This is a genomic window from Burkholderia sp. WP42, assembly GCF_000745665.1.
Lineage (GTDB): Bacteria > Pseudomonadota > Gammaproteobacteria > Burkholderiales > Burkholderiaceae > Burkholderia > Burkholderia vietnamiensis.
This window is the reverse complement of the sequence record NZ_JQJT01000026.1, coordinates 16,822-73,558: the sequence shown is the minus strand read 5'-3', so window position 1 is coordinate 73,558 and position 56,737 is coordinate 16,822. Positions and strand designations below refer to the sequence as shown.

53 protein-coding genes and 4 tRNA genes (1 of these 57 cut by a window edge) are annotated in these 56,737 nt (G+C 67.4%); 41 read left to right on the top strand and 16 right to left on the bottom strand.

Annotation, left to right across the window (positions count from 1 at the left end):
• The 15 genes from fabF to nagZ form a co-directional block, all read left to right on the top strand.
• Positions 1-900, top strand: the 3' portion of a protein-coding gene (fabF, locus tag EX20_RS17720; protein WP_011883959.1) for a beta-ketoacyl-ACP synthase II. Its footprint begins 333 nt before the window's first position; the window shows 900 of its 1,233 coding nt (coding positions 334-1,233); the start codon falls outside the window, past its left edge; it ends in the stop codon at positions 898-900.
• Positions 901-911: 11 nt separating this feature from the next.
• Positions 912-1,376, top strand: coding sequence for a hypothetical protein (locus EX20_RS17715; RefSeq protein WP_011883960.1), 465 nt, complete (start codon positions 912-914; stop codon positions 1,374-1,376).
• A 90-nt stretch (positions 1,377-1,466) separates the two neighbouring features.
• Complete coding sequence (gene rpoE, locus EX20_RS17710; RefSeq protein WP_011883961.1) at positions 1,467-2,066, top strand: RNA polymerase sigma factor RpoE; 600 nt, start codon at positions 1,467-1,469, stop codon at positions 2,064-2,066.
• 88 nt (positions 2,067-2,154) lie between these two features.
• Positions 2,155-2,772: a sigma-E factor negative regulatory protein gene (locus EX20_RS17705; protein ID WP_011883962.1), complete on the top strand. Its 618-nt coding sequence runs from the start codon at positions 2,155-2,157 to the stop codon at positions 2,770-2,772.
• A 5-nt stretch (positions 2,773-2,777) separates the two neighbouring features.
• Positions 2,778-3,830 (top strand): MucB/RseB C-terminal domain-containing protein, encoded by a 1,053-nt coding sequence (locus tag EX20_RS17700; protein ID WP_034194219.1) that lies wholly within the window; start codon positions 2,778-2,780, stop codon positions 3,828-3,830.
• A gap of 16 nt (positions 3,831-3,846) precedes the next feature.
• Positions 3,847-5,340, top strand: coding sequence for a DegQ family serine endoprotease (locus EX20_RS17695; protein WP_011883964.1), 1,494 nt, complete (start codon positions 3,847-3,849; stop codon positions 5,338-5,340).
• Between the two features lie 11 nt (positions 5,341-5,351).
• Complete coding sequence (locus tag EX20_RS17690; protein ID WP_011883965.1) at positions 5,352-5,588, top strand: glutaredoxin family protein; 237 nt, start codon at positions 5,352-5,354, stop codon at positions 5,586-5,588.
• A 184-nt stretch (positions 5,589-5,772) separates the two neighbouring features.
• Positions 5,773-7,566 (top strand): translation elongation factor 4, encoded by a 1,794-nt coding sequence (gene lepA, locus EX20_RS17685; protein ID WP_011883966.1) that lies wholly within the window; start codon positions 5,773-5,775, stop codon positions 7,564-7,566.
• 16 nt (positions 7,567-7,582) lie between these two features.
• A complete protein-coding gene (gene lepB / locus EX20_RS17680; protein ID WP_011883967.1) occupies positions 7,583-8,476 on the top strand; it encodes a signal peptidase I in 894 nt (297 codons plus the stop codon).
• Positions 8,477-8,629: 153 nt separating this feature from the next.
• Positions 8,630-9,883, top strand: coding sequence for a ribonuclease III (gene rnc / locus EX20_RS17675; RefSeq protein WP_034194218.1), 1,254 nt, complete (start codon positions 8,630-8,632; stop codon positions 9,881-9,883).
• Between the two features lie 60 nt (positions 9,884-9,943).
• Positions 9,944-10,843 (top strand): GTPase Era, encoded by a 900-nt coding sequence (era, locus tag EX20_RS17670; RefSeq protein ID WP_011883969.1) that lies wholly within the window; start codon positions 9,944-9,946, stop codon positions 10,841-10,843.
• Positions 10,830-11,669 carry a DNA repair protein RecO gene (recO, locus tag EX20_RS17665; protein WP_011883970.1) on the top strand — a complete coding sequence of 280 codons (840 nt, stop codon included), beginning with the start codon at positions 10,830-10,832 and terminating at the stop codon, positions 11,667-11,669. The genes era and recO overlap by 14 nt, the downstream gene beginning before the upstream one ends.
• The gene (pdxJ, locus tag EX20_RS17660; RefSeq protein ID WP_011883971.1) at positions 11,666-12,442 is read left to right on the top strand and encodes a pyridoxine 5'-phosphate synthase; all 777 of its coding nucleotides are present in this window, start codon (positions 11,666-11,668) and stop codon (positions 12,440-12,442) included. Before recO ends, pdxJ begins: the two co-directional genes overlap by 4 nt.
• Positions 12,443-12,511: 69 nt before the next feature.
• Positions 12,512-12,943, top strand: coding sequence for a holo-ACP synthase (gene acpS / locus EX20_RS17655; protein ID WP_034194217.1), 432 nt, complete (start codon positions 12,512-12,514; stop codon positions 12,941-12,943).
• Positions 12,944-12,959: 16 nt separating this feature from the next.
• Positions 12,960-13,988 (top strand): beta-N-acetylhexosaminidase, encoded by a 1,029-nt coding sequence (nagZ, locus tag EX20_RS17650; protein ID WP_034194216.1) that lies wholly within the window; start codon positions 12,960-12,962, stop codon positions 13,986-13,988.
• A gap of 151 nt (positions 13,989-14,139) precedes the next feature.
• On the opposite strand, the gene EX20_RS17645 is transcribed toward nagZ, so the two are convergent.
• From EX20_RS17645 to earP, 3 genes are all read right to left on the bottom strand, one after another.
• Complete coding sequence (locus EX20_RS17645; protein WP_034194215.1) at positions 14,140-15,525, bottom strand: sigma-54-dependent transcriptional regulator; 1,386 nt, start codon at positions 15,523-15,525, stop codon at positions 14,140-14,142.
• Between the two features lie 271 nt (positions 15,526-15,796).
• Positions 15,797-16,354: an elongation factor P gene (gene efp / locus EX20_RS17640; RefSeq protein WP_011883975.1), complete on the bottom strand. Its 558-nt coding sequence runs from the start codon at positions 16,352-16,354 to the stop codon at positions 15,797-15,799.
• Between the two features lie 137 nt (positions 16,355-16,491).
• Complete coding sequence (gene earP, locus EX20_RS17635) at positions 16,492-17,703, bottom strand: elongation factor P maturation arginine rhamnosyltransferase EarP (RefSeq protein WP_034194214.1); 1,212 nt, start codon at positions 17,701-17,703, stop codon at positions 16,492-16,494.
• Positions 17,704-17,778: 75 nt separating this feature from the next.
• On the opposite strand from earP, the gene uvrC reads away from it, so the two are divergent.
• The 6 genes from uvrC (at position 17,779) to EX20_RS17605 (ending at position 21,188) form a co-directional block, all read left to right on the top strand.
• Entirely contained in the window at positions 17,779-19,830 is a 2,052-nt protein-coding gene (uvrC, locus tag EX20_RS17630; protein ID WP_034194213.1) for an excinuclease ABC subunit UvrC, read from the top strand.
• Between the two features lie 111 nt (positions 19,831-19,941).
• On the top strand, positions 19,942-20,529 hold the full coding sequence (pgsA, locus tag EX20_RS17625) for a CDP-diacylglycerol--glycerol-3-phosphate 3-phosphatidyltransferase (protein WP_011883978.1): 588 nt from the start codon (positions 19,942-19,944) through the stop codon (positions 20,527-20,529).
• 155 nt (positions 20,530-20,684) lie between these two features.
• Positions 20,685-20,760, top strand: a tRNA-Gly gene (locus EX20_RS17620).
• Between the two features lie 51 nt (positions 20,761-20,811).
• Positions 20,812-20,887 (top strand) — tRNA-Gly (locus EX20_RS17615).
• 51 nt (positions 20,888-20,938) lie between these two features.
• Positions 20,939-21,014 (top strand) — tRNA-Gly (locus EX20_RS17610).
• A 100-nt stretch (positions 21,015-21,114) separates the two neighbouring features.
• Positions 21,115-21,188: transfer RNA gene (locus tag EX20_RS17605), tRNA-Cys, on the top strand.
• Positions 21,189-21,278: 90 nt separating this feature from the next.
• Here EX20_RS17605 and EX20_RS17600 read toward each other — a convergent pair.
• Together EX20_RS17600 and EX20_RS17595 are read right to left on the bottom strand one after the other, a co-directional pair.
• A complete protein-coding gene (locus EX20_RS17600; protein ID WP_034194212.1) occupies positions 21,279-21,827 on the bottom strand; it encodes a GNAT family N-acetyltransferase in 549 nt (182 codons plus the stop codon).
• A complete protein-coding gene (locus EX20_RS17595; RefSeq protein WP_011883980.1) occupies positions 21,824-22,489 on the bottom strand; it encodes a helix-turn-helix domain-containing protein in 666 nt (221 codons plus the stop codon). The genes EX20_RS17600 and EX20_RS17595 overlap by 4 nt, the downstream gene beginning before the upstream one ends.
• Before the next feature lie 149 nt (positions 22,490-22,638).
• Here EX20_RS17595 and EX20_RS17590 point away from each other — a divergent pair, with 149 nt between their 5' ends.
• Both EX20_RS17590 and map read left to right on the top strand, forming a co-directional pair.
• Positions 22,639-22,875: a ParD-like family protein gene (locus EX20_RS17590; RefSeq protein ID WP_014722737.1), complete on the top strand. Its 237-nt coding sequence runs from the start codon at positions 22,639-22,641 to the stop codon at positions 22,873-22,875.
• Positions 22,875-23,681 carry a type I methionyl aminopeptidase gene (gene map / locus EX20_RS17585; protein WP_014722738.1) on the top strand — a complete coding sequence of 269 codons (807 nt, stop codon included), beginning with the start codon at positions 22,875-22,877 and terminating at the stop codon, positions 23,679-23,681. The genes EX20_RS17590 and map overlap by 1 nt, the downstream gene beginning before the upstream one ends.
• Positions 23,682-23,807: 126 nt before the next feature.
• Here map and EX20_RS17580 read toward each other — a convergent pair whose 3' ends face one another.
• Both EX20_RS17580 and EX20_RS17575 read right to left on the bottom strand, forming a co-directional pair.
• Positions 23,808-24,320 carry a GAF domain-containing protein gene (locus tag EX20_RS17580; RefSeq protein WP_034194211.1) on the bottom strand — a complete coding sequence of 171 codons (513 nt, stop codon included), beginning with the start codon at positions 24,318-24,320 and terminating at the stop codon, positions 23,808-23,810.
• 157 nt (positions 24,321-24,477) lie between these two features.
• On the bottom strand, positions 24,478-25,395 hold the full coding sequence (locus tag EX20_RS17575) for a LysR family transcriptional regulator (RefSeq protein WP_011883984.1): 918 nt from the start codon (positions 25,393-25,395) through the stop codon (positions 24,478-24,480).
• Positions 25,396-25,505: 110 nt separating this feature from the next.
• On the opposite strand from EX20_RS17575, the gene EX20_RS17570 reads away from it, so the two are divergent.
• Both EX20_RS17570 and EX20_RS17565 read left to right on the top strand, forming a co-directional pair.
• Entirely contained in the window at positions 25,506-26,372 is an 867-nt protein-coding gene (locus EX20_RS17570; protein WP_034194210.1) for a pirin family protein, read from the top strand.
• 131 nt (positions 26,373-26,503) lie between these two features.
• A complete protein-coding gene (locus EX20_RS17565) occupies positions 26,504-26,995 on the top strand; it encodes a GNAT family N-acetyltransferase (protein ID WP_011883986.1) in 492 nt (163 codons plus the stop codon).
• 22 nt (positions 26,996-27,017) lie between these two features.
• On the opposite strand, the gene EX20_RS17560 is transcribed toward EX20_RS17565, so the two are convergent.
• From EX20_RS17560 to EX20_RS17550, 3 genes are read right to left on the bottom strand one after another with little or no spacing between them, the layout of a single operon-like run.
• On the bottom strand, positions 27,018-27,890 hold the full coding sequence (locus EX20_RS17560) for a cytochrome c oxidase assembly protein (RefSeq protein ID WP_011883987.1): 873 nt from the start codon (positions 27,888-27,890) through the stop codon (positions 27,018-27,020).
• Positions 27,891-27,900: 10 nt separating this feature from the next.
• Positions 27,901-28,347, bottom strand: coding sequence for a copper chaperone PCu(A)C (locus EX20_RS17555; RefSeq protein ID WP_034194209.1), 447 nt, complete (start codon positions 28,345-28,347; stop codon positions 27,901-27,903).
• A gap of 7 nt (positions 28,348-28,354) precedes the next feature.
• Positions 28,355-28,999, bottom strand: coding sequence for an SCO family protein (locus tag EX20_RS17550; protein WP_034194208.1), 645 nt, complete (start codon positions 28,997-28,999; stop codon positions 28,355-28,357).
• 271 nt (positions 29,000-29,270) lie between these two features.
• On the opposite strand from EX20_RS17550, the gene otsB reads away from it, so the two are divergent.
• The gene (gene otsB, locus EX20_RS17545; RefSeq protein ID WP_011883990.1) at positions 29,271-30,023 is read left to right on the top strand and encodes a trehalose-phosphatase; all 753 of its coding nucleotides are present in this window, start codon (positions 29,271-29,273) and stop codon (positions 30,021-30,023) included.
• Positions 30,020-31,396: an alpha,alpha-trehalose-phosphate synthase (UDP-forming) gene (gene otsA, locus EX20_RS17540; RefSeq protein ID WP_034194207.1), complete on the top strand. Its 1,377-nt coding sequence runs from the start codon at positions 30,020-30,022 to the stop codon at positions 31,394-31,396. The genes otsB and otsA overlap by 4 nt, the downstream gene beginning before the upstream one ends.
• Before the next feature lie 115 nt (positions 31,397-31,511).
• Here the strand turns inward: otsA and EX20_RS17535 are convergent, their stop codons facing one another.
• The gene (locus EX20_RS17535; protein WP_011883992.1) at positions 31,512-33,344 is read right to left on the bottom strand and encodes an ABC transporter ATP-binding protein; all 1,833 of its coding nucleotides are present in this window, start codon (positions 33,342-33,344) and stop codon (positions 31,512-31,514) included.
• A gap of 580 nt (positions 33,345-33,924) precedes the next feature.
• On the opposite strand from EX20_RS17535, the gene EX20_RS17530 reads away from it, so the two are divergent.
• The 3 genes from EX20_RS17530 to EX20_RS17520 all read left to right on the top strand — a co-directional run bounded on the left by EX20_RS17530 (position 33,925) and on the right by EX20_RS17520 (position 36,538).
• Positions 33,925-34,989 (top strand): glycosyltransferase family 4 protein, encoded by a 1,065-nt coding sequence (locus tag EX20_RS17530; protein WP_011883993.1) that lies wholly within the window; start codon positions 33,925-33,927, stop codon positions 34,987-34,989.
• A 246-nt stretch (positions 34,990-35,235) separates the two neighbouring features.
• Positions 35,236-36,036: a hypothetical protein gene (locus EX20_RS17525; RefSeq protein WP_011883994.1), complete on the top strand. Its 801-nt coding sequence runs from the start codon at positions 35,236-35,238 to the stop codon at positions 36,034-36,036.
• 37 nt (positions 36,037-36,073) lie between these two features.
• Positions 36,074-36,538 carry a DUF2214 family protein gene (locus EX20_RS17520; RefSeq protein WP_011883995.1) on the top strand — a complete coding sequence of 155 codons (465 nt, stop codon included), beginning with the start codon at positions 36,074-36,076 and terminating at the stop codon, positions 36,536-36,538.
• 88 nt (positions 36,539-36,626) lie between these two features.
• On the opposite strand, the gene gudD is transcribed toward EX20_RS17520, so the two are convergent.
• Positions 36,627-37,979 (bottom strand): glucarate dehydratase, encoded by a 1,353-nt coding sequence (gudD, locus tag EX20_RS17515; RefSeq protein WP_011883996.1) that lies wholly within the window; start codon positions 37,977-37,979, stop codon positions 36,627-36,629.
• Positions 37,980-38,402: 423 nt separating this feature from the next.
• Between gudD and EX20_RS17510 the strand changes: the two genes are divergently transcribed.
• Positions 38,403-39,164 (top strand): FadR/GntR family transcriptional regulator, encoded by a 762-nt coding sequence (locus EX20_RS17510; protein WP_034194206.1) that lies wholly within the window; start codon positions 38,403-38,405, stop codon positions 39,162-39,164.
• Positions 39,165-39,379: 215 nt separating this feature from the next.
• On the opposite strand, the gene EX20_RS17505 is transcribed toward EX20_RS17510, so the two are convergent.
• From EX20_RS17505 to pdxY, 3 genes are all read right to left on the bottom strand, one after another.
• Positions 39,380-40,528, bottom strand: a complete 1,149-nt coding sequence (locus EX20_RS17505; RefSeq protein WP_011883998.1) for a branched-chain amino acid ABC transporter substrate-binding protein — start codon at positions 40,526-40,528, stop codon at positions 39,380-39,382.
• Positions 40,529-40,913: 385 nt separating this feature from the next.
• Complete coding sequence (locus EX20_RS17500; RefSeq protein WP_034194205.1) at positions 40,914-43,058, bottom strand: phosphocholine-specific phospholipase C; 2,145 nt, start codon at positions 43,056-43,058, stop codon at positions 40,914-40,916.
• A gap of 284 nt (positions 43,059-43,342) precedes the next feature.
• A complete protein-coding gene (pdxY, locus tag EX20_RS17495) occupies positions 43,343-44,203 on the bottom strand; it encodes a pyridoxal kinase PdxY (RefSeq protein WP_011884000.1) in 861 nt (286 codons plus the stop codon).
• Positions 44,204-44,378: 175 nt separating this feature from the next.
• On the opposite strand from pdxY, the gene EX20_RS17490 reads away from it, so the two are divergent.
• Positions 44,379-45,437, top strand: a complete 1,059-nt coding sequence (locus tag EX20_RS17490) for an alpha/beta fold hydrolase (RefSeq protein WP_034194204.1) — start codon at positions 44,379-44,381, stop codon at positions 45,435-45,437.
• 80 nt (positions 45,438-45,517) lie between these two features.
• Here EX20_RS17490 and EX20_RS17485 read toward each other — a convergent pair whose 3' ends face one another.
• Entirely contained in the window at positions 45,518-46,516 is a 999-nt protein-coding gene (locus EX20_RS17485; RefSeq protein ID WP_011884003.1) for an LLM class flavin-dependent oxidoreductase, read from the bottom strand.
• Between the two features lie 638 nt (positions 46,517-47,154).
• Here EX20_RS17485 and hpnI point away from each other — a divergent pair.
• From hpnI to EX20_RS17440, 9 genes are all read left to right on the top strand, one after another.
• The gene (gene hpnI / locus EX20_RS17480; protein WP_014722750.1) at positions 47,155-48,327 is read left to right on the top strand and encodes a bacteriohopanetetrol glucosamine biosynthesis glycosyltransferase HpnI; all 1,173 of its coding nucleotides are present in this window, start codon (positions 47,155-47,157) and stop codon (positions 48,325-48,327) included.
• A gap of 161 nt (positions 48,328-48,488) precedes the next feature.
• A complete protein-coding gene (gene hpnJ, locus EX20_RS17475; protein ID WP_306306641.1) occupies positions 48,489-49,934 on the top strand; it encodes a hopanoid biosynthesis associated radical SAM protein HpnJ in 1,446 nt (481 codons plus the stop codon).
• A 3-nt stretch (positions 49,935-49,937) separates the two neighbouring features.
• Entirely contained in the window at positions 49,938-50,822 is an 885-nt protein-coding gene (gene hpnK, locus EX20_RS17470; protein ID WP_034194203.1) for a hopanoid biosynthesis-associated protein HpnK, read from the top strand.
• Complete coding sequence (locus EX20_RS17465; protein WP_034194202.1) at positions 50,819-51,862, top strand: lysylphosphatidylglycerol synthase domain-containing protein; 1,044 nt, start codon at positions 50,819-50,821, stop codon at positions 51,860-51,862. Before hpnK ends, EX20_RS17465 begins: the two co-directional genes overlap by 4 nt.
• Positions 51,863-51,950: 88 nt before the next feature.
• A complete protein-coding gene (locus tag EX20_RS17460) occupies positions 51,951-52,505 on the top strand; it encodes a hypothetical protein (protein WP_011884016.1) in 555 nt (184 codons plus the stop codon).
• Positions 52,506-52,771: 266 nt separating this feature from the next.
• On the top strand, positions 52,772-53,461 hold the full coding sequence (locus tag EX20_RS17455; protein ID WP_011884017.1) for an ABC transporter permease: 690 nt from the start codon (positions 52,772-52,774) through the stop codon (positions 53,459-53,461).
• The gene (locus EX20_RS17450) at positions 53,458-54,171 is read left to right on the top strand and encodes an ABC transporter permease (protein ID WP_011884019.1); all 714 of its coding nucleotides are present in this window, start codon (positions 53,458-53,460) and stop codon (positions 54,169-54,171) included. The genes EX20_RS17455 and EX20_RS17450 overlap by 4 nt, the downstream gene beginning before the upstream one ends.
• A 21-nt stretch (positions 54,172-54,192) precedes the next feature.
• Entirely contained in the window at positions 54,193-54,993 is an 801-nt protein-coding gene (locus tag EX20_RS17445; RefSeq protein ID WP_011884020.1) for an ABC transporter ATP-binding protein, read from the top strand.
• A gap of 20 nt (positions 54,994-55,013) precedes the next feature.
• On the top strand, positions 55,014-56,054 hold the full coding sequence (locus EX20_RS17440; RefSeq protein WP_011884021.1) for a GlxA family transcriptional regulator: 1,041 nt from the start codon (positions 55,014-55,016) through the stop codon (positions 56,052-56,054).
• The last annotated feature ends 683 nt before the right edge of the window (positions 56,055-56,737 follow it).

Genomic DNA, 56,737 nt, shown 5'->3' with positions numbered 1-56,737 from the left:
CTGCCGATGATCGAAGACACGCACCAGACCTACGTCGATCGCGGCCCGCGCCGGATTTCGCCGTTCTTCGTGCCGGGTTCGATCATCAACATGATCTCGGGCCACCTGAGCATCATGTTCGGCCTGAAGGGCCCGAACCTCGCGGCCGTCACGGCCTGCACGACCGGTCTGCACAGCATCGGCCTCGCGGCGCGCCTGATCCAGGCCGGCGACGCCGACGTGATGGTCGCGGGTGGCGCCGAATCGACGGTGTCGCCGCTCGGCATCGGCGGTTTCGCGGCCGCGCGCGCGCTGTCGACCCGCAACGACGACCCGGCAACCGCGTCGCGCCCGTGGGACAAGGACCGCGACGGCTTCGTGCTGGGCGAGGGTTCGGGCGTGATGGTGCTGGAAGAGTACGAGGCGGCGAAGGCGCGCGGCGCGAAGATCTATGCGGAAGTCTCCGGCTTCGGCATGACCGGCGATGCGTACCACATGACCGCGCCGAACATGGACGGTCCGCGCCGCTGCATGGTCGCGGCGCTGCGCGATGCCGGCGTGAATCCGGACGAGGTGCAGTACCTGAACGCGCACGGCACGTCGACGCAGCTGGGCGACAAGAACGAGTCGGACGCGGTGAAGGCGGCGTTCGGCGAGCACGCGTACAAGCTCGCCGTGAACTCGACGAAGTCGATGACGGGTCACCTGCTCGGTGGCGCGGGCGGCCTCGAGTCGGTGTTCACGGTGCTGGCGTTGCACAACAACGTGTCGCCGCCGACCATCAACATCTTCAACCAGGACCCGGAGTGCGATCTCGATTACTGCGCGAACACCGCGCGTGACCTGAAGATCGACGTGGCCGTGAAGAACAACTTCGGCTTCGGCGGCACCAACGGCACGCTGGTATTCAAGCGCGTCTGACGTCGAATCGCTTGACGAGTCCATTCGATGCTCCGGCCGGGCGTCCGCAGCGCTTTGCGTTGCGGGCCTCGGCCGTGTCGTATGTCGTGCTGGCAGCGTTCGTCGCGGCGTGCGCCGCGTCCGTGTACCTGTTCTGGGCCCCGCGCGCGGGTGCTGCCGCCGGCGCGGGCATGGCCGCGGCGACGGCAGCGCTGCTGACGTCGTGTGCGATGCGGGCCTTTGCGCACCGCTTGCCGGCGGAACTGCGCATCGATGCATTCGGGGAGATCGCGGCGTTCAGCCGCGGCGGGCGCTTGCTGGCCCGCGGCCGGGTGACCGGCCATGCACACTGGAGCAGCCTGCTGCTCGTGCTGTCGGTCGGGCAAGGCGCCCGCCGCGCGCGGCCGTTGCTGATCCCGGCCGACGCGCTCGACGCCGCGTCGTTCAGCGCGCTGTCCGTGCTCGCGCGTACCGCGCGCACGACGGGGCGGGCATGATCGCGGCTCGTTACGTACCGTAACCAGCGGCCGGCGGCGGAACGCTACAATAACGCTCCGCGTTGCATCCCTAGTTAACGGATTTGTCAGGTGAGTGAAAAAGAAATTGATCAGGCTCTGGTCGAGCGCGTACAGAAAGGCGACAAGGCGGCGTTCGAACTCCTGGTCTCCAAATACCACCGCAAGATCATTCGGCTGATCTCGCGCCTCGTGCGCGATCCCGCCGAGGTCGAGGATGTGGCCCAGGACGCGTTCATCAAGGCGTATCGTGCGTTGCCGCAATTTCGCGGTGAATCCGCGTTCTACACGTGGTTGTACCGGATTGCCGTCAACACGGCGAAGAACTACCTTGCGACGCAAGGCCGTCGGGCGCCGACCTCCACCGAGGCCGATGCCGAGGAGGCGGAAACTTTCTCCGACGCAGACCAACTAAGGGATATCAACACGCCAGAGTCGATGTTGATGAGCAAGCAGATTGCCGAGACGGTCAACGCTGCAATGGCCGTCCTGCCCGAAGAATTGCGTCAGGCGATTACGCTGCGCGAGATCGAGGGCCTGAGCTACGAAGAAATCGCGGAAATGATGAACTGCCCGATCGGGACGGTTCGATCGCGGATCTTCCGGGCTCGCGAGGCAATCGCTGCAAAATTGCGTCCGCTGCTCGATACGCCCGAAGGCAAGCGCTGGTAAGCGCGATGGGTGCAACGACGCGGGTCGGGGTCTAGTTACGGATAGGGTCGTGAAATCACGACGGGGTGTGTGCAAGATGGGGAGCATCATGGGGTCGGTCAATACGCAGTCGCAAGCGTGCTCGCGCGGCGAGCGCCTTTCCGCTCTGGTCGACGGGGAACTGTTCGACGGTCCGGATCACGGGCAGTTTCTGGCTGAGCTGAACGGCGCGGATCGCGCGACGTGGGCCCAGTACCATCTGATCGGCGATGCGCTGCGCTCGGACGAGCTCACGCTGTCGCCGGCTCGCAGCGTCGCGTTCACCGCGCGCATGGCGGCTGCGCTCGACAGCGAGCCGCACCTGCTGGCGCCGGCCGCCGCGCCGGCTGCGCGCAAGCTGCTGTCGCTGCGCCGCAGGGTCGTGCCGGCGTTCGCGGTGGCCGCCGCGGCCGCCACGCTGACGTGGATCGTCGTGCCGCAGATGCAGACGGCCGGCGTGCCGGGCGCAGTCCAGGTCGCATCGGTCGGCGCGCCGCAAAGCGGCGGCCTGCAGCGCGTGACGGTCGCTCAGGCGTCTACGCAGCCGGCGCTGCAGGACGTCAACATCATCCGCGACGCCAGTCTCGATCAATACCTCGAAGCGCATCAGCAATTTGCGCAGCAGCCCGTCGTTACGGGCTCGATGCCGCTGATCCGCGCCGCGGTGTCCACCACGCCAGGCCAATAAACCCGATGCGGACATTGCAGTTGAATCACGCCATCTCCGGATGGAAGCGGCTGCCGGCCCTCCTGCTTTGCGCAGCCGCCCTGTTGTCCGTTCAATCCCTTCCCGCCAGCGCCCAGCAACCGGACGATCCCGTCGCCACCCGCAAGGGCGCGGCCGACTGGCTCGACCGCATCCAGCAGGCGGCGCAGCAGCAGAGCTACGAAGGCACGTTCGTCTACCAGCGCGGCGGCTACGTGCAATCGTCGCGCATTGCGCACGTCGCGTCGCGTGACGGCGAATTCGAGCGCATCGAGTCGCTCGACGGCAAGCCGCGCAAGGTGCTGCGGCACAACGACGAGTTGTATACGTTCGTCCCCGAGCGCAAGCTGTGCGTGGTCGAGCGCCGCCAGACGCGCGATTCGTTCCCCGCGCTGCTCGGTGCGCCGGGCGAGCACGTGATGTCCGTTTATGACGCGAAGCTGCTCGGCCGCGACCGCGTCGCCGGCGTCGATGCGCAGGTCGTCGAGCTCGTGCCGAAGGATGCGTACCGCTTCACGTACAAGCTGTGGGCCGATGCGCGCACCGGGTTGCTGCTGCGTTCGCAGACGCTCGACGCGAGCGATCACGTGCTCGAGCAGGTCGCGTTCTCGCAGTTGCAGACGGGCGGTGCCGCCGGCGATAAGTCCGCGATCGCGGCCGGCATGCGCAATCTGAGCGGCTGGACGGTGGTCCGCCCGCCGGTTGCGACGGTCGACATGGAAGCGCAGGGCTGGCAGATCGCGCCGACGATCGCCGGCTTCCGCAAGATTCGCGAGGTGCGCCGGCCGATGGCCGCGCGCGACGCAGGCGATCCGCCGATTCCGGTCGACCAGGCCGTCTTCACCGACGGGCTGGCGACGATCTCGGTCTTCATCGAGCCGGCCGAAAGGAATACGCGCAAGGAAGGCGCGGGCAGCACCGGCGCGACGCACGTGCTCGTGAAGCGCCGCGGCGACTACTGGATCACCGTGCTCGGCGAAGTGCCCCCGGCCACGTTGCAGCAGTTCGCGTCTGCCATAGAATACAAGGCTTCCAAGTAACGCTACGGCTCCCGACATGACGAAAATCACGCTGCGCAAAGTGCTCGCGGCGGCGGCGCTGTGTGCCTGCCTGCCGTTCGTCCCGCAAACCGCGTCCGCTGTCACGCCTCCCCCGGGCAGCCTGCCCGACTTCGCCGATCTGGTCGAAAAGGTCGGGCCGGCCGTCGTGAACATCCGGACGACCGCGAACGTGCCGGTGCCGGGGCCGCGCGGCAGCCTGCCGCCGGGCTTCGACAACGGCGACATGTCGGAATTCTTCCGGCGCTTCTTCGGCATTCCGTTGCCGCAGGCGCCCGGCAACGGCGGCGGCAGCCCGAAGGGCGCGCCGACGCCCGACAATCCGCCGGACACCGAGCAGAATCGCGGGGTCGGCTCGGGCTTCATCGTGTCGGCAGACGGCTACGTGATGACGAACGCGCACGTCGTCGACGATGCGGACACCATCTACGTCACGCTCACCGACAAGCGTGAATTCAAGGCGAAGCTGATCGGCGTCGACGATCGGACCGACGTCGCGGTGGTCAAGATCCAGGCAGCGAACCTGCCGGTCGTCGCGATCGGCGATTCGACCAAGGTGCGCGTCGGCGAGTGGGTGGTCGCGATCGGTTCGCCGTTCGGCCTCGACAACACCGTGACGGCTGGCATCGTCAGTTCGAAGAGCCGCAACACGGGCGACTATCTGCCGTTCATCCAGACCGACGTCGCGGTGAACCCCGGCAACTCGGGCGGCCCGCTGATCAACATGCAGGGCGAGGTGATCGGCATCAACTCGCAGATCTACAGCCGCACCGGCGGCTTCATGGGCATCTCGTTCGCGATTCCGATCGACGAAGCGATGCGCGTGGCCGATCAGCTGAAGGCGACCGGCAAGGTCACGCGCGGCCGCATCGCGGTGGCGATCGGCGAAGTCACGAAGGACGTGGCCGATTCGATCGGGCTGCCGAAGGCGGAAGGCGCGCTGGTGAGCAGCGTCGAGCCGGGCGGCCCGGCCGACAAGGCGGGCATCCAGCCGGGCGACATCATCCTGAAGTTCAACGGCCGTTCGGTCGACGCGGCGTCGGACCTGCCGCGCATGGTCGGCGACACGAAGCCCGGCGCGAAGGCGACCGTCACCGTGTGGCGCAAGGGCCAGGCGCGCGAGCTGCCGATCACGATCGCCGAGACGCCGGCGGAGACGACGGCGAAGGCCGAGCAGCGCAAGACCGCGCCGCAGAAGCCGCGTCAGGCGAATTCGCTCGGCTTGACGGTCAGCGACATTCCGGCCGAGCAGATGAAATCGCTGAAGCTGAAGAACGGCGTGCAGATCGACGGCGTCGACGGCCCGGCCGCGCGCGCCGGGCTGCAGCGCGGCGACATCGTGCTGCGCGTCGGCGACACCGACATCACGAGCGCGAAGCAGTTCGCCGACGTGACCGCGCAGCTCGATCCGCAGAAGGCGGTCGCGGTGCTCGTGCGGCGCGGCGACAACACGCAGTTCGTGCCGGTGCGTCCGCGCCCGAGCCAGAAGTAAGTCACGCGCCGATGTTCACGCTTTACGGCCGCGGCTGGTGTCACCTGTGCGATGACATGCGCGACGCGCTGGCGCCGCTGGCGGCCGAGTTAGGCGTCGCGCTCGACTACGTCGACATCGACGCCGATCCGGCACTCGTCGCCCGCTATGACGAAGACGTGCCGGTGCTGTTGCTCGACGGCGTGGAGGTGTGCCGCCACCGGTTCGACGAGGCGGCGGTGCGCGGCGCGTTCGCGGCGCGGCGCTGACCCGGCCCCGGCGCGTGCAGGCGGCCGGCGGCTCCGGACGCTCGCGGTCGGGCACGCGCTCGCCGGCCGCCCCAAATTACCGCCCGGCAAAGGCCTTTTCGGCTAAAATAAGCCGTTTTTTCACCGACTTACAAGGCGTGCTCCGCAGTCGTCGAGCGCGCCTTTTTCGCTTGATCGGCACTGAATGGATCATATTCGCAATTTCTCGATCATCGCCCACATCGACCATGGCAAGTCGACGCTCGCGGATCGCATCATCCAGGTATGCGGCGGCCTCGCCGCCCGCGAAATGGAAGCGCAGGTGCTCGACTCGATGGACATCGAGCGCGAGCGCGGCATCACCATCAAGGCGCAGACTGCGGCGCTGTCCTATCGCGCGCGCGACGGCAAGGTCTACAACCTGAACCTGATCGATACGCCGGGGCACGTCGATTTCTCCTACGAAGTCAGCCGTTCGCTGTCCGCCTGCGAGGGCGCGCTGCTCGTGGTCGACGCGAGCCAGGGCGTCGAGGCGCAGACGGTCGCGAACTGCTACACGGCGATCGAGCTCGGCGTCGAAGTCGTGCCGGTGCTGAACAAGATCGACCTGCCGGCCGCGAACCCCGAGAACGCCATCGAGGAAATCGAGGACGTGATCGGCATCGACGCCACCGACGCGACGCGCTGCAGCGCGAAGACGGGGCTCGGCGTCGAGGACGTGCTCGAAGCGCTGATCGCGAAGGTGCCGCCGCCCAAGGGCGATCCGGCCGCGCCGCTGCAGGCGCTGATCATCGACTCGTGGTTCGACAACTACGTCGGCGTCGTGATGCTCGTGCGCATCGTCAACGGCACGCTGCGTCCGAAGGACAAGATCAAGATGATGGCGACCGGCGCGCAGTATCCGGTCGAGCACGTCGGCGTGTTCACGCCGAAGTCGCGCAATCTCGAATCGCTGTCGGCCGGGCAGGTGGGCTTCATCATCGCCGGCATCAAGGAACTGACGGCCGCGAAGGTCGGCGATACCGTCACGCACGTGGCGAAGCCTGCCACCGAGCCGCTGCCGGGCTTCAAGGAAGTGAAGCCGCAGGTGTTCGCGGGCCTCTATCCGGTCGAGGCGAACCAGTACGACGCGCTGCGCGAATCGCTCGAGAAGCTGAAGCTCAACGACGCGTCGCTGCAGTACGAGCCGGAAGTGTCGCAGGCGCTCGGCTTCGGGTTCCGCTGCGGCTTCCTCGGGCTGCTGCACATGGAAATCGTGCAAGAGCGGCTCGAGCGCGAGTTCGACATGGACCTCATCACGACCGCACCGACGGTCGTCTATGAAGTGGTGCAGAGCGACGGCTCGACGATCATGGTCGAGAACCCGGCGAAGATGCCGGAACCCGGCCGCATCGCCGAGGTTCGCGAGCCGATCGTCACCGTGAACCTGTACATGCCGCAGGACTACGTCGGCTCGGTGATCACGCTGTGCGAGCAGAAGCGCGGCTCGCAGATCAACATGCAGTATCACGGCCGCCAGGTGCAGCTCACGTACGAAATTCCGATGGCCGAGATCGTGCTCGACTTCTTCGATCGCCTGAAGTCGGTGTCGCGCGGCTATGCGTCGATGGACTACGAGTTCAAGGAATACCGTTCGTCGGACGTCGTGAAGGTCGACATGCTGATCAACGGCGACAAGGTCGATGCGCTGTCGATCATCGTGCACCGCTCGCAGTCGCAGTACCGCGGCCGCGAAGTGGCCGCGAAGATGCGCGAAATCATTCCGCGCCAGATGTACGACGTGGCGATCCAGGCCGCGATCGGCGCGCACATCGTCGCGCGCGAGAACATCAAGGCGCTGCGCAAGAACGTGCTGGCGAAGTGCTACGGCGGCGACATCACGCGAAAGAAGAAACTGCTCGAGAAGCAGAAAGAAGGTAAGAAACGCATGAAGCAGGTGGGTTCGGTCGAGATCCCGCAGGAAGCGTTCCTCGCGATCTTGCGCGTCGAAGACAAATAACAGGACTGATCCTTTTATGAATTTTGCGCTGATTCTTTTTGTGCTCGTCGTCGTGACGGGCGTGGCGTGGGTGTTGGACAAGCTGGTGTTCCTGCCGCGGCGACGCAAGGCGGCCGACGTGGCGATCGACGAGTTCGATCGCCAGCAGTCGCGCATCGACAAGCGTTTCGCGGACGAAAATGCGGTGCAGACGCGTGCGAAGCTGCGCGACGAGAAGCTGCGCCAGCCGTGGTGGCTCGAATACACGGCGAGCTTCTTCCCGGTGATCCTCGCGGTGTTCGTCGTGCGTTCGTTCGTCGTCGAGCCGTTCAAGATTCCGTCGGGCTCGATGGTGCCGACGCTGGTCGTCGGCGATTTCATCCTCGTCAACAAGTTCGAATACGGGCTGCGTCTGCCGGTCACGAACACCAAGATCACGCAGGGCAAGCCGCTGTCGCGCGGCGACGTCGTCGTGTTCCGTTATCCGAAGGACGAGTCGGTCGACTACATCAAGCGCGTCGTCGGCCTGCCGGGCGACACGGTCGCCTATCAGGACAAGCAGCTGACGATCAACGGCCAGCCGGTGCCCGAAACGCCGCTGCCCGACTACTTCGACGACGAGCGCCAGAACTACGCGAAGCAGTTCGAGGAAACGCTCGGCACGAAGAAGAACGCGATCCTGAACAATCCCGCGGTGCCGCCGTTCGTGATGGGCGCATACGACTATCCGTATCGCGACAACTGCACGTACAACAGCCGCGGCGTGATCTGCAAGGTGCCGCCCGGCCACTACTTCATGATGGGCGACAACCGCGACAACAGCGCGGACAGCCGCTACTGGGGGTTCGTGCCGGACAACAACATCGTCGGTCGCGCGTTCTTCATCTGGATGAACTTCAGCGACCTGAAGCGCATCGGTTCCTTCAACTGATCGCAGTCGACTCGCACGCAATGCGCGACGCACGGGCCGCGTCGCGTATTGCCGAACTACTTTAAGAACCGGCGGTAACACCGCCTCGTCACGCCTTTTCGCGTCCGGCCGTGCCGCTTCGGCCCGACCGGCGCCCGCGTTATACTCCTGCACATGCCCCTATCCCAGTTGGAAAGCCGACTGCGCTACGAATTTCGCAATGCGGAATTGTTGCGCCAGGCTTTGACCCATCGCAGTCACAGCGCCACGCATAACGAACGGCTCGAGTTTCTCGGCGACTCCGTTCTGAATTGCGCGGTGGCGGCCCTTTTGTTCCAGCGCTTCGGCAAGCTGGACGAAGGCGATCTGTCGCGCGTGCGCGCCAATCTCGTCAAGCAGCAGTCGCTGTATGAAATCGCTCAGGCCCTGAATATCTCGGACGGGCTGCGACTGGGCGAGGGCGAGTTGCGCAGCGGCGGGTTCCGCCGCCCGTCGATTCTCGCGGACGCATTCGAAGCCATCATCGGGGCCGTGTTTCTCGATGGCGGCTTCGAAGCCGCCCAAGGGGTCATCAAGCGGCTGTACGTACCGATCCTCGACCACATCGATCCGCGCACGCTCGGCAAGGACGCGAAAACGCTGCTGCAGGAGTATCTGCAGGGGCACAAGATCGCGTTGCCCACCTACACCGTCGTCGCGACTCATGGTGCGGCGCACAATCAGCAGTTCGAGGTCGAATGCACGGTGCCGAAGCTCGACGTGAAGGTGTCGGGCTCCGGCGCGAGCCGGCGGGCGGCCGAGCAGGCTGCCGCGAAGAAGGCGCTCGACGAGGTGCTGGCCGCCGCGCCGATGCTGGCCTCGAAGCCGAAGCGCTCGAAGAATGCCCGTGGATCGAAGCATGCGGAGCCCGAAATCGTGCCGGGCGTGAAGGGCGTTCAGGAAGCGCTGGACCTGCGCTCGCCGGAACGGAAGGAACGTGCGGCGGCACGCGACGTGAAGGCGTCCGGCGGCGCTTCCGAGCCGGCCGAGCGGCCGGCTCAGGCGCCGATGGCCGCGATCCGCGCCGCGCATGTCGAAACCGTGGCGGACAAGACCGACCGCGCGGCGAAGCCGTCGGGCGACAAGCCGGCGGACAAGCCGGCCGAGAAGTCGCCGGAGCGCGGCGAAGCTGCCCTGCGTGCGGCCGACAAGCCCGCGGAAGGCGCACCGCGCGCCGCTGACAAGCCGACCGGCCAAGCGGCCGGTCAAGCAGCCGTCCAGCCGGCCGATCCGGCCTCGGCGAGCGCCGACAAATCAGCCGCTGCGTCCGACCCCGCCTCCCGCACGACGCCGCGCCCGCGCGACGGCGCAGCGTCCGACACCGAGACGCCGCCGGGCGGCGCGAGCCTCGCGGCCGCCCAGGCGCGCGCGGCCGATGCCGGCCACTGAATTGCCCATCGATCGTGCCGCGCGCCGCGCGGCCGGTTGCGAACCTGTCTCCCAAACGATATGAACACTCCCGCTCCTACCGGTTTCCGCTGCGGCATGATCGCGATCGTGGGCCGCCCGAACGTCGGCAAGTCGACGTTGATGAACGCACTCGTCGGCCAGAAGATCAGCATCACGTCGCGCAAGGCGCAAACGACCCGCCATCGCATCACCGGCATCAACACGTTCGACGACGCGCAGTTCATCTTCGTCGACACGCCGGGCTTCCAGACCCGCCACAGCACCGCGCTGAACCGCTCGCTGAACCGCGCGGTCACGTCGACGCTCACGTCGGTCGACCTGATCCTGTTCGTGATCGAGGCCGGCCGCTTCGGGCCCGACGACCAGAAGGTGCTCGACCTGATTCCGCCGGGCGCGCCGACGCTCCTGATCGCGAACAAGGTCGACCGCGTGGGCGACAAGGCGACGCTGTTCCCGTTCATGCAGAAGATGAGCGCGCTGCGCGAGTTCACCGAGCTCGTGCCGCTGTCCGCGCAGCGGCCGGAAGACATCAAGCACCTGCTCGACACGATCAAGCCGCACCTGCCGGAAGGTCAGCCGATCTACGGCGAGGACGAGCTGACCGACCGCAGCTCGCGCTTTCTCGCGGCCGAAATCCTGCGCGAGAAGGTGTTCCGCTGGACCGGCGACGAATTGCCGTACACGAGCACCGTGCTGATCGACAAGTTCGAGGAGGAAGGGCGGCTGAAGCGCATCTTCGCGACGATCCTCGTCGAACGCGATATGCACAAGGCGATGGTGATCGGCAAGAAGGGCGAGAAGCTCAAGCAGATCAGCACTGAGGCGCGGCTCGACATGGAGAAGCTGTTCGACGGCCCCGTGTATCTCGAGACCTTCGTGAAGGTGAAGAGCGGCTGGGCCGACAACGAGGCGGGGCTGCGTGCCTATGGGTACGAATGACGCGCTGACGTCGACCGAAGACGCGGTGGCCGCCGGCGCGAACGACGCGCCGCTGCCGGCCCCGCCTGAACCGCCGCGCCGCAAGGCGCGGCGCGCGACGTCTCGCACGTCCGATTTCCGCATCGCCGAGCAGCCGGCGTTCGTGCTGCACAGCTATCCGTACCGCGAAACGAGCCTGATCATCGACGTGCTCACGCGCGACCATGGCCGGCTCGCGCTCGTCGCGAAGGGCGCGAAGCGCCCCCATTCCGCGCTGCGCGGCGTGCTGCAGACGTTCCAGCCGCTGCTGTTGTCGTGGTCCGGCAAATCCGAAGTGCGCACGCTCACCGGCGCCGAGTGGGTCGGCGGGATGCTGCCGCTCGGCGGCGACGGGCTGCTGTGCGGCTTCTACGTCAACGAGCTGCTCGTGAAATTCTGCGCGCGCGAAGATCCGCAGCCGCCGCTGTTCAACCATTACGTGCTGACGCTCACGCGCCTCGCACACGGCGAACCGGCCGTGCAGGTGCTGCGCTCGTTCGAGCGCGTGCTGCTGCGCGAGACCGGCTACGCGATGGCGCTGAACCGCACGGTGGCGCGCCGCGCGGTCGAGCCCGAGCGCCGCTACGTGTTCGATCCCGAGCGCGGCGTGCGCAACGCGGACGACGACGTACCGTCGCACTGGCCGGTCGTCACCGGACAGACGTTGCTCGACATGGAGCAGGACGATTACCATCGAGCCCAGACGGTCGCGCAGAGCAAGACGCTGATGCGCTTCCTGCTGAACACCTATCTCGGCGGTACGCCGCTCGCCACGCGCCAGATCCTGATCGACCTGCAAAACCTATGAGCTTTTTCCTGACAACGCCCACCGTCATCGACCTCGGCGTGAACATCGACCACGTCGCCACGCTGCGCAACGCGCGCGGCACCGCCTATCCCGATCCGATCCGCGCGGCGCTCGCCGCCGAAGAAGCCGGCGCCGACGCGATCACGCTGCACCTGCGCGAGGATCGCCGCCACATCGTCGACGCCGACGTGCGCACGCTGCGCCCGCTGCTGAAGACGCGGATGAACCTCGAATGCGCGGTGACGGCCGAGATGCTCGACATCGCGTGCGAAGTGCGTCCGCATGACGCGTGTCTCGTGCCGGAGAAGCGCGAGGAGCTGACGACCGAAGGCGGCCTCGACGTCGCCGGCCGCTTCGAGGTCGTGCGCGCGGCCTGCAAGCAGCTCGCGGACGCCGGCGTGCGCGTATCGCTGTTCATCGATCCGGACGAGACGCAGATCCGCGCCGCGCACGAGGCCGGCGCGCCGGTGATCGAGCTGCATACCGGCCGTTATGCCGACGCGCACGACGCAGCCGAGCAGCAGCGCGAATACGAACGCATCGTCGCGGGCGTCCAGGCCGGCGCGCAGCTGGGGCTGAAGGTCAACGCCGGTCACGGTCTTCACTACACGAACGTGCAACAGATCGCCGCCATCGACGGGATCGTCGAGCTGAACATCGGCCATGCGATCGTCGCGCATTCGATCTTCGCGGGCTGGGACAATGCCGTGCGCGAGATGAAGGCCATCATGGTCGCCGCACGCGTTGCCGCGCTTCACGGCGGCGCGCGCTGACGATGCGTTCCGTGCGCGCCGGCTCGGCTTGCCACCCGGCATCGTTCGTGCATCGCGGCGCGCGCTGACATGGCGATCTACGGCATCGGCACCGACATCGTCCAGTTGAGCCGCATCGCGGCCGTGCTCGAGCGCACCGATGGCAGGTTTGCCGAGAAGGTGCTGGGCCCCGACGAGTTGCGCGTGTTCCACGCGCGGCGCGCGCGCTCCGAGGCGCGCGGCATCGCGTTTCTCGCGACGCGCTTTTCCGCGAAGGAAGCGTTCTCGAAGGCGATCGGGCTCGGCATGCACTGGCCGATGACGTGGCGCGCGCTGCAGACCCTCAACCAGCGCAGCGGCGAGCCGTACGTCGTCGCGTCGGGAGAGCTCGCCGACTGGCTCGCCGCGCGCGGCATCACCGCGCGCGTGACGGTCAGCGACGAGCGCGACTACGCCGTGTCGTTCGTCGTCGCCGAAACCGATGCGCCGCCGCCTGCACCCGTTCCCCGAACCCTTTCCTGACGGATTTTCCGATTCGATGAAAACGACTCCCGGCCCGGTCATGCTCGACGTCGTCGGCACGGCCCTGTCGCGCGACGATGCGCGGCGCCTTGCGCATCCGAACACCGGCGGCGTGATCCTGTTCGCGCGGCATTTCGAAAACCGCGCGCAGCTGAGCGCGTTGACCGACTCGATCCGCACGGTGCGCGAGGACATCCTGATCGCGGTCGATCACGAAGGCGGCCGCGTCCAGCGGTTCCGCACCGACGGCTTCACGGTGCTGCCGGCGATGCGCCGGCTCGGCGAGCTGTGGGATCGCGACGTGCTGCTCGCGACCAAGGTCGCCACCGCGGTCGGCTACATCCTGGCCGCCGAGCTGCGCGCCTGCGGGATCGACATGAGCTTCACGCCCGTGCTCGATCTCGACTACGGGCATTCGAAGGTGATCGGCGATCGCGCGTTCCATCGCGACCCGCGCGTCGTCACGTTGCTCGCGAAGAGCCTGAACCACGGGCTGTCGCTCGCGGGCATGGCCAACTGCGGCAAGCATTTCCCCGGGCATGGTTTCGCGGAAGCCGATTCGCACGTCGCGCTGCCGACTGACGACCGGCCGCTCGACGCGATCCTCGAGGGAGACGTCGCGCCGTACGACTGGCTCGGCCTGTCGCTGTCGGCGGTGATTCCCGCGCACGTGATCTATACGCAGGTCGACCCGCGGCCCGCCGGCTTCTCGCGCGTGTGGCTGCAGGACATCCTGCGCGGGCGGCTCGGTTTCACGGGCGCGATCTTCAGCGACGACCTGTCGATGGAGGCCGCCCGCGAAGGCGGCACGCTCACGCAGGCCGCCGACGCGGCGCTCGCGGCCGGCTGCGACATGGTGCTCGTCTGCAACCAGCCGGAGGCCGCCGAAGTCGTGCTGAACGAACTGAGCGCGCGGCCGTCGGCGGAGTCGGTGCGGCGCATCAAGCGGATGCGTGCGCGCGGCAAGGCGCTCAAGTGGGACAAGCTGATCGCGCAGCCCGAGTATCTGCAGGCGCGCGGGCTGTTGACCAGCGTGCTCGCATAAGCGGCGACGCAGTCGGCGCGCTGCCGTCGCCGAAACGAAAAAGCCACGCGAAGTTGCGTGGCTTTTTCGTTGGTGCGCGAAGCGGAGGGCAGCACTGGTTCGACGAACTAATCGTCGGCGCCGGTCCGCGCCGACGACGATTGCCGCCCGCTCAATTGACCTTCATGCGCTGCAGTTTGTTGTAGAGCGTCTTCGGGCTGATGCCGAGCAGCGTGGCCGCACGATGCCGCGTGCCGCCGACTGCGTCGAGCGTCGCGCGGATCAGCAGGTCTTCGACGTCGGACAGCGGCGTGCCGACCTTGATCTGCACGCTGCTGCCGTTCAGCGCGGCGCCGGCCGCGAAGCTCGCTTCGCCGGCGCGCAGCGTTTCGATGAAGTCGCCCGACGCGTCGTATGCGAAGCGCACACGCTCGTGCAGCTCGCGCACGTTGCCGGGCCACTCATAGGACAGGCATTCGCGTACGAAGCCCGGCGCCGCGCGCTTGTCGGTCGTGCTGCGGCCGGTCGCGCGGGCCTCGCGGTTCAGTTCGTCGATCAGCGCATCGGCAATCGCGAGCGCGTCGCCGTCGCGCTCGCGCAGCGGCGGCATCGTGATCGACGCCGCATCGAGGCGCAGCCACAGATCTTCGCGCAGCGTGCCGTTGGCAACGGCCTCGCGCGCCGGCCGGCGCGTGGCCGCGATCAGCCGGAAGTCGCTCGCGATGGAGCTCGTGCCGCCGATCCGCATGAAGTTCTGCGAATCGAGCGCATGCAGCAGCGCTTCCTGCAGCACGAGCGGCAGCGCGGTGATTTCGTCGAGGAACAGCGTGCCGCCGCCGGCCTGTTCGAACAGGCCGGTTTCGCGCCGCTCGGCGCCGTCGAACGCGCCGCGCTCATGGCCGAACAGCACGCTGTCGAGCGACGCGCCATGCCGGTTCGCCTGCGCGATCATCCGGCAGTCGAACGACAGGAACGGCCCCTTGCGGCGGCGGCTCAGATCGTGCAGCGTGCGCGCCGCGAGCTTCTTGCCGGTGCCGGCTTCGCCCGCGAACAGCACGGCCGTTTCGGTGCGCGCGTTGTGCTCAATCATGTCGTACACGTGCTGCATCGCCTCGCTGCGGCCGACCAGTGCGCCGAAGCGGCCGAGGCGACGCAGCGACGCGCGCAGCGCCTGCACTTCGTCGATCAGTTCGTAGGGGCGGGGAATCCGCGCGAGCAGGCTGCGCAGCCGCGGAATGTTGATCGGCTTCAGCAGGTAGTCCCAAATGCCGTGACGCAAGCCTTCGATCGCGCTCTCGACCGTCGCATTGCCGGTCAGCACGATCACCGGCAGCGAGCCGTTCGGCTGCTGCTGCGGCAGGTGCTGGAGCAGGTCGAAGCCGCTTCCGTCCGGCAGGTTCAGGTCGACCAGGACGACGTCGGGGATCGCGCGGCCGAGCGCCGTGCGCGCCTCCGCGAGCGACGTGGCCGTGTCGACCGAGAAGCTGTCTGCGGCGAGCAGCGCGGTCAGGCCGGACAGACTGTTGGGATCGTCTTCGACAATCAGGGCGTGTGGCATGGTGAACGCGAGTCGAGTCAAGAGAGGCGGGCTGTCGGCCATCGAGCCAGCCGCAGCCGCGTGTCGGATTAAAAACTGATTTTATGCCCCCCGGAACGCCCGACGTGCATTATTTCTCGGCCGCTATAAAACAGTTACCGATGATACAAATTGAATACCTTTAGTGCTGGATTTTGTGTTGCCGATCGTGCCGACATGTGCGCGCTGTTGCGCGCAGGCAAACAAAAAGCGCCCCGCAGGGCGCTTTGTTCGATGCGAAGTTCGCAGGCGCTTACGCGCGGCTGCGGTATTCGTTCGTACGCGTGTCGATTTCGATCTTGTCGCCGGTGTTGCAGAACAGCGGCACTTGCAGCTCGAAGCCCGTTGCGAGCTTCGCGTTCTTCAGCACCTTGCCCGACGACGTGTCGCCCTTGACGGCCGGTTCCGTGTAGGTGATCTCGCGAACCAGGATCGTCGGCAGTTCGACCGAAATGGCCTTCTCGTTGTAGAACACGACTTCGCAAGCCATGCCGTCTTCGAGGTAGTTCAGCGCTTCGCCCATCATTTCCGCTTCGACTTCGTACTGGTTGTAGTCGGCGTCCATGAACACGTACATCGGGTCGGCGAAGTACGAGTACGTCACTTCCTTGCGGTCGAGCACGACGACGTCGAACTTGTCGTCGGCCTTGTAGACCGCTTCCTGGCCTGCGTTCGTCAGCAGGTTCTTCATCTTCATCTTGACGACGGCGGCGTTACGGCCCGACTTGTTGTATTCCGTCTTTGCGATGACCCATGCGTCGCTGCCGATTTGCACGACGTTGCCTACGCGGAGTTCCTGTGCGGTCTTCATAAAAAAACTGTCCTGATCCAATCAAATAAATGGGTGCCTGAGCGTTGCGCAACGGCTGACGGCGCAAGCGGTGCGTTCCGGTAGGTGCCAAGAGCCCCAAGCGTGCGCGCTTGCGTGGTCAGCCGTCGGATAACCGCTTATTTTAACTGAGATTTTGCGTATTCCGCCAGCTTTCCGGCAAGATCGCCGACGCCCGCCAGCGTGTCGGCCCAGCGCGTCGCGTTGGCGTCCAGCGCCGCGCGGTGCTGCCGGATATCGTCCCAATCGGGCGTGCCCACGCCGTTCCACGCATGCCAGAAGCGCTCGAGCGCCGCGCGCGGCGCGTCGGCGAGGCCGGCTGCCAGGTGCGCGAGCGCGGCGTCGAGTTTCGGCAGATGCGCATCGTCGGCCTGCGGGTAGATCTGCCAGACGAACGGCTTGCGCGCCCATTGCGCGCGCACGAACGAATCCTCGCCGCGCACGAAGTTGACGTCCGCCGCCCACAGCAGCGCGTCGTAGTCGGCCTGCGGCACGAAGGCGAGCCCGTAGGCGGTCAGATTGCCGAGCGTGGCGCGCGCGCCGGCGTCGAACGATGCGGTGCCGAAGAAGCGCGCGACGGCCGGCGAGATGCGGCCGGCCGGCACGAGCGCGACGATCGGCGTCGCGCTGTCGCGCCACTGCGCGAGCAACGCGTCGACGGCCGGATTTTCGTATGCGAACAGGCTCACGACCGTCGTGCCGGACGCCGGCGGCGCATCGCCGGTCGCGTGCCGCCACCAGGCCGTACGCGCGGCCGCGTCGGTTTCGAATGCGGTGCGGCGTGCGTCGAGGTCGCGCTCCTTCAGCACGCCGCCGGTGCCGGCCGACAGCCCGGGGAAGAAGAAGGTCTTCAGCAGCGGGTAGCGCGGATGCGGCGACGGGCGCAGGTGGAAATCGGCGACCCAGTCCTCGGCGCTCAGGTATTCGAGATTGATCCATACCGGGCGTGGCGCCCGTCTCGCCATCGCGGCGAGATACGCGCCCGGCAGTTCGCACGCGAACGCTTCGATCACGACGTCGGCGATCTGCAGCGCGTCGCCGACTTCCGTGTGCCAGTGTTCGATCGCGATGCCGTCGAGCGTTTGCCGGCCGGCGTGCGGGTCGATCTGCGGCAGCAGTCGCGCGAAGGTGCGCAGATCGTCGACGAAGATGCGCATCTGCCAGCCGTGCTCGTGCGCGAGCTGGCGCGCGAGGCGCCAGCACACGCCGATGTCGCCGAAGTTGTCGATCACGGTGCAGAAGAGGTCGCATGCGATCGGTTCGCCGGTCGAGCGCGGCGAAGCGATGGCGGGGACGGAGTCGGAGCCGGAGGCGGGCGTGGTGCGGGACATCGAAGCGGGCCGGTGAATGCTCTAAACTGGCGATTCTAATGGACCCGTTCCGCGCCAGCGGGCACCGGATCACGCATGACATCCCCAGAAGCCGCCGATACTCCGTTCGAACCGAAGAAGATCCTCGCGCAATTGCCGCACATGCCGGGCGTCTACCGCTATTACGACGCAACGGGCGCCGTGCTTTACGTCGGCAAGGCGCGCGACCTGAAGAAGCGCGTGTCGAGCTACTTCACGAAAACGCAGCTGTCGCCGCGCATCGCGATGATGGTCACGCGCATCGCGCGCATCGAGACGACCGTCACGCGCTCGGAGGCCGAGGCGCTGCTGCTCGAGAACAACCTGATCAAGGCGCTCGCGCCGCGCTACAACATCCTGTTTCGCGACGACAAGTCGTATCCGTACCTGAAGCTCACCGCGCACCGCTTTCCGCGCATGGCGTATTACCGCGGCTCGGTCGACAAGCAGAACCAGTATTTCGGGCCGTTCCCGAGTGCGTGGGCGGTGCGCGAGAGCATCCAGATCCTGCAGCGCGTATTCCAGTTGCGCACCTGCGAGGATTCGGTGTTCAACAACCGTACGCGGCCGTGCCTGCTGCATCAGATCGGGCGTTGCACGGCGCCGTGCGTCGGCGCGATCACCGAGGACGACTACGCGATCGACGTGTCGAACGCCGCGCGCTTCCTGCTCGGGCGGCAGTCCGAGGTGATGAACGAACTCGAGCAGAAGATGCACGCGTTCGCGGCCGAGCTGAAGTTCGAGCAGGCGGCGGCCGTGCGCAACCAGATGAGCTCGCTCGCGACGGTGCTGCACCAGCAGGCGATCGAGGTCGGCGGCGACAGCGACGTCGACATCCTGGCCGTCGTCGCGCAGGGCGGGCGCGTGTGCGTGAACCTCGCGATGGTGCGCGGCGGCCGCCATCTTGGCGACAAGGCGTATTTCCCGACGCACGTCGAAAGCGCGCTGACGCTCGCGGAAGGCGGGCTCGGCGACGAGGCCGATGGCGTCGACGATGCCGCCGCCGCGATGCCGGACCAGCCGGTGGAAGGCGAGGGCGACGGCGACGGGGGGGCGGCTGCCCGCGTCGCCGCCGCCGGTGCCGGCGCGTCCGTCGAGGCGGAGGTGCTCGATGCATTCATCTCGCAGCACTATCTGGGCAACCGCGTGCCGCCGGTGCTGGTCGTCAGCCATGCGCCCGCGAGCCGCGACCTGCTCGAGCTGCTGTCCGAGCAGGCCGGCCACAAGGTATCGCTGGTGCGGCAGCCGCAGGGGCAGCGGCGCGCGTGGCTGACGATGGCCGAGCAGAACGCCCGGATCGCGCTCGCGCGACTGCTGTCCGAGCAGGGCTCGCAGCAGGCGCGTACGCGCGCACTCGCCGAGACGCTCGGCCTCGAATGCGACGATCTCGCGACGCTGCGCATCGAGTGCTTCGACATCAGCCATACGATGGGCGAGGCGACGCAGGCGTCGTGCGTCGTCTATCACCATCACAAGATGCAGTCGGGCGAGTACCGTCGCTACAACATCGCCGGCATCACGCCGGGCGACGACTATGCGGCCATGCGGCAGGTATTGACGCGCCGCTACGAGAAGATGGTCGAGCTGGCCGCGCAGGCGGCCGCCGCCGACGCCGCGACCGGCATCGACGGCGAATCGACGCGGCAGGCCGAGGCGTCGAGCCTGTTGCCGAACATCGTGCTGATCGACGGCGGCAAGGGGCAGGTCGAGATCGCGCGGCAGGTGTTCACCGAACTGGGGCTCGATACGTCGATGCTGGTCGGCGTCGCGAAAGGGGATGGGCGCAAGGTCGGCCTCGAGACGCTCGTGTTCGCGGACGGCCGCACGCCGCTCGAGCTCGGCAAGGAGAGCGCGGCGCTGATGCTGGTTGCGCAGATCCGCGACGAGGCGCACCGCTTCGCGATCACCGGGATGCGCGCGAAGCGCGCGAAGGCGCGCCAGACGTCGCGGCTCGAGGAGCTCGACGGCGTCGGCGCGAAGCGGCGCCAGCGGCTGCTCGCGCGGTTCGGCGGACTGCGCGGCGTGGTCGCCGCCAGCGTCGAGGAGCTGGCGAGCGTCGACGGGATCTCGCACGCACTCGCCGAACAGATCTACAAGCAGCTTCATTGACGGGCCGTGCGACCGGCCGCTCGGGCCTGCGATCCCGCGTTGCGATCGCGCGTTCTTGTGGCAGGCCGGTCGACACGGCACAATTGCGAATCCTTTACTGACCCGCATGCCATGCCGTTCAACTTCCCGATTTTCCTGACGTGGGTCCGGATCGTGCTGATTCCGCTCGTCGTCGGCGTGTTCTATCTGCCGGACACGGTGATGGGCGGCGCGCACCGCAACCTCGCGGCGGCGGCGATATTCATCCTGGCGGCGCTGACCGACTGGTTCGACGGCTTTCTCGCGCGCAAGTGGAACCAGACGTCGTCGTTCGGCGCGTTCCTCGACCCGGTCGCGGACAAGCTGATGGTCACCGCCGCGCTGCTGATCCTCGTGCAGATCGCGCGGGTCGACGCGGCGATCGCGCTGGTGATCGTCGGCCGCGAGATCGCGATTTCGGCGCTGCGCGAATGGATGGCGCAGATCGGTGCGTCGAAGAGCGTCGCGGTGAACCAGCTCGGCAAGTTCAAGACCGCATGCCAGATGGTCGCAATCCCGATGCTGCTGTACTACGGGCCGCTGCCGCTCGGCGTCGCGACGATCGACACACGCGTGTGGGGCGAATGGCTGATGTATCTGGCGGCGGTGCTGACGATCTGGTCGATGCTGTACTACATGAAGCTCGCGTGGCCGCAGATTCGCGAGCGCGGCGGCGCGTAAGGGCTTGGTAGCGGCTGCTTGCGGTGTCGGTGCCGAAGGTTTTTGGAAAAAGGGCGCGAAAAGCCCTTGACACATGAAAGTGCCTTCGACATAATCTCGCTTCTCCGCTGCACGACGAAGTAAGCGTGTGACGGAAAGCAGTAGCACAGCAATACGCGGGAGTAGCTCAGTTGGTAGAGCGCAACCTTGCCAAGGTTGAGGTCGCGAGTTCGAGACTCGTCTCCCGCTCCAGATTTTTTTGGCAGCGTGTTGAATGGCGAAGCGCTGCTGGTGCAGGACAATGCGGGAGTAGCTCAGTTGGTAGAGCGCAACCTTGCCAAGGTTGAGGTCGCGAGTTCGAGACTCGTCTCCCGCTCCAGATTTTTTTGGCAGCGTGTTGAATGGCGAAGCGCTGCTGGTGCAGGACAATGCGGGAGTAGCTCAGTTGGTAGAGCGCAACCTTGCCAAGGTTGAGGTCGCGAGTTCGAGACTCGTCTCCCGCTCCAGGTATCGGGGAAGCAAGGCTTCCCCTTTTATTTGATGGACCGATGGTCCTCGGATAAAAATCTGTCGCATGCCTTCCAGGTATTCGGACAGTCCGCTTTTGGCGCGATAGCAAAGCGGTTATGCAGCGGCCTGCAAAGCCGTTTAGGCCGGTTCGACTCCGGCTCGCGCCTCCAAGTAGGAAGAGAAAAAGCCCTGAGAAATCAGGGCTTTTTCTTTTCCGCCGCTCGCGCGGCGTTATCTTCAGCGGCCATCCGCGTCCTCGCTCACCCATCCACCGGCTGCATCGGCGTGTCCAGCTTCAGCTGATAAAACGCCGCGTCGAGCCATCGCCCGAACTTGAATCCCGCTTCGGCGATCGTCCCCGAATGCACGAAGCCGACACGCGTATGCAGCGCGACGCTGCCCGCGTTGGTTGCATCGATGCAGCCGACCAGCACGTGTACCTGGGCATCGCGCGCACGCTTGATCAACTCGCGCAGCAACAACTCGCCGAGCCCGCGCCCGCGATGATCGCGATGCACGTACACGCTGTGTTCGACCGTGTACTTGAACGCCGGAAACGCGCGGAACGTGCCCCAGCTCGCGAAGCCGAGCAGCGTGCCGGAACCGTCGACCGCGCCGACCACCGGAAAACCGCCCGCGCGCTTCGTTGCGAACCACGTGACCATCGCCTCCGGCGGCCGCGGCCGATAGTCGTACAGCGCGGTCGAATTGACGATCGCGTCGTTCAGGATTTCGAGGATGGCCGCCGCATGCTCGGCCTCGTTGCAATCGATCAGGCGCACGTCGTCGTGCGTTTTCGGCAAATTCATGTGGACTCCTGCACCGGTCGGCTCCGGACTTGAACGGATGCCGCGCCGCGCATGCCGACCGCGGCGGTGGCATCGCAGATCGCGACGACATAGCGCGCGCCTTGCGCCGTCGGGTTGCTGAAAATCAGCGGCTGATCGACGCGCATCGCGAGACAGTCGCCTTCGTGAAGCTCGTGGAGCGCGTCGCCCAACGTGACGTCGACGCGTCCGCCGAGCACCCATACCTGCTGATGCAACGCGCTGTCGCGGCCGCCCGTGTCGTACGCGACGCGCGCGCCGGGCGGGAAATCGACTTCGACGAGCTGGAGCGGCGACGGCCAGCCGGGCGGCGACAGATTGCGCCGCAGATAGCCCGACGCCGGATCGCGCCATTCCGCTTGCTGTGCGCGCTTGACCAGCGGCTGCGCGGGCGCGTCGTCGCGCTCGCCGCCGAACAGCGCCGCCAGCGACACGCCCAACCCGGCCGCGAGCTTGTCGAGGACGACGGCCGTCGGGCTGGCCGACGCGCGCTCGATGAGCGAGATCATCGAACGGCTCACGCCGGAGCGCGCGGCAAGCGTATCGAGCGTGTAGCCTCGTAACGTGCGCAAGTCTCGCACGCGGCGGGCGATCCGCTCGTTGATGCCTGCATCAGGCGCGGGAAGGGTAGTCGCTTCTTGCATGATGGACGGATTCTCCATCAAGCTGGAATATGGTGTCAACGAAATCACGGGCTGCCAGACTCCCGATTCGCAGTCCGCCCGAATACTTGCTCCGCGCGCAGCGCCAGCGTAATATACGAAACGACTACATTTCGTTTAATTGGAGCCATATGGGCATCATCAAGATTTCCGAGCACATGCACGAACGGCTGCGCTCGACCAGCACCGCGCTGAGCCGGTCGATCAACGCGCAGGCCGAGCACTGGCTGCGCGTGGGCATGCTCGCGGAACTCAATCCGTCGCTGTCCTATGGCGATATCTGCCGGATGCTGATCGAATCCGAGGCGCGCGGCGGCGACGCCGGTACGGCGCAGCCGGCCGCTCGCGACATCGAGCAGGTGGCGTAATGGCGAAGCGCGACATTCCCATCCGCGGCGCCGCCGACATCGCGAAGTCGCGCGAAGCCGCGAAGCTCGCGTCGCAAGTGCTGACGATGATCACCGACTACGTGAAGCCGGGCGTCACGACCGACGAGCTCGACGCGCGCTGCCGCGAATACATCATCGACGAACTGCGCGCGATTCCAGCCAACATCGGCTATCACGGCTATCCGAAAACGCTGTGCACGTCGGTCAACCACGTGGTCTGTCACGGCATCCCGTCGTCGCGGCCGATGCGCGACGGCGACATCGTGAACCTCGACATCGCGGTGATCAAGGACGGCTGGTTCGGCGACACGAGCCGCATGTACTTCGTCGGCGAGCCCGGCGAACTCGCGCGGCGTCTGGTGGCGGCCACCTACGAGGCGATGCACGCGGGCATTCGCGCGGTGCGTCCGGGCGCGACGCTCGGCGACGTCGGCTATGCGATCCAGCAGGTCGCGCATCGCGAAGGCTTCAGCGTTGTGCGCGAATACTGCGGGCACGGAATCGGCGACGTGTATCACGACGAGCCGCAGGTGCTGCACTACGGCCGCCCCGGCACCGGCGTGCCGCTGCGCCCCGGGATGATCTTCACGATCGAGCCGATGCTCAACGCGGGCAAGCGCGACACGCGCGTGCTGGCCGACGGCTGGACGGTCGTCACGAAGGACCATTCGCTGTCCGCGCAGTGGGAGCACATGGTCGTGGTGACGGAGCAGGGCGTCGACGTGCTGACCGACGACGTGAAGCCGCACGCGTTCGCCGCGCTGACCGGCACGCAGGCGGCCTGACGCGCACGCCGCCAACGACGACGAGCCCCGGTCCGGGGCTCGTTTCATTTGGGCTTGCGCCTAGCGCTTGCGCCTAGGCTGACGCTTGCGCTCCTCACGCCACCGGCGTGGTTGCTACCCGCAGCATCACGCTGCTCGCTCGCGCGCCTTTTGCCACGCGTGTTCGACGAACACGCGGCACAGCGCTTCCATCCCGCTGCGGTCTTCGTCGTCGAAACGTGCGGCGACCGGGCTGTCGACGTCCCACACGCCGATCAGCGTGCCGTCTGCCGCTACCAGCGGCACGACGATTTCCGACTCCGACGCGGCATCGCACGCGATATGGCCGGGGAACGCATGCACGTCGCGCACGACCTGCGTTTGGCGCGTCTGCGCCGCCGTGCCGCACACGCCCTTGCCGAGCGCGATGCGCACGCAGGCCGGCTTGCCCTGGAACGGGCCGACCACCAGCTCCGTCCCGTCGAAGAAATAGAAGCCGGCCCAGTTCAGACGATCGAGCGAGTGATAGACGAGCGCGGAGAAATTCGCGGCGTTTGCGATCAGGTCCGGCTCCGATTCGACGAGCGAGCGGGCCTGCTCGGCGAGCGTCGCATACAGTTCGGCCTTGGAGGCGTGAGGGTCGGTGGACAGCGTGAACATGGCTGAAGTGCAGAGAAAAGAGTAAGGGGGACGCGCGATGCGCGATGCCGGCCCCGCAGTCTACGGCACGCGCCGCGCATTTGCAGCGCGTGATTCGCCGCCGTCACTGTCGCTCCCGGCCATCGCGTCGAACCGGCGCGTGCACCGGCAACCCCGATCAATCGGGTTCTAGCTCCGCGAACCGCGCAGCCAGGAAGTCGAGCAGCGCGCGCACGCCCGGCAGCAGCCCGCGCCGCGACGCGAACACCGCGTGCACGATCTCGCGGCGCGGCGCCCAGTCGGGCAGCACGTTCACCAGTTCGCCGCGCGCGAGTTCGTCGCGCACCATCATCGTCGGCAACTGCACGACGCCGACGCCCGCGACCGCCGCGGCCCGCAACGCCAGCATGCCGCCCGTCACGAGCCGCGGCTGATGGTGGATCTCCGCATGCGCCTGGTCCGGGCCGCGCAGCCGCCACACGTGCGCGGCCTGCGGCAGGCCGTGGTCGAGGCTCGGCATGCGGGTCAGGTCGGCCGGAACGGCCGGCGCGCCGTGTTCGCGCAACAACGCGGGGCTCGCGACCAGGCATTGCCCGCGCTCGGCCAGCACGCGCAGCGCGAGATCGCTGTCCTCGAGCGGCGGCGGACGCACGCGAATCGCGACGTCGATCCCTTCTCCGACCACGTCGACGCGCCGGTTCGTCGCTTCGAGATGAATCTCGACGTGCGGGCACGCGACCATGAACGCGGCGATCATCGCGCCCGCCAGCGAGTCGAGCAGCGCGACCGGGCAGCTGACCCGCACGATGCCGCGCGGCTCCTCGTGCAGCAATGCGATCGCCTCGTCGGCGGCGTCGGCCTCGACGAGCATCGCGCGGCAATGCGCGTAGTACGTCTGGCCGACGTCGGTGACGGTGAAGCGGCGCGTCGAGCGCTGAATCAGCCGCATCCCGAGGCGCGCCTCGAGCAACGCGACGCGCCGGCTCAGCTTCGACTTCGGCATGTTCAGCGCGCGCCCGGCCGGCGCGAAGCCGCCGTGCTCGACCACCTGCACGAAGTAATAGAGATCGTTGAGATCCCGCTGTTGATCGTTCATCAAATGGAACGCTGAGTGCGATTTTGCGAGTCTACCGAATCGATCGTTCCATCTCTATATTGATCGTCAGGATGCGAAACACGTGTTTCGCCGCAATTCGGAGAAGGCAAATGAAGAAGATCCGTGGCGTCTACAGCGCGCCGCGCGGCCATTGGGTCGGCGACGGTTTCCCGGTGCGTTCGATGTTCAGCTATCAGTCGCACGGCGCCCATCTGAGCCCGTTCCTGCTGCTCGACTATGCGGGCCCCGCGAATTTCGAGCCGGCGTCGGCGCCGCGCGGGGTCGGCCAGCATCCGCACCGCGGCTTCGAAACGGTGACGATCGTCTACGACGGCGAAGTCGCGCACCGCGACTCGACCGGCGCGGGCGGCGTGATCGGCCCCGGCGACGTGCAATGGATGACGGCCGCGAGCGGGATCCTGCACGAGGAATTCCACTCGGAAGCGTTCACGAAGCGCGGCGGCCCGCTCGAGATGGTGCAGCTGTGGGTGAACCTGCCCGCCGCCGACAAGATGGGCGGGCCGGGCTATCAAACGCTGCTGAACGCGGACATCCCGGTCGTCGAGTTGCCGGACGGGGCGGGTCGCGCGCGGATCATCGCCGGCGAGCTCGACGGGCGGCGCGGCCCGGCCCGCACGCACACGCCGATCGACGTGTGGGACGTGCGGCTCGCCGCAGGCGGTCATGCGCGGTTCCCGATCGCCGAAGGCCGCACGCTCGCCGTGGTCGTGCTGAGCGGCACGGTGCTCGTGAACGGCGAGACGGTCGCCCGCGAAGCGCAGTTCGTGCAATTGGGCCGCGAAGGCAGCGACGTCGACATCGAGGCGAACGGCGACGTCAAGCTGCTGATCCTCAGCGGCGAGCCGATCGACGAGCCGGTGGTCGGCTATGGCCCGTTCGTGATGAACTCGCAAGAGGAAATCCGCGCCGCGATCGACGATTTCAACAGCGGCCGCTTCGGACGGATGCCCGCATGACGTACGGCCCCGCGCAATGCGGGGCTTTTTGCATGTGCGCGGCGGCGCGGGCGCAGCGGCCGCGCTTCGCGGCATAATCGTCGGTTGCCGCGCGCCCACCGGCGCGCCCGAAACAGCACCGAGGACCGCCCATGAACGCTTCCGCATCCGCCATCTCCCCGCGTGCCGCCGACCTGGACTGGCGCTGGAAATCCTTCGACGCCCTGAGCGCACGCGAGGTCTATTCGATCCTCGAAGCGCGCAGCGCCGTGTTCGTCGTCGAGCAGAACTGCGTGTACCGCGACATCGACGATGCCGATCAGGCCGCGTGGCACCTGGCCGCGTACGACGCGGCGGGCCGCGTCGCCGGCTATCTGCGCGTGCTGCTGCCCGATGCGCAGCATGCCGACGTGCGCATCGGCCGCGTACTGACGACCGCCGCGTTCCGCGGGGCCGGCCTCGGCAATACGCTGCTCGCCCGCGCGCTCGAACACATCGCCGCGCAGTGGCCCGATACGCAGATGAGCCTGCATGCGCAGGCGCACCTGCAGCGCTTTTACGGTGCGTTCGGCTTTGAGCCGAGCTCCGACGTGCACGACGAAGACGGCATCCCGCACGTGTGGATGACCCGCGCGCGCGGCTGACGCGCGGCGCGGCGTGCCGGGATCAGTGGGCGTTGCGCGTGGCCGCCGGCCGCGCGGCGCTGCGCGCAGCGGCGCGCTCGTCGATCAGCCGGCCGCGTGCGGACAGCCGCATCCAGTGCCGCAGCGCGATCAGCGCGCCGATCACGCTCATCATCGAGCCGGGAATCCACAGCAGCAGGCCGCCGATCTGCTGGTCGCGCAACGGGCTGAGCCACGTGAAGGCGCGCCCGCAGATCGAGTAGATCGGATACAGCTCGTGCGGCGTGAAGAAGATCAGCGCGCCGAGCGCGATCTGCGGCGGGATGGCGGCGACGACGATCAGAATCCGGCGGCCCGGCGACAGCCGCGCGGGCGGCGCGGGACGCGGATCGACGACGAGCCACCAGAACAGCAGCCCGTCGATCACCATGCTCCAGTTCATCACGCGATACAGACGCCAGTCGAGCATCGCGACGAAGTGGATCGGCGACAGCAGCCAGAAATAGATCAGCCCGACGAACAGCACGACGGCCACGACCGGATGGAACACCAGGTCGAGCGCCGCGCGCACGGGCGCCCATGCGAGCGCGGGGCGCACGAAGCGTTGCCGCCAGCGAAACGGAATGCCGGCGCGGATCGCCGCGCCCGGATAGGCGAGCGCGATGAAGAACGGCCCGAGGTGATGCAGCACCAGATGCTGCGCGCGGTGCATGAAGAACTCGTGCTCGAAGAAATAGTCGAGCCGCGTATGCAGTGCGATGTAGAGCGCCGTCAGCCCGAGCCAGAACGAGAACTGCCGCAGCGGCGACACCTTCGCCTTCTTCACGCCGCGCGCGAACAGCACGGCGGCCGTCAGCACCGCGATCACCACGGTCGGCGACGGTTCCCACGGATCGAGCCAGTACAGGACGTTCATCGCACGCGCGTCACTTCGCCTGGGCCGGCGACTTCACCGCAAACGGCGCGTCGACGGTTTCGCCGTCGGAGAATTTCAACCGCAGGCGCACCGTGTCGCCCGGCTTGATCGCGTGCTTCGGCTCCTCGAGCATGAAGTGGTAGCCGCCCGGCGCGATGTCGACCTTGCCGCGCGCGGGGATCGTCAGCTTGTCGACCATTTCCATCTTCTGCGTCGAGCCGTTCGACACCGTCTGGTGCAGCATCGCCATCCCGTAGTCGGGGCTGTCGACGTCGACGAGATCGACCGGCTTGTCGCCGGCGTTCACGAGCGTCACGTAGCCGCCGGCGGGCAGCTGGTTCGGCAGCCAGCGCACCCATGCGTTCTGCGCGGTGATCGCACCGGCCGCATAGGCGTGTGCGGCGGCGCACAGCGCGGCGAGGGCGGCGAACGTCTTGAGGATCGTTTTCGGCTTCATGTCTGGTTCAGGTGGTGGGGGCAGTGTCGATGATCCGCCGTACGTCGGCGGCGATGGCGTCCGGCGAGTCGCCGTCGGTCGCGAGCAGGCGCGCGCGGCCCTGGGCGTCGAAGATGTAGACGGCCGAGCTGTGCGTGACCTCGTAGCCGCCGGACGGATCGCGTTGTTCCATCTGGTACGCGACGCGGTAGCGCTTCGCGAGCGATTCGATCTGGCCGTCGCTGCCGGTCAGGCCGCGCGCGTGCGCGGCGTCGAACGCGGCGACGTACGACTGCAGCGCCTGCGGCGTGTCGCGCGCGGGATCGACCGACACGAACAGGATGCGCACGTCGTTCGCGCGCGGGCCGAGCTTCGCGAGCACTTCCATCAGCCGCGCCATCGTCTCGGGACAGACGTCCGGACAGTGCGTGTAGCCGAAGTAGACGAGCGCGACGCGGCCGCGGAACGCGCTCGCGTCGACGGGCCGGCCATCGCCGCCGGTCAGCGTGAACGACAGGTCGGGCAGATGGCCGGTGACGTTGGTCAGGTGCCAGCCCGGCTCGTCGCGCGTGCACGCGGCGAGCGCGACGGCAACGGCCATCGCCGCGGCCATGCGCGCGAAACGGTTGAAGCTGGAGCGGCGCCGGCGCGGCGCGGGACGGGCAAGCGACATCCTGGGACTCGAATCGGACGGAATGACGTCGGTCGCGCCGCACTGGGGCGCGCGACCGGCGGTTGCCGACTGTAACGCAATTCCCGCGCCTGCGCGCTTTCGAAATCCCTGCGGTCGCGCGGGGCGGGGCAATATGTCGCAGCGGCGGCGCGGGCGGCGCGCGGCGGCCGGTTTCGCCCATCTCGGTACGCAGGCGCGGTAAGATGCGCACAATTCCATTCTCGTCGCGGCGACCCGGCGTTTGCCGGCCGCCGCTCGGACTCTCGAATCGATGCAATCCGTTCCGGCTTCCCTGTCCCTGACCGATACCGCGTTCTTTTTCGACTTCGACGGCACGCTCGTCGAGCTCGCCCCCACGCCCGACAGCATTCACGTGCCGCCGTCGCTGCTGACGCTGCTCGATACGCTCAGGCAGCGCTCGCATGGCGCGGTCGCGGTGGTGTCGGGGCGCGGCATCGACAATCTCGACACGTTCCTGAGCATGCCGGATCTACCGATCGCCGGCCTGCACGGTGCCGAGCGTCGCGATTCGAACGGCGACACGCAGCGCATCGGCTTCAACGACGAACGCCTGCTGCGCATCGAGCGCGAGCTGGCGGCCGTGGTCGACCGTCATCCGGGCATGCTGCTGGAGATCAAGGGCGCGGCCGTCGCGCTGCACTACCGCAACGCGGCCGACCGTGAGCCGGTCGCGCGCGAAGCGGCCGAGCGCCTCGTCGCCGAATATGCGGACGCGTACGTACTGCAGCCCGGCAAGATGGTGTTCGAAATCAAGCCGAAGGGCGTCGACAAGGGGCGCGCGCTGGCCGCGTTCCTCGACGAGCCGCCGTTCGCGGGCCGCGTGCCGCTGTTCGCGGGCGACGATCTGACCGACGAGAAGGGCTTCGCGGTGGTGAACGCGCGTGGCGGCCTGTCGATCAAGGTCGGCGCCGGCGAGACGTCGGCGCGCATGCGGCTCGATTCGGTCGCCGCGCTGCACGCGCAGATCGCCCGCTGGCTCGATCTGGAGCTGCCGGGCGCATGAGCCGACTGATCATCGTTTCAAACCGCGTCGCGCCGATTTCGGAAGGCGAGCCGGCGGCGGGCGGTCTCGCGATCGGCGTGTACGACGCGCTGAAGGAGACGGGCGGCATGTGGTTCGGCTGGAGCGGCGAAGTGGTCGCGTCCGGCGCGCCGCAGATCCGCATCGAGGAGCGCGGCCCCGTGACGTTCGCGACCGTCGGGCTGTCGCGCCGCGATTACGACCAGTACTACCGCGGCTTCTCGAACGCGACGCTGTGGCCGGCGTTCCACTACCGCGCGGACCTGATCCAGTACGACCGTCACGAGTTCGAAGGCTACGGCCGCGTGAACGTGTGGCTCGCGCAGCAGCTCGTGCCGCTGCTGCAGGACGACGACGTGATCTGGGTCCACGACTATCACCTGATCCCGTTCGCGCGCGCGCTGCGCGCGTCGGGCGTGAAGAACCGGATCGGCTTCTTCCTGCACATCCCGTTTCCGGCCGCGCAGGTGCTCGTGAACGTGCCGCCGCATCGCGAGCTGGTCGAGTCGCTGTGCGCGTTCGACCTGCTCGGCTTCCAGACCGAGCCCGACCTGCGCGCGTTCTGCGATTACGTCGAGTTCGAAGCCGGCGGCGAAGTGGCGCGCGACGGCCGCACGGTACGCGTGAGCGCGTTCGGCAGCACGCTGCGCGCGGCGGCTTATCCGATCGGCGTGTATCCGGACGAGATCGCGTCGCTCGCGCAGGCAGGCGAGCACGGCAAGGCCGCGCGCATGGCCACGTCGCTGCGCGGGCGCCAGCTGATCATGAGCGTCGACCGGCTCGATTATTCGAAGGGCCTCGTCGAGCGGTTCCGCGCGTTCGAGAAGCTGTTGGAGCACCAGGCGTCGATCCGCAATCGCGTGTCGTTCCTGCAGATCGCGCCGTCGACGCGCGCCGACCTGCGCGCGTATCAGGACATCCGGCTGCAGCTCGAAGCGGAATCGGGGCGCATCAATGGGCGCTACGCGGAGCTCGACTGGGCGCCGATTCTGTACATTCATCGCCAGTACGACCGGCAGGTGCTGGCCGCGCTGTATCGCCTCGCTCGCGTGGGCTTCGTGACGCCGCTGCGCGACGGGATGAACCTCGTCGCGAAGGAATACGTGTCCGCGCAGAATCCGGACGATCCGGGCGTGCTGGTGCTGTCGCGTTTCGCAGGCGCGGCGCGCGAGCTGACCGGTGCGCTGATCGTCAATCCGATCGACATCGACGGCATGGCCGACGCGTTGTCGCAGGCGCTGACGATGCCGCTCGCCGAGCGGCGCGCGCGTTATGCGGACATGATCGCGCAGCTGCGCGAGAACAACGTGTCGGTGTGGCGCGACAACTTCCTGCGCGATTTGCAGCGCGCGTAGCCTGGGGCGGTTGCACATCGAGCGCTGGTCGCGCGCCGCGCTGAAAAAAGGCCGCCGTGCTACGAGCACGGCGGCCTTTTTATCGTCTATCGGCGGGCGGCGCGATGCCGCGGCGTCACGCGACGCGTTCGCCGGTGGTCGGCGCGGCGCCGTCGGGCGCGTGCAGCCGGCCGTGCTGCTTCGCGAGCAGGTCGCGATACAGCCCGGGGCGGCTGCGCAGCACGTCGGGGCTGCCATCGTCGATCACCTTGCCGTTGCTCATCACGATGATCCGGTCGAAGTTGCGCAGCGTCGACAGCCGGTGTGCGATCGCGATCACCGTACGGCCGACCATCAGGCGGTCGAGCGCGCTCTGGATCGCTTCTTCCGATGCGCTGTCGAGCGCCGAGGTCGCTTCGTCGAGCAGCAGGATGGGCGCGTCCTTCAGGATCGCGCGCGCGATCGCGATGCGCTGGCGCTGGCCACCCGACAGCTTGACGCCGCGGTCGCCGACGATCGTGTCATAGCCTTCCGGCATCGCCTCGATGAACTCCGCGCAGCGTGCGTCGCGCGCGGCTGCGAGCACCTGCTCGCGGGTCGCGTCGGGGCGGCCGTACGCGATGTTGTCGTAGATGGTCCGGTGCAGCAGCGAGATGTCCTGCGGCACGAGCGCGATCGCCTGGCGCAGGCTGTCCTGCGTGATCGTCTTGACGTCCTGGCCGTCGACCATCACCGCGCCGTCCTGCGTGTCGTAGAAGCGCTGCAGCAGCGCGAGCACGGTCGACTTGCCGGCGCCCGACTTGCCGATCAGCCCGACGCGCTGGCCGGCCTCGATATGCAGGTCGAAGTGGTCGAGGATCGCGCGGCGGTGCGGATACGCGAACGTCACGCGCTCGAAGTCGACGCGCCCGCCCTTGGCCGACAGCGGCTGCGCGTCGGAGCGATCGGGCATGCCGTGCGGTTCGAGCAGCGTCTTCACGGCTTCGGACAGGCGTGCGACGTGCTGCGTGACGTCGACCAGCGCGACGGCCAGATCGCGCGTGCCGTGCAGGATCGTGAAGCCGAGCGAGCTGACGAGCACGATGTCGCCGGAGGTCGCGCGGCCCTGATCCCACAGCCACAGCGCCCAGCCGAGCAGCCCGGCCGACAGCATCGCGGTGATCACCGCGTGCAGCAGCCGCAGCTTCTCGAGATAGAGCAGGCTTTGCTGACGGGCGTCCATCTCGGCTTTCACGGTCGCGCTGAAGCGCTTCTGTTCGCGCAGCGTCATCCCGAATGCGCGCACGAGCCCCATGTTGCCGATCACGTCGACGAGCTCGCCGTCCACCGCGGCGGCCTTCGCCGCGAACGTGTGATGGCGGGCGGAGCCGCGCCCCGCGAGCTTGAACAGCACGATCGCGAGCAGCGCCGAACAGCCGAGCAGGCCGGCGGCCATCAGCGGATTCACGACGATGATCATCAGAATCGCGCCGATCACCGCGATGCACGGCGGCAGCACGTTCCACGCCATCGTGTTCTCCGACGTATAGACGGCGTTCGACGTGGCCGTGATGCGGCTCGCGAGCGTACCCGGCTGCTTCTCCGCGTAATACGTCGGCGAATGGCCGATCAGATACTGGAACAGATCGCGCCGCAGGTCGCCGGTCACCGCGACGAACGTGTGCGCGGCGGTCCAACCGCCGACCCGCCACAGCAGGTTGTCGGCCGCGATCAGCCCGACGAGCAGCGCGAACGCGCTCCACAGCGGGCCCGGATGATGGCGTCCGGCCGCGAGCACGTCGATCAGATGCTTGATCGCGTATTGCGAGCCGAGCGCGCAGCCGACGGCGGCCAGCACGCTGCAGAGCACGATCAGGTGCGCGACAGGGTGCAGGCGGATGTAGCGGAACAGGAACGCGATCGGCCGATGCGCGTAGCTCGACAGCTTCGCGTTGTGGGCGTTGCGCTGGGCAGGGGTGAGATATTCCAAAATATGCGTGCGGTGATTCGGTGATTGAGCGGGGCGGCTGGAGCCCAGCCGGCGGTCGCCCGGACTGAATAATCCGGCATTGTAAACAAGGCCGTGCGTTGCGCTGTGCGAATCTTGCGCGAGCCTGGGGGCGCACGACCAGTTTTGAGATAAAATCCGGCATCCCGTTCGCCGCAAGGGCCTTACGTGTCGCAAAGGCAATGCCGGCAGCGATGACGGACATGGAGTGCCGAACGGGCCTTCCACTCTAGAACGGACGTCCGAGTCCGCGGGTTGCAAAGTGTTGCGCCTTTGTAACAAAGTAAAGAGTTTGAAATGGCGGGCGCCGTATCGGGATTAACCCTAGATAATCGGCTCCGGGTTCGGTCCCAGGTTTTTACGAACCCCTGTCAACGGGTCTTCGTTTCAAACGTTCTAAGCCTGTCGCGTCGCCGACGCTCCTTGTGCAGCGCGGGCAGCGCGGGCTCGACGCCCCCGGCAGGCTGATTCGTCCGATGATAGGACGAAATGCATCCAGCCCGGACCGCCGGCAGGTTGCCGACCCATACCTGGTTTTTAGCCGAATTTTTAGGAGTTACGCATGCGAATCGCCCAAATCGCTCCGTTGCACGAAGCGGTTCCCCCGAAGCTTTATGGCGGGACCGAGCGAGTGGTGTCCTATCTGACCGAAGCACTCGTCGAGATGGGGCATGACGTCACGCTGTTCGCGAGCGGCGATTCGCAAACGTCGGCGAAGCTCGAAGCGTGCTGGCCGCAGGCGCTGCGCCTCGATCCGACGATCCGCGACGTGATGGCCCCGCACATGCTGCTGCTCGAGCAAGTGCGCCGCCGCGCGGAAGAGTTCGACGTCCTGCACTGCCACATCGACTACTACCCGTTCTCGCTGTTCTCGCGTCAGCCGGTCCCGCATCTGACGACGATGCACGGCCGTCTCGACCTGCCCGAACTGCAGCCGATCTTCAACGCGTTCAGCGACGTGCCGGTCGTGTCGATCTCCGACAACCAGCGCATCCCGCTGCCGCAGGCGAACTGGCTGTCGACCGTGTACCACGGCCTGCCGGAAAACCTGCTGACGCCGATCCCGAACGTGAAGCCGAGCTATCTCGCGTTCCTGGGCCGCATCTCGCCGGAAAAGCGCGTCGACACCGCGATCCGCATCGCCGAGCAGGCCGGCCTGCCGATCAAGATCGCCGCGAAGCTCGACAAGGCCGACCGCGCGTATTACGAAGAGAAGATCAAGCCGCTGTTCGCGCTGCCGCACGTCGAGTACATCGGCGAGATCAGCGAAGCCGAAAAGACCGAATTCCTCGGCAATGCGCACGCGCTGCTGTTCCCGATCGACTGGCCGGAGCCCTTCGGCCTGGTGATGATCGAGGCGATGGCCTGCGGCACGCCGGTGATCGCGTTCAAGCGCGGCTCGGTGCCGGAAGTGATCGACAACGGCGTGTCGGGCTTCGTCGTCGAAGACGAGCTGTCGGCCGTCGCCGCGCTCAAGCGCCTCGATACGCTGCCGCGCGAGAAGGTGCGCGCCGCGTTCGAAGCCCGCTTCTCGTCGAAGGTGATGGCGCAGAACTACGTGAAGGCGTACGAGGAACTGCTGCGCCAGAAGCGCCGCACGGTGCTGCGCGAAGTCAACGCAGGCTGACGCCGAGTCGCCGGCCGCGCTGCGGCCGGTGTCGGCACCGACGCCCCGTCCGGGTTTCCGGCGGGGCGTCGTCACATCTGCCGTGCCGATCCGTTGCGATCTGTTGTATTCTCGCCGCGCCCGACGCCGCGAACGGCGCGGGAACCGATCGGGCACGCGATCGAGCCGTCTGTCCAGACGGTAATGTCCCTATAATGGCCGTGCCGCGAAATCCGGCCCCGCACGAACATCGATAGGAGAGCAGTCTTGGCGAGAACGAAAACCACGCGCGCAGCGCCGGCCCCCGGCGCCGGCGTGATCTTCGCATTGCGCGCGATCGGTCTCGTGCTGCTCGCGCGCTGGCTGTTCTCGATGTCGCAGATGGGCTATCGCGCCTCGCTGTCGGCGATGGTGTCGTCGCCCTGGGCGTTCGTCTATCTGGTGCTGATCTTCCTGTTGCTCGCGCTGCCCGGCGCCGCCGCGCGCGCCGAGCGTCCGTTTCATCCGCTGCCGCAATGGCTGCGCCAGGCGCTGCGCGTGTTCGCGCTGATCGGTTTCCTGTTCGCCGTCTGGTCGATCGGCGCGTTCGCGTGGGCGGCCGGCTGGCGCCGCGCGCTGCATGCGGTGACGGCGACCAACGGCTGGCTCGTCGCCGCGCCCGCGTTGTATGCGGCGATCGTGTGGATGTGCCGTCCGCGGCCGCTGTGGCGCACCAACGTCGCCGCGCGCCGTTTCGCGATCGGCCGCTATGCGATTTCGCTCGACACGCTCACCCGCACCGCGATCGTCTGGATGGAGAGCCGCAAGGTCGGCCAGTACGACGCGCGCGAGCTGTCGGTGCGCTGGCCCGGCCGGCCGGCCGCGGCCGCGGCGGACGGGCTCGCCGCATCGGCCGTCGCCGCGCCGCCGCGCGGCAGCCTGTTCCGGCGGCCCAAAGTGGAGCTGCTGTGGGATTCGCCGGCGGCCGTCGGCCATAACCGGCAGACCGTGTTGCGCGCGCCGCTCGCGACCGAAGGCGACCGCGTCGCGGTCCTCGCGCTCGACGCGGCGCTCAAACAGATCGTCTAATCGCGCTCGCGCGGCGCGCGGGCGACAAGGAGCCTCAATGATCGTCCGATGGTTGCTCGCAGCGGTTCACCTGATGGCATTCGGCGTCGCGTTCGCCGGGATCGCGGCACGCAATCGCGCGCTGCGGCGCGTGATCGCGTCGGCACAGGCTGCCGACCTGCCCGGTGTGTTCAAGGCCGACGCGGTGTGGGGCGCGTCGGCGCTGGTGTTGATCGCGACGGGGCTTGCGCGCGCCTTCGGCGGTTTCGAGAAGGGCACCGCGTACTACCTTCACGAGCCGCTCTTCCACCTCAAGATGACCGCGCTCGTGCTGATCCTGCTGCTCGAAATCGTGCCGATGCTCGGGCTGCTGCGCTGGCGCGGCGCCGTGCGGCGGCAGCAGACCCCCGATCTGCGGCGCGCCCGCACCTATGTGCGGATCGGCCACTGGCAGGCGGTGCTCGTGATGGTGATCGTGTTCGCCGCGGCGGGCATGGCGCGCGGCATCGGGCTCGCCGGCTAGCGTAGCGCGGCGTCGAAGCGCGGGCGCGGCCGGCGAGCCGCGCATCGTCTCTACCGGGCCGTTGCGCGGCCCGGCTTCGCCTTACCTTTTAGCGCACCAGGCTCGGACGCTTGTTGTCGAACGTCCATCCGGGAATCAGATATTGCATGGCGGCCGCATCGTCGCGGGCGCCGAGCCCGTGCTGCTTGTACAGCTCGTGCGCGCGTGCGACCGCGTCCATGTCGATGTCGATGCCGAGGCCCGGCCGCTTCGGCACTTCCACGAGCCCGTTGGCGATCTTCAGCGGCTCGCGCGTCAGCCGCTCGCCGTCCTGCCAGATCCAGTGCGTATCGATCGCGGTCACCTGGCCGGGCGCCGCCGCCGCGACGTGCGTGAACATCGCGAGCGACACGTCGAAATGGTTGTTCGAATGCGAGCCCCACGTGAGGCCCCAGTCGCGGCACATCTGCGCGACGCGCACCGAGCCCTGCATCGTCCAGAAATGCGGATCGGCCAGTGGGATGTCGACGGCCTGCAGCTGGATCGCGTGACCCATCTGGCGCCAGTCGGTCGCGATCATGTTGGTCGCCGTCGGCAGCCCGGTCGCGCGGCGGAACTCGGCCATCACCTCGCGGCCCGAATAGCCGTTCTCCGCGCCGCAGGGGTCTTCCGCATAGGCCAGCACGTGATGCTGGTCGCGGCACAGCCGCACGGCTTCGTCCAGCGACCACGCGCCGTTCGGGTCGAGCGTCACGCGCGCGTCGGGAAAGCGCTCGGCGAGCGCCGTCACGGCCTCGATTTCGCGCGCGCCTTCGAACACGCCGCCCTTCAGCTTGAAGTCGTTGAAGCCGTAGCGGGCATGCGCGGCTTCGGCGAGGCGCACGACCGCGTCGGGCGTCAATGCGGCTTCGTCGCGCACGCGCGTCCAGTCGTCGGTCGCGTCGCGGCCGTCGCGGTAGGGCAGTGCGGTCCTGGTGCGGTCGCCGACGTAGAACAGGTAGCCGAGCATCTCCACCTGCTCGCGCTGCTGGCCTTCGCCGAGCAGCGCGGCCACGGGCACGCCGAGATGCTGGCCGAGCAGGTCGAGCAGCGCGGCTTCGAGCGCGGTGACGGCGTGGATCGTCGTGCGCAGGTCGAAGGTCTGCAGCCCGCGGCCGCCCGCGTCGCGATCGGCGAACGTCCGGCGCACGTCGTTGAGCACCGCATGGTAATTGCCGACCGGCTGGCCGACGACGCACGCGCGCGCGTCGTCGAGCGTGCGGCGGATGCTTTCGCCGCCCGGCACTTCGCCGACGCCGATGCGGCCCGCGCTGTCTTTCAGGATCACGAGGTTGCGCGTGAAGAACGGGCCGTGCGCGCCGCTCAGGTTCAGCAGCATGCTGTCGTGGCCGGCGACCGGAATGGCTTGCAGATCGACGATGCGCGGCGTGTCGTGGGAAGGCGAGGCGGTGACGGCGTTCATGGCGGCGATGACGAGAGAGTAGGCGATGCCGTGCGGCAAATGCTTTGCCGCGCGCGGCGCGAGGTGCGATCATTCGACAACCGACGTGCGCGGCGCACGAACCGCGCCCGTCGACAGCAACCCGCGAGGGGCGAGCGACGCGCGCCCGATGCCGGTGCCGCATCGGACGGAAGCCAGGCGCGCAGGTGCGCCTCGATCCACTGCCGAACCGCGCGCCGGCATCTGCACGCAGGTGCGAACGCCGATGAAGACCTATCACGGGACCGGGCAGGCACTGCGCCTGCCGCGGTCGACAGGAGATCCGTGTGGTCATCATCAGTCGTCGGATGACTTGTGACGCAGTATAATGAATCCACGGCGTTCGCTCAAACCCCGCGTAAACCCTCGGCTCACATTACGATCACTCAAAAAGGAACCGGCCTCATGTCCGTGCCCACGCTTCCCGCAGCGCCGCGCCGTCGCGCCCGCAGCCTCGCACAAGATGTCGTCGACGCGCTGACCGCGCAGATCGAAAACGGCACGCTGCGTCCCGGCGACAAGCTGCCGACCGAAACCGAAGTCATGGCGGCGCAGGGCGTCAGCCGCACGGTCGTGCGCGAAGCGATCTCGCGGATGCAGGCGAGCGGCCTGATCGAAACGCGCCACGGGATCGGCAGCTTCGTGCTGGAGCCGTCGCGTCGTCGGGCGCTCGGGATCGATCCCGCGACCATCACGACGCTGCGCGACGTGCTCGCGGTGCTCGAGCTGCGGATCAGCCTCGAGAGCGAGTGCGCGAGCCTTGCCGCGCAACGCGCGAGCGACGCGGATCTCGCCGCGCTGCGCCGCGCGCTCGACGCGATCGCCTCGGGGGCGGGCGGCGGTCACGACACCGCGCAGCTCGACTTCCAGTTCCATCTGCAGATCGCGCAGTCGACCGGCAACCGCTATTTCGTCGACATCATGACGCAGCTGGGCGCGTCGATCATTCCGCGCACGCGGGTGAATTCCGCCCGCTTCGCGGGCGACGACCTGGAGCGCTACGTGGGCCGGCTCAATCACGAGCACGAGGACATCTACGAGGCCATCGCACGCCACGACCCGGAGGCCGCGCGCGCCGCGATGCGCACGCACCTCACCAATAGCCGCGAGCGGCTGCGCCGCGCGCACGAGGCGGCCGAAGCGGAGCGTGATACGCAAGCCGGCTGAGACGCATGGCCACGCGGTGACGTGCGCCGCATGCAGAGTGTATTGAGATCGGTCGTCGTATGAGATGGTGGCGACCTTGTCGGCGCAGTGGCCGCCGGCGCGCGTCGCGACCGCTCGCCACGCACGCCGGGGCAGGAGCGGCCGCGACGCGCATCGTCGTCGCGGCCCGCGCCGGGCGCCCGGTACAGCCGTCCGGGCGCGGTGCTGCCGGTCGATCAGCCTCCCTTCGTCACGATGGTCTTCCACGTGCCGTTCTTCACCTGGTACAGCGTCGACATCCCGCTCTTCAGCGAGCCGTCGTTGGCGAACGAGATGCGTCCGGTCACGCCTTCGAAGTCCACTTTCTTCAGCGCCGGGCGATAGACCTTCGGATCCGTCGAATTGGCCGCCTGCATCGCCTTGATCGCGGCCCATGCGGCGTCGTAGCCGAACTGCGCGTACGACAGCACGTCGACGCCGAAGCGCTTCTTGAAGCGCTTCTCGAAATCCTTGCCCTGCGGCAGTTCATCGAGCGGCCGGCCGTATTCCCAGGCCATCGCGCCTTCGGCGGCCGGGCCGGCGATCTTCACGAACTCGTTGTCCTTCACGCCGCCGCCGCCGACGAACTGCGCGGTCAGCCCGAGCTGGCGCATCTGCTTGATGAAGTTCGCGGCCAGCGAATCGAGGCCGCCGAAGAAGATCAGGTCGGGATTCTTGCCCTTCAGGCTGGTGATCTGCGCGCGGAAGTCGACGGCCTGGTTGTTGGTGAACTCGCGGCCGATGATGTTGCCGCCGGCCGCCTTCACGGCCTTCTCGAACTCGTCCGCCTCGCCCTGGCCGAACGCGGTGCGGTCGTCGATGATCGCGATGCGTTTCGCCTTCGTCACGTCGACGGCGTACTTGCCCGCGTTGCCCGCGTTCTGGCCGTCGGTCGCGATCACCATGAACATGTTCGCGAGCCCGCGCGACGTGAGCGTCGGGTTGGTGGCGGCCGGGTCGATCACCGGGATGCCGGCCTTGTCGTAGACGACCGACGCCGGAATCGTCGTGCCCGAGTTGAAGTGGCCGATCACCACCGACACGTTCTGGTCGACCAGCGCCTGCGCGGCCTGCACGCCGATGCGCGGGTCGGCCTGATCGTCCTGCACGACGAGGTCGAAATGCGCGGGCTTGCCGGCGATCTGCACCTTCTGCGCGACCGCATCGTCGAGCGCGAGCTGCACGCCGTTCTGTAGATCCTTGCCGTAGCCGGCGTTCACGCCCGTGAGCGGTGCGGCGAAACCGACCTTCACGTCGGTTGCGTCGGCGGCGCGGGCGGCCTGTTGCGAGAGGAGTGCCAATGCGGATACGACCGATACCGACAGCAGGGAATGACGAAATTTCATGTTCGTTCCTCTTGTTCTACACCAGCGGGTGGATTCCGCACGCATCCGGCAGCCGGATGCGCGCGACGGGCGGGCGGTTCAACCGCTTCTCTGATCGGGCGGGTAGGTCCGGCGTGCTGCCATTCCAGGGAAGACGCTCCCGGCAGGCTCGGCGAGGAGCCCCGATCGCTTCGATTTATAGGTCGCCGATATGTGCGGGTCTTGGCAATTTGCCGCGCATTCGATGCGGATTTGCGCATAGCTTCCGCGCGTGCGGCAGCGGCCGGTATCGGGAGTTTCCCGTCACGAGCGGACGGGCGAATGGAGGCAGGGCGGAAGGCGGGTAGGGCAGGAGGATGCGGAAGCGACGCAGCCCCGCGGCGGGGCTGCGTCGCGATTGCCGTCGTCAGTCGGACAGCGCGTCCGACGCGCTTTCTACGACGTCCTGCGTCGCGCTCGTGCGGATCGCCGGGTCGCTGGTGCTCGGCCGGCCGGTCTCGACGTGGCCCGCGAAGCGGCGCACGAAGCCGAGCGGCCGCTCGTCGCTGACGGTCAGGTCATACCAGCCGTGGCTGCCGCGCAGGTCCCAGTAGTCGTCGACGTGGGCGCCCGGCGCGAGCTCGAACGTGCGTGCGCCGCGGTGGCCGTACGCGTTGCTCACCTTGAGCCGCACCGCCTTGTGGCCGCGGTTCATCAGACGCAGCGTGATGTTGCCGTTCGCGACGTCGTAGCCGTAGACCACCTCGGGGTTCGCGCTCGTGCCGCCGACGCCGCTCGCGAACGAGCCGCGGAAATGGCAGTAGAAGCCGTTCGGGCCGTACACGTCGAGGTCGTACAGGCCGAGCGACGCGGCGGCGCTCCACGTATCGGCGATCCGCTTGCCGGCTTCGACCGTGTACGTCCACGGGCCGTCGACGCGGTTGCGCGACTGCACCTGGAACGCCGCACCGGCGCGGCCCGTGTTCGCGAAGGTCAGCCGGAACTGGCCGCTCGCGGGCTCGACGCGGCCGTGCACGAACAGCTCGTACGGCAGCGCGCGCGCCGGACGCAGCCCGGCTTCCTGTTTCGGCACCGTCTGCAGCGCCGGCGGCACGGGGACGTAGTCGGGATGGCGCACGCGGTCGGCCGGCGCGTAGCCGCTCGTGTCCGGCAGCGTCGGCCAGGCGGCGTCGGCGTTCGAGAAGTCGAACGCCGACGTCAGGTTGCCGCACACCGCGCGGCGCCACGGCGATACGTTCGCGGCCGTGATCGGATATTGCGCACCGAAGCGCGCTTCGATGAATTGCAGCAGCGACGTGTGATCGAAGGTCTGCGAGCAGACCCAGCCGCCCTTGGTCCACGGCGACACCACGAGCATCGGCACGCGCGGCCCGAGCCCGTACGCGCCCGCCATGTGCGACGCGTCGCCGGCGAACACCTCGTTGGTCGTCGCGACGGTCGACAGCCCGTTATCGCGCGACTGCGGCGCGAACGGCGGCGGCACGTGGTCGAAGAAGCCGTCGTTTTCGTCGTAGGTGATGAAGAGCGCGGTCTTGCTCCACACGTCCGGGTTCGACACCAGCACCTTCAGCACTTGCTCGATGTACCACGCGCCGTAGTTCGCCGGCCAGTTCGGATGCTCGGAGTACGCTTCCGGCGCGCAGATCCACGACACCTGCGGCAGCGTGCCGTTCTTCACGTCCTGCTCCAGCACGTCGAACAGCGTGCCGCCGGCGCTGATGTTGGTGCCGGTGCGCGCCTTCTCGTACAGCGGCGTGCCGGGCAGCGCGTTGCGGTACTGGTTGAAGTACAGCAGCGCGTTGTCGCCGTAGTTGCCGATGTACGGGTTCTGCGTCCAGCCCCACGAGCCCTTCGCGTCGAGCCCGGTGCCGACGTCCTGGTAGATCTTCCACGACACGCCGGCCTGCTCGAGCACTTCCGGATAGGTCGTCCAGCCATAGCCCTGTTCCTCGTTGCCGAGCACCGGGCCGCCGCCCGTGCCGTCGTTGCCGACGTAGCCGGTCCACATGTAGTAGCGGTTCGGGTCGGTCGAGCTCGGGATCGCGCAGTGGTACGCGTCGCAGATCGTGAACGCGTCGGCGAGCTGATAGTGGAACGGGATGTCGTCGCGCTTCAGGTACGCCATCGTCGTGGTGCCCTTGTTCGGCACCCACTGATCGTAGCGGCCTTTGTTCCACGCGGCATGCATGTCCTGCCAGCCGTGCGGCAGATCCTGCAGGAACTGCAGGCCGAGGTTGTCGGCGCCCGGATGGAACGGCAGCACCTCGGCCGGGCCGGCCGGCTGGTGGAACACGGACTTGCCGCTCGCGAGGCGCAGCGGCCGCGGGTCGCCGAAGCCGCGCACGCCGCGCATCGTGCCGAAGTAATGGTCGAACGAGCGATTCTCCTGCATCAGGATCACGATGTGTTCGATGTCGCGGATCGTGCCGGTACGGCGGTTCGCGGGAATGGCGAGCGCATCGCGGATCACGGGCGGGAACAGGTTCAGCGCGGCGGCGCCGGCGGTGCCGGCGGCGACGCGGAGGAAGTCACGACGGGTCGATCGGGTCATGGTCGTTATCGTGGGGTAAAGGGGAGCCGGTTGGCGGGACATGCGGAACAACGGAACAGGCTGGCGCGCCCGGACGCAGGATGCGGCTGCGTCGGTCGTGCGGACGCGAGCATAGCGAGCAAACGGTGTCATTCATGTGAAGTCGGAAACGTTTGCACGGTTTGCAGGTACGGCGCGGGTTCGGTTGGGGCAGCGATGGCCCGCGTGGACGGCGGGAGAAGGGCGGCGCGCGGCGCGCCGCGCAGGCTTCGACACGCGGCGCCGCACGCCGCGCTACGGCTGCGTCAGGCGTCGGTCACCCACGCGCCGAACCACTCGCTCGGCCGCGCGATTTCATCCTGGGCGGCGACGAGCTCGAGCTCGTAGCGGCGTGCGTCGTAGGTCGCCTTGACCACCGCGTGCACGGCCGCGAGCGTGTGCTCGAACGCGCCGCGCACGGAATCGCCGCGCAGCCGGCGCGCGACGAAGATCGCGCTGGTGAGGTCGCCCACGCCGACCGGATGGCGCGGAAACGCATAGAGCGGACGCTGGCCGATCCATGCTTCGGTTTCGGTGACGGCCAGCATGTTGAAGCGGTCGGCCGGGCTGTTACGGTCGTGCAGGTGCTTGACGAGAATGAGCTTCGGGCCGCGGCGGATCAGGGCGCGGCACGCGTCCACGGCTTCGGCGACCGTCTCGATGCGCCGCCCCGCGAGCTTCTGCAGCTCGGTGTGGTTCGGCGACATGCCGTCGGCGAGCGCCGGCATCTCGTCGACGATGTATTCCTCGACGCCGGGCTCGGGCCGGATTCCGCCGGTCTGGCCCAACGCCGGATCGCAGAAGTACCACGCGTTCGGGTTCATCGCCTTCACCGTGCGCACGATCTCGACCGTGGCGCGCGCCTGCGCCGGCGAGCCGACGAAGCCGGACAGCACCGCGTCGCAGCGCTTCAGGCCGCCGATCGCGGCGACACCGTCGACCAGCTGCTCCATCTTCGCGGCGTCGATCGCGCTGCCGGCCCAGTGCCCGTACTGCATGTGGTTGGACAGCTGGACGGTGTTGAGCGGCCAGACGTTGACGCCGAGCCGTTGCATCGGAAACACGGCCGCGCTGTTGCCGGCATGTCCGTAGATCACGTGCGACTGAATGCTGAGGACGTTTTTCATGGGCGCTCGCCTGCAGGCGTTTCAGGGTCACGTCACAAGATACCCGAGTTCGTCGCGCGCGCGGAAGTCGCGCGGCCTTCGAGTGTTGCGCGCCGCCGTCAGCCCGACCGCGTAGAATCGCGGGGCGTGTGGCTGCCCGGCCGCCGCGCGTGCCCGTCCCATTACCGTGAGCGCCATGTTTTCGACTTCCCCGATCTTGTCCGTCGCGCGCGCCGCGTGGCTGGCCGCCGGCATCGCCGCCGCTGCGAGCGTCGCCACGGCCGCCGCCCCGACGCCGGCCGGCAACGACGGGCCCGCGTACGGCCCGCGGCTGGAAGGGTTCGCCTATCCGGCGCCGGTGCATCGCCATGCGTTCGTGTCGCAGCGCGAAACGCTCGAAATGGACTACATGGACGTGCAGCCGGCGCACCCGAACGGCCGCACCGTCGTCCTGCTGCACGGCAAGAACTTCTGCGCGGCGACCTGGGAGGACACGATCGACGTGCTGAGCCACGCTGGCTATCGCGTGGTCGCGCCGGACCAGATCGGCTTCTGCAAGTCGTCGAAGCCGGAGCGCTATCAGTACAGCTTCCAGCAGCTCGCGCGCAACACGCACGCGCTGCTCGAGTCGATCGGCGTGAAGTCGGCGACGCTCGTCGGCCATTCGACCGGCGGGATGCTCGCGATGCGCTACGCGCTGATGTATCCGAAGGCGACCGACCAGCTGGTGCTGGTGAACCCGATCGGCCTCGAGGACTGGAAGGCGCTCGGCGTGCCGCCGCTGTCGGTCGATTACTGGTACGCACGCGAGCTGAAGACGACGGCCGACGGCATCCGCCGCTACGAGCAGGCGACCTACTACGCGGGCAAGTGGGCGCCGTCGTACGAGCGCTGGGTGCAGATGCTCGCCGGCATGTATCGCGGCGCGGGCCGCGACGCGGTCGCGTGGAATTCGGCGCTCGTCTACGACATGATCTTCACGCAGCCGGTGGTCTACGAGCTCGGCGCGATTCGCGTGCCGACGCTGCTGCTGATCGGCGACAAGGACACGACCGCGATCGGCAAGGACGCCGCGCCGCCGGACGTGCACGCGAAGCTCGGCCGTTATCCGGAGCTTGCGAAGCGCACGCAGGCGGCGATTCCCGGTGCGCAACTGATCGAATTCCCGGCGCTCGGGCACGCGCCGCAGATCCAGGATCCGGACGCGTTCCACAAGGCGCTGCTCGACGGGATGGCTGCGGTCCATCCGCAGTGACGAAGTGACGAAGCGACGAAGCGACGAAGCGACGAAGCGACGGGCGGGCGCGCGCCGCGAGCGGCGGCGCGGCCGCACCGTCAGCGCGTTTCGCTCGCCAGCTCGTCGCGGATCTGCGCGGCCAGCTCGAACGAGCGCAGCCGCGCCGCGTGATCGTAGATCTGGGCGGTGACGATCAGCTCGTCCGCACCCGTCTGCGCGATCCGGTCGCGTAACTGGTCGCGCACCGTGTCGCGCGAGCCGACGGCCGCGAACGACAGCGCATGCGCGACGTTCGCGAGTTCGAATTCGCTGGCCTCGAGCGCGTCGACCGGCGGCGGCAGCTTGCCCGGCGTGCCGCGGCGCAGGTTGATGAACTGCTGCTGCAGCGACGTGAAGAGGCGCCGTGCTTCTTCGTCGGTATCGGCGGCGAACACGTTCACGCCGACCATCGCATACGGCTTCGGCCACGCGGCCGACGGGCGGTATTGCGCGCGATAGAGTTCGAGCGCGCGCATCAGATAGTCCGGCGCAAAGTGCGATGCGAATGCGAACGGCAAGCCGAGCATCGCGGCGAGCTGCGCGCTGAACAGGCTCGAGCCGAGCAGCCAGATCGGCACGTCGAGCCCCGCGCCGGGCACCGCCCGCACGCGCTGGCCGGGCACCGGCGCCGCGAAGTAGCGCTGCAGCTCGGCGACGTCGTCCGGAAAGGAATCGGCGCTGCCGATCAGGTCGCGCCGCAGCGCGCGCGACGTGGTCTGGTCGGTGCCGGGCGCGCGGCCGAGCCCGAGGTCGATGCGGCCGGGGTACAGCGACGCCAGCGTGCCGAACTGCTCGGCGATCACGAGCGGCGCGTGGTTCGGCAGCATGATCCCGCCCGAGCCGACGCGGATCGTCTGCGTCGCGCCCGCCACGTGGCCGATCACGACGGCGGTCGCCGCGCTCGCGATACCCGGCATGTTGTGGTGCTCGGCGAGCCAGTAGCGGCGGTAGCCGAGGCGTTCCGCATGCTGCGCCAGATCGACGGTGTTGCGGAATGCCTGCGCGGCGTCGGCGCCTTCGGGGATGGGGGCGAGGTCGAGTACGGAAAACGGAATCATCGGATGGCCTTCGAAAGGAGGGGCGCGGTGATGCGCATGCGCAACAGATGACGACGATTCTGCCAAAGGGCCGCGCCGCGCGCTGGCGACGCACGGATACCCACACGCCTTACAGGGCTGCAAGCCACGCCCGTTTCATTGTTGCGAAAATCGATCCAATCCACGAATAATTACCAAACTTTACGGCGATTCCACGTGTCTTCGCACCGACGCACAATTCTCGACGAAATGTTTGATTTTGCAGACGGCAATACGCCTGCAAAGCGCTTACGCTAATGTCGGCAGGCCGGCGCCGAAATGGTTTGCCGGCCGCGCAGCTTTGCCGAAATTGCACCAGTCCGTTTCATGTTGCTCCGCGCGTGACGGTGCGCGGGCTGCTAAAATCCTGCGCCTGTCCATGTTTTGCCGATGCCAGCCATTCGAGTCTTCCCGCATCCCGTTCCGGGTTTCGCGTGAGGGGGCGGCCGCGCGAAGCCGGGCATGGCCGCTTTCGGGGCGAGCCGTGCCGCCCCTCATACAGACGCTGCTGGAACAAGGAGTCGGGTCGTGCCCGCGTTCGTCGCTGTCGTAATACCCCATCACGTTCAACCCGGTTCGAACGATCGACGTGCCGCCCGCGGTGCCGGGAGGCATGCCGCATGATGCCGACCGTCACGCTGCTCGACTGGCTGCTGGTCGCCTTCACGCTCGCCGCGGCCGGCTATGCGCTCGTCGCGGCCTTCGCGCCGGCGCCGCGCACGCCGCGCACCGCCGCGCGCGACGGCTTCGAGCCGGTCAGCGTGCTCAAGCCGCTGTGCGGCGCGGAGCCGCATCTGTACGAGAACCTCGCGACCTTCTGCGAACAGCGCCACCCGCGCCATGAAGTGCTGTTCGGCGTCGCGTCGGCGTCCGATCCGGCGATCGCGGTGGTCGAGCGGCTGCGTGCCGACTACCCGGAATGCGACATCACGCTCGTGATCGACGCGCGCGTGCACGGCAAGAATCTGAAGGTCAGCAACCTGATCAACCTGGCCGAGCGCGCGAAGTACGGCCGCATCGTGATCGCGGACAGCGACATCGCGGTGCAGCCCGATTATCTGGAGCGCGTGACGGCGCCGCTCGCCGATCCGTCGGTCGGCGTCGTCACGTGCCTGTATCATGCGCGCAGCGTCGGCGGCTTCTGGACGCGGATCGGCGCGCAGTTCGTCGACGCGTGGTTCGCGCCGTCGGTGCGGATCACGCACCTGGGCCGCTCGAGCCGCTTCGGGTTCGGCGCGACGCTCGCCGTCACGCGCGATACGCTCGATCGGATCGGCGGTTTTCTCGCGCTGAAGGACGAGCTCGCCGACGACTTCTGGCTCGCCGAGCTGCCGCGCCGCCTCGGGCGGCGCACCGTGTTGTCCGAGGTCGACGTCGCGACCGACGTGATCGAGCCGTCGTTCGGCCCGCTGTGGCATCGCGAGACGCGCTGGCTGCGCACGATCCGGTCGCTGAACCCGATGGGCTTCGCGTTCCTGTTCATCACGTTCACCGTGCCGTGGCTCGCGATCGGCGCGGCGCTCGCGCTGCGGCTGGACGGCACCGTTGCGGGCACGCTCGCGGGCGGCGCGGCCATCGTCGGTGCGTTCGGGCGGCTCGTGCTGCATGCGCGCGGCGAGGACGGCTGGAGTGCGTTCTGGCGCGACCTGCCGCTCGTGGCGGTACGCGACACGCTGCTCGCGCTCGAATGGCTGGCGGCCGCGTACGGCTCGCAGGTCGTGTGGCGCGGCGCGCGTATGACTGTCGTCGGCGGCGAGCGCGCGCCGGCGGTGGAAGGCGGCGACGGCTGCTGACGAGCATGTTGGGGGAGCCGGCCGCGCGCCCGCTCCCGAGCGAATCCGGCCCGAGGGCCGAGACGCGCCGCGCGGCCACGCCGCGCGACGCGACATGACAGAGGCGGGCGCCCACAGCGCGGCCCGCGGTTGATTGAAACTGAATCGTTGAAACGAATCGAATTATGCAGGCTACCGGAGCATTCATGAAAACGCTGTTCTTGCAGGCCCCTTCGTACGATGGCTTCGACGGCGGAGCCGGCTCGCGCTATCAGGCGAAGCGCGAAATCCGTTCCTTCTGGTACCCGACCTGGCTCGCGCAGCCGGCCGCGCTCGTGCCGGGCAGCCGCGTCGTCGACGCGCCGGCCGACGGCCTGTCGGTCGAGGAGACGCTGAAGATCGCCAACGACTACGATCTCGTGATCATCCACACGAGCACGCCGTCGTTCCCGACCGACGCGATGTTCGCGCAGGACCTGAAGAAGATGAAGCCGTCGCTGCTGGTCGGCATGGTCGGCGCGAAGGTGATGGTCGATCCGCACAATTCGCTGACGGCGAGCGACGCGATCGACTTCGTGTGCCGCGAGGAATTCGACTACACCTGCAAGGAAATCGCCGAAGGCAAGCCGTTCCCGGAGATCAAGGGCTTGAGCTGGCGCGCGAAGGACGGCTCGATCGAGCACAACGAAGCGCGTCCGATCCTCGAGAACATGGACGAGCTGCCGTTCGTCGCGCCCATCTACAAGCGCGACCTGAAGATCGACAACTACTTCATCGGCTACCTGAACTATCCGTACGTGTCGATCTACACGGGCCGCGGCTGCAAGTCGCGCTGCACGTTCTGCCTGTGGCCGCAGACGGTCAGCGGCCATCGCTATCGCACGCGCTCGGTCGAGAACGTGCTCGCCGAAGCGAAGTGGATCCGCGACAACATGCCGGAAGTGAAGGAACTGATGTTCGACGACGATACCTTCACCGACGACCTGCCGCGCGCCGAAGCGATCGCGATCGGGCTGGGCAAGCTCGGCATGACGTGGTCGTGCAACGCGAAGGCGAACGTGCCGTACAAGTCGCTGAAGATCATGAAGGAAAACGGCCTGCGCCTGCTGCTGGTCGGCTTCGAATCCGGCGACGACCAGATCCTCGTGAACATCAAGAAGGGCGTGCGCACCGATTTCGCGCGCCGCTTCAGCGCGGACTGCAAGAAGCTCGGCATCAAGATCCACGGCACCTTCATCCTCGGCCTGCCGGGCGAGACGCCGGAAACCATCAAGAAGACGATCGAGTACGCGAAGGAAATCAATCCGCACACGATCCAGGTGTCGCTGGCCGCGCCGTATCCGGGCACGACGCTGTACAAGCAGGCCGTCGAGAACGGCTGGATGGAAGAGAACAAGACGATCAACCTCGTCAGCAAGGAAGGCGTGCAGCTGGCCGCGATCGGCTATCCGCACCTGTCGCGCGACGAGATCTATCACCATCTCGAGCAGTTCTATCGCGAGTTCTATTTCCGTCCGTCGAAGATCTGGGAAATCGTCCGCGAGATGCTGACGAGCTGGGACATGATGAAGCGCCGTCTGCGCGAAGGCGTGGAGTTCTTCCGCTTCCTGCGCGCGCACGAGGCCTGATTCGTGACGACGCAGCGGGCGGCGCGGGCGCTGATCTTCACCGCGGACGACTTCGGGCTGCATCCGCGCGTGAACGCGGCGGTCGAGCGCGCGCATCGCGACGGCGTGCTCAACGCCGCGAGCCTGATGGTCGGCGCGAGCGCCGCGCAGGATGCGATCGAGCGCGCGCGGCGGCTGCCGTCGCTCGCGGTCGGTCTGCATCTGGTGCTCGCGGACGGGCCGGCCACGCTGCCCGCGCATGAGATACCGGCGCTCGTCGGCCGCGACGGGCGCTTCGGCGACGCGATGGCGAAGGACGGCTGCCGCTTCTTCTTTCTGCCGCACGTGCGCGCGCAGCTGCGCCGCGAGATCCGCGCGCAGTTCGAGGCGTTCGCGGCGAGCGGCCTGCCGCTCGACCACGTGAACGCGCACAAGCATTTCCATCTGCATCCGACCGTGCTGTCGATGATCATCGACATCGGTCGCGACTACGGGCTGCGCGCCGTGCGGCTGCCGTACGAAGCGAGCGCGAGCGCGCTGCTCAAGCCGTGGATCGCGCTGGTGCGCGCGCGGCTCGACCGCGCGGGGCTCGCGCACAACGATTACGTGGTCGGCATCGAGCATACGGGCGCCATGGACGAGCGCGTGCTGCTCGACGCGCTCGCCGCGCTGCCGCCCGGTGTCGGCGAGATCTATTGCCATCCGGCCGAAGCCGGCGACGGCCCGATCACGCCGACGATGGCCGATTACCGTCCGGCCGACGAGCTCGACGCGCTGCTGTCGCCGCGCGTCGCGGCGGCGCTGAAGGCGGCCGGCGTCGCGACCGGCGGGTTCGCCGACGTGTTCGGTCAGCGCGCGGCGCGGCGCGGCGCGCAGCACGCGCGCGAAGCGGGAGCGCAGCCGTCGTGACCAAGTGGATCAAATGGCTCGGCTGGCCGATCGGCATCGGGATCCTGCTGGCGCTGGGCCTGCACGAGGGTATCGGCGACGTGTCGCGGATGATCGAGCGCGCCGGCTTCGCGCTGCTGTGGCTCGTGCCGTTTCACGCGCTGCCGCTGCTGCTCGACGCGTACGCGTGGCATCAGCTGCTCGACCGTCGCGCGACGCTGCCGTTCCTGTGGTGGATCGCGACCGTGCGCGAGGCGGTGAACCGGCTGCTGCCGGTCGTCGGCATCGGCGGCGAGCTGGTCGGCATCCGGCTCGCGCGCTGGCAGGTGGCCGACGCGAGCCGCGTGACCGCGTCGGTGATCGTCGAGGTGCTGGTGACGATCGTCGTCCAGTATGCGTTCGCGGCGCTCGGCCTCGTGCTGCTGCTGGCGACCACGCACGACATGGGCGGTGGCACGATCGGCCTCGCGCTGGTGCTGACGCTGCCGTTGCCGGTGCTCGGCGTCGTGCTGATGCGCCGCGGCGGCGTCTTCCACGCGATCGAGCGTTTTGCCGGGCGCTTGCTCGGCGATTCGCACCGCTTGCTGCAGGGCGTCGACGGCCGGCGGCTCGATCGCGACATCGATGCGCTGATGTCGCGCACCGCGCTGCTGTTCAGCGCGTTCTTCTGGCAGCTGGCCGGCTACGTGCTCGGTGCGCTCGAGATCTACTGGGCGCTCGCGCTGCTCGGCCATCCGGTGTCGATCGGCGGCGCGGTCGCGATCGAGGCGATGACGCAGGCCGTGCGCCATGCGGCGTTCATGGTGCCGGGCGGCCTCGGCGTGCAGGAGGCCACCGTCGTGCTGCTCGCGCAGATGTTCGGCGTCGATCGCGAGAGCGCGCTGTCGCTCGCGCTGGTCAAGCGCGGCCGTGAGGTGCTGTTCGGCTGTCTCGCGCTCGGCTCGTGGCAGCTGGCCGAGCTCGTGCGCACGCGCGGCCGGATCGCCGCGATCCCGGCCGCCGCGCGCGTCGCGCAGCCGCTGCGCGGCGAGCGCGAGCGTCGGACCGAATCGACCCATTGAACGGGTGACGGGCCGCGCGGCCCGTCTCGCGCTTTTGGCGCGGCGCGGGTATGCTTGCCGCGTGTTTTCTCGACGCGCAATTCTTCCGATGATCTTTCGTTTCCGGCTGTTTCCCGTGACGCTGCTGGCTGCCGCACTCGCGCTGTCCGGCTGCAACGACAAGGGCGATCTCGACGTGCAACGCATCAGGGATTTCTTCACCGCGATCAAGCCGGCGCCGCTGCTGCTCAAGGGGCTGAAGGTCGGTGTGTCGACCGAGGCCGACGTGCGCGAGACGATGGGCAAGCCCGACACCGAGCGCATGTTCACCGACGGCTCGAAACGCCTCGAATATCCGCGCGGGCCGATGGGCAACCAGACCTGGTTCGTCGATCTCGACGCGAGCGGCCATTACGTCGGCGCGACCCAGGTGCTCACCGCCGAGAATTTCGCGAAGGTGCGCCCCGGCATGAACGAGGACGAGGTGCGGCGCCTGCTCGGCAAGCCGGGCGACGTCGCGCAGTATCCGCTCAAGCCCGAGACGGTATGGAGCTGGCGCTGGCTCGAGGACGGCGTGAACACCGACGCGTTCTTCAACGTCCATTTCGGCCCGGACGGGCTCGTCTACACGACTTCGCGCTCCGACATCCTGAAGGGGCGCTGACTCCCGGCGCGTCGCGATATCGAAAAAGCGACCGGAAAATTGCAAAAAAGCCGCTTCCCTGCGTGTTGTACGACTGTCAGGGAGCGGCTTTTTTCCTTTTGAAACAGCGCCGTAGCCCGCGCGTTCAAATTGCCGCATCGTTTGCTGCGACGCAGCAATGACGGACGAGGTGATTTGAGACAAATATTTTCGCTTGCGACTATCCGCGTCAGCCCGGCGTGGGACAGGTATGCGCGCCGGTAACCCTGTCAACACTGGAGACGCGCGTGTTCCTTTACGGCTTTGGTCCCGTCCTGTGGGCCGGCACCGTGCAGACCATCGAGCTGTCGGTTCTGTCGCTCGCCACCGCGGTGGCGCTGGGGCTGATCGGCGCGGTGGCGAAGCTGTCGCACAACCGGGTGCTGCGAGCGATCGCGACCGGCTATACGACGCTGATCCGCTCGGTGCCCGATCTCGTCCTGATGCTGCTGCTGTTCTACAGCATTCAGATCTGGCTGAACCAGTTCACCGACCTGCTGGGCTGGGACCAGATCGACATCGATCCGTTCGTCGCCGGCGTGCTGACGCTCGGCTTCATCTACGGTGCGTACTTCACCGAGACGTTCCGCGGCGCGTTCCTGTCGGTGCCGCGCGGCCAGCTCGAAGCGGGCGCGGCCTACGGGATGAGCGGCGCGCGCGTGTTCGCGCGGATCATGTTTCCGCAGATGATGCGCTTCGCACTGCCTGGCATCGGCAACAACTGGCAGGTGCTCGTGAAGGCGACCGCACTGGTGTCGATCATCGGCCTCGCGGACGTCGTGAAGGCCGCGCAGGACGCCGGCAAGAGCACGTTCAACATGTTCTTCTTCATTCTCGTTGCGGCGCTGATCTATCTTGCGATCACGACCGTTTCCAATCTCGTGCTGATCCAGCTCGAGAAGCGTTATTCCATGGGCGTGCGGCACGCAGAACTATGATCGAGATTCTCCAGGAATTCGGCCAGGCGTTTCTTTACTGGGACGGCCAGCGGCTGTCCGGCCTCGCGGTGACGTTGTGGCTGCTGGTCGCGTCGATTTCGCTCGGCTTCGTGTGCGCGGTGCCGCTCGCCGTTGCACGCGTGTCGAAGAAGCGCTGGGTGTCGACGCCGGTGCGCCTCTACACGTACGTGTTTCGCGGCACGCCGCTCTACGTGCAGTTGCTGCTGATGTACACGGGCATGTACAGCCTCGAGTTCGTCCGTTCGCATTCGCTGCTCGACGCGTTTTTCCGCAGCGGCTTCAACTGCGCGATTCTTGCGTTCGCGCTGAACACGTGTGCGTACACGACGGAGATCTTCGCCGGTGCGATCCGTGCGATTCCGCACGGCGAGGTCGAGGCTGCGCGCGCATACGGGATGTCGCCGTTCACGATGTACCGGCGCGTGATCGTACCGTCGGCGCTGCGGCGTGCGCTGCCGCTGTACAGCAACGAGGTGATCCTGATGCTGCACGCGACCACCGTCGCGTTCACCGCGACCGTGCCGGACATTCTGAAAGTCGCGCGCGACGCCAATTCCGCGACCTACATGGCGTTCCAGTCGTTCGGCCTCGCCGCGCTGATCTATCTTGCGGTATCGTTCGCACTCGTCGCGGCATTTCGCCGGGCGGAGCGCCACTGGCTCGCGTATCTCGCGGCCGGACGTCATTGATTTCACTTCGAGGAGAGCCAGTTGGCCGAGATCACTCAAACGAGCGCGTCCGCTTCCGTCAAGCTTGCCGCGGTCGACATTCACAAGCGCTATGGCGATAACGAGGTGCTCAAGGGCGTGTCGCTGAACGCGAAGGCCGGCGACGTCATCAGCATCATCGGCGCGAGCGGTTCGGGCAAGAGCACGTTCCTGCGCTGCATCAATTTTCTCGAGCGGCCGAACGCGGGGCAGATCGTCGTCGACGGCGAGACCGTGCGCACGAAGACCGACCGTGCCGGCGCGCTGGAAGTTGCCGATCACAAGCAGTTGCAGCGGATCCGCACGAAGCTGGCGATGGTGTTCCAGCACTTCAATCTGTGGGCGCACATGAACGTGCTCGAGAACGTGATGGAAGCGCCGGTGCATGTGCTCGGCATCACGAAGAAAGAGGCCGAGGAGCGTGCGCGCGAGTATCTGGAGAAGGTTGGTCTGCCGCCGCGCGTCGAGAAGCAGTATCCGTCGCATCTGTCGGGCGGCCAGCAGCAGCGCGTCGCGATCGCGCGGGCGCTCGCGATGCATCCGGACGTGATGCTGTTCGACGAGCCGACGTCGGCGCTCGATCCGGAACTCGTCGGCGAGGTGTTGAAGGTGATGCAGAAGCTCGCCGAGGAGGGTCGCACGATGATCGTCGTCACGCACGAGATGGGTTTTGCGCGCAACGTGTCGAACCACGTGATGTTCCTGCATCAGGGGCGGACCGAGGAGCAGGGCGATCCGAAGGAAGTGCTGGTGCGTCCGCAGAGCGAGCGTCTGAAGCAGTTCCTGTCGGGCAGTCTCAAGTAACGCGACGGGCGGTTTTCATCGTGGTCCCGGTGTCTCGTCCCGCAGGCGCCACCCGCACGACGCAGGTGGCGATCGTTGCGTTGCCGCCCGTGTCGATGTCGGGTGTGGGGCCGATCGTCGATGCGTTGAATCTCGCGAACGAGATCGACGGGCGGCTGTTGTATCGGTGGCAGGTGTGTTCGTGGGACGGGCGGCCGGTGCCGCTCGCCGGCGGTGCGCACTGGCATGCCGATGCGGCGTTCAACGATGCGATCGCGTGTGACTGGCTGATCGTCGTATCGGAGCGGTTTCAGCAGTTCGCCGACTATCGGTTGTTTCTCGCGAGCCTGGCGCGGGTCGGGCAGCGTACGCCGGTCGTCAGCGGGATTCACCACGGCGTGTGGTGGCTGGCGATGGCGGGGCAGTTGTCCGGGTATCGCGTGAGTGTGAACTGGGAGACGTATCAGCAGTTTGCCGAGCAGTTCGAGCGTTCGATCGTCACGCAGCAGATCTTCGAGATCGATCGTGATCGGGCGACCTGTGCGGGCGGGCAGGCGACGGTCGATTTCATGCTGGCGATGATCGGCCGTGAGCATGGGGCCGATCTGGCGGAGCGGATTGCCGATGCGCTGGGCGCCGGCACGCTGCGCAGCGGCGAGGAGCGGCAGCGGATTCCGTTCGTTACTGCGCCCGGCGAGCGGCATCCGCGGCTCAACGATGCGTTGTTGCTGATGGAGGCCAATATCGAGGATCCGCTCACGACCGACGAGATTGCCGGGTTGGTGGGCGTGTCGCGGCGGCAGCTCGAGCGGTTGTTTCGGCAGTATCTTGGGGCGATGCCGTCGAAGTATTACCTCAATCTTCGGTTGCTCAAGGCGCGTACGCAGTTGCAGCGGACCAGCAAGTCGGTCGTGCAGGTCAGTCTCGCCTGTGGGTTTTCTTCTGCTGCGCATTTTTCCAATGCTTATCGCGAGCGGTTTGGGGTGACGCCGCGGGAGGATCGGCGGGCGTGGCTCGAGAAGCAGACCGGGGGTGGGAGTGAGCCGCGGGCTGGGGCGTTGGTCGAGCGTCATGGGGATTAGCTAGCGCGGTTTTGTCGTGCGACTTGGCGTTGGCGTGAAATACCTGTGATCGTGTCGGTCTATTAGCGTCGCCCCTGCGCGGGGCGGCGGTTACTTTTCTTTGTCTTGCCAAAGAAAAGTAACCAAAAGAAAGGCGCTCAGATAACGCATGACCTCCCGGTGCCATGGCACCCGGAGTGGCCACCGCCTAAGTGTCCGCGCCAGTAACGAAGCCGGAGTGGTTCGAGAAATAGTTCTGACATCACTCACCACACCACAGATCGGTATACCGCCCGCTAGCTCCGTCCTCGCTTCGCTCGGACGACGGGCAACTCCCCGGTTTCAAGGTGAGCGATCCGTGTATCCGCAATGGTTCCGGATTGCCAAGCATAGAGAAAATCGTCCGGTTGTAATCGTGAAGGGGGCATTGATCTGGAGCACTTATTTCATGGCCAGCTCGCGCACATGGCGCAGATTTTGCGGTTGAAGTACCTTGCAGCCGAGCGCAGCGAGGATGGAGCTAGCGGGCGGTATACCGCTCTGTGGTGTGGTGAGTGATGTCAGAACTATTCTCGAACCACTCCGGTGACCATGGCACCGGGAGGTCACGCGTTATCTGAGCGCCTTTCTTTTGGTTACTTTTCTTTGGCAAGACAAAGAAAAGTAACCGCCGCCCCGCGCAGGGGCGACGCTAATAGACCGAC

Bases quoted from the DNA above. Each gene is read 5' to 3' on its own strand.
- EX20_RS17690 (WP_011883965.1), top strand. From the start codon at position 5,352: ATGTTCACGCTTTACGGCCGCGGCTGGTGTCACCTGTGCGATGACATG.
- EX20_RS17600 (WP_034194212.1), bottom strand. From the start codon at position 21,827: ATGAATTTGCCGAAAACGCACGACGACGTGCGCCTGATCGATTGCAAC.
- earP (WP_034194214.1), bottom strand. From the start codon at position 17,703: ATGTCCCGCACCACGCCCGCCTCCGGCTCCGACTCCGTCCCCGCCATC.
- efp (WP_011883975.1), bottom strand. From the start codon at position 16,354: ATGAAGACCGCACAGGAACTCCGCGTAGGCAACGTCGTGCAAATCGGC.
- acpS (WP_034194217.1), top strand. From the start codon at position 12,512: ATGGCGATCTACGGCATCGGCACCGACATCGTCCAGTTGAGCCGCATC.
- EX20_RS17450 (WP_011884019.1), top strand. From the start codon at position 53,458: ATGATCGAGATTCTCCAGGAATTCGGCCAGGCGTTTCTTTACTGGGAC.
- EX20_RS17510 (WP_034194206.1), top strand. From the start codon at position 38,403: ATGTCCGTGCCCACGCTTCCCGCAGCGCCGCGCCGTCGCGCCCGCAGC.
- pdxJ (WP_011883971.1), top strand. From the start codon at position 11,666: ATGAGCTTTTTCCTGACAACGCCCACCGTCATCGACCTCGGCGTGAAC.
- EX20_RS17575 (WP_011883984.1), bottom strand. From the start codon at position 25,395: ATGAACGATCAACAGCGGGATCTCAACGATCTCTATTACTTCGTGCAG.
- EX20_RS17555 (WP_034194209.1), bottom strand. From the start codon at position 28,347: ATGAAGCCGAAAACGATCCTCAAGACGTTCGCCGCCCTCGCCGCGCTG.
- gudD (WP_011883996.1), bottom strand. From the start codon at position 37,979: ATGAACGCCGTCACCGCCTCGCCTTCCCACGACACGCCGCGCATCGTC.
- pdxY (WP_011884000.1), bottom strand. From the start codon at position 44,203: ATGAAAAACGTCCTCAGCATTCAGTCGCACGTGATCTACGGACATGCC.
- EX20_RS17595 (WP_011883980.1), bottom strand. From the start codon at position 22,489: ATGCAAGAAGCGACTACCCTTCCCGCGCCTGATGCAGGCATCAACGAG.
- recO (WP_011883970.1), top strand. From the start codon at position 10,830: ATGGGTACGAATGACGCGCTGACGTCGACCGAAGACGCGGTGGCCGCC.
- hpnI (WP_014722750.1), top strand. From the start codon at position 47,155: ATGATGCCGACCGTCACGCTGCTCGACTGGCTGCTGGTCGCCTTCACG.
- EX20_RS17590 (WP_014722737.1), top strand. From the start codon at position 22,639: ATGGGCATCATCAAGATTTCCGAGCACATGCACGAACGGCTGCGCTCG.
- otsB (WP_011883990.1), top strand. From the start codon at position 29,271: ATGCAATCCGTTCCGGCTTCCCTGTCCCTGACCGATACCGCGTTCTTT.
- lepB (WP_011883967.1), top strand. From the start codon at position 7,583: ATGAATTTTGCGCTGATTCTTTTTGTGCTCGTCGTCGTGACGGGCGTG.
- era (WP_011883969.1), top strand. From the start codon at position 9,944: ATGAACACTCCCGCTCCTACCGGTTTCCGCTGCGGCATGATCGCGATC.
- EX20_RS17520 (WP_011883995.1), top strand. From the start codon at position 36,074: ATGATCGTCCGATGGTTGCTCGCAGCGGTTCACCTGATGGCATTCGGC.
- EX20_RS17460 (WP_011884016.1), top strand. From the start codon at position 51,951: ATGATCTTTCGTTTCCGGCTGTTTCCCGTGACGCTGCTGGCTGCCGCA.
- EX20_RS17565 (WP_011883986.1), top strand. From the start codon at position 26,504: ATGAACGCTTCCGCATCCGCCATCTCCCCGCGTGCCGCCGACCTGGAC.
- EX20_RS17490 (WP_034194204.1), top strand. From the start codon at position 44,379: ATGTTTTCGACTTCCCCGATCTTGTCCGTCGCGCGCGCCGCGTGGCTG.
- EX20_RS17485 (WP_011884003.1), bottom strand. From the start codon at position 46,516: ATGATTCCGTTTTCCGTACTCGACCTCGCCCCCATCCCCGAAGGCGCC.
- pgsA (WP_011883978.1), top strand. From the start codon at position 19,942: ATGCCGTTCAACTTCCCGATTTTCCTGACGTGGGTCCGGATCGTGCTG.
- map (WP_014722738.1), top strand. From the start codon at position 22,875: ATGGCGAAGCGCGACATTCCCATCCGCGGCGCCGCCGACATCGCGAAG.
- EX20_RS17700 (WP_034194219.1), top strand. From the start codon at position 2,778: ATGCGGACATTGCAGTTGAATCACGCCATCTCCGGATGGAAGCGGCTG.
- EX20_RS17505 (WP_011883998.1), bottom strand. From the start codon at position 40,528: ATGAAATTTCGTCATTCCCTGCTGTCGGTATCGGTCGTATCCGCATTG.
- EX20_RS17570 (WP_034194210.1), top strand. From the start codon at position 25,506: ATGAAGAAGATCCGTGGCGTCTACAGCGCGCCGCGCGGCCATTGGGTC.
- EX20_RS17530 (WP_011883993.1), top strand. From the start codon at position 33,925: ATGCGAATCGCCCAAATCGCTCCGTTGCACGAAGCGGTTCCCCCGAAG.
- EX20_RS17500 (WP_034194205.1), bottom strand. From the start codon at position 43,058: ATGACCCGATCGACCCGTCGTGACTTCCTCCGCGTCGCCGCCGGCACC.
- EX20_RS17580 (WP_034194211.1), bottom strand. From the start codon at position 24,320: ATGTTCACGCTGTCCACCGACCCTCACGCCTCCAAGGCCGAACTGTAT.
- uvrC (WP_034194213.1), top strand. From the start codon at position 17,779: ATGACATCCCCAGAAGCCGCCGATACTCCGTTCGAACCGAAGAAGATC.
- otsA (WP_034194207.1), top strand. From the start codon at position 30,020: ATGAGCCGACTGATCATCGTTTCAAACCGCGTCGCGCCGATTTCGGAA.
- EX20_RS17645 (WP_034194215.1), bottom strand. From the start codon at position 15,525: ATGCCACACGCCCTGATTGTCGAAGACGATCCCAACAGTCTGTCCGGC.
- EX20_RS17560 (WP_011883987.1), bottom strand. From the start codon at position 27,890: ATGAACGTCCTGTACTGGCTCGATCCGTGGGAACCGTCGCCGACCGTG.
- rnc (WP_034194218.1), top strand. From the start codon at position 8,630: ATGCCCCTATCCCAGTTGGAAAGCCGACTGCGCTACGAATTTCGCAAT.
- nagZ (WP_034194216.1), top strand. From the start codon at position 12,960: ATGAAAACGACTCCCGGCCCGGTCATGCTCGACGTCGTCGGCACGGCC.
- EX20_RS17705 (WP_011883962.1), top strand. From the start codon at position 2,155: ATGGGGTCGGTCAATACGCAGTCGCAAGCGTGCTCGCGCGGCGAGCGC.
- lepA (WP_011883966.1), top strand. From the start codon at position 5,773: ATGGATCATATTCGCAATTTCTCGATCATCGCCCACATCGACCATGGC.
- EX20_RS17695 (WP_011883964.1), top strand. From the start codon at position 3,847: ATGACGAAAATCACGCTGCGCAAAGTGCTCGCGGCGGCGGCGCTGTGT.
- EX20_RS17550 (WP_034194208.1), bottom strand. From the start codon at position 28,999: ATGTCGCTTGCCCGTCCCGCGCCGCGCCGGCGCCGCTCCAGCTTCAAC.